At 71.3% G+C, this 56321-nt stretch carries 55 protein-coding genes (2 of these 55 cut by a window edge); 25 read left to right on the top strand and 30 right to left on the bottom strand.

The genetic code is table 11. The annotated features are described in order from the left end of the window. Nucleotides 1-2569, bottom strand: partial view of a type I DNA topoisomerase gene (topA, locus tag DV20_RS41185; protein ID WP_200876608.1) — the 5' portion only. The gene continues 308 nt to the left of window position 1, outside the view; only the first 2569 of its 2877 coding nucleotides appear in the window; its start codon is at nucleotides 2567-2569; the stop codon falls past the left edge of the window. Nucleotides 2570-2865: 296 nt separating this feature from the next. Here topA and DV20_RS41180 point away from each other — a divergent pair, with 296 nt between their 5' ends. Beyond that, a complete protein-coding gene (locus DV20_RS41180; protein ID WP_043789112.1) occupies nucleotides 2866-3672 on the top strand; it encodes a S1 family peptidase in 807 nt (268 codons plus the stop codon). A 17-nt stretch (nucleotides 3673-3689) separates the two neighbouring features. Here the strand turns inward: DV20_RS41180 and DV20_RS41175 are convergent, their stop codons facing one another. The 3 genes from DV20_RS41175 to DV20_RS41165 all read right to left on the bottom strand — a co-directional run bounded on the left by DV20_RS41175 (nucleotide 3690) and on the right by DV20_RS41165 (nucleotide 7421). Then, entirely contained in the window at nucleotides 3690-4340 is a 651-nt protein-coding gene (locus DV20_RS41175) for a hypothetical protein (protein WP_043789111.1), read from the bottom strand. A 51-nt stretch (nucleotides 4341-4391) separates the two neighbouring features. Continuing rightward, nucleotides 4392-4976, bottom strand: a complete 585-nt coding sequence (locus tag DV20_RS41170) for a hypothetical protein (RefSeq protein ID WP_043789110.1) — start codon at nucleotides 4974-4976, stop codon at nucleotides 4392-4394. A 150-nt stretch (nucleotides 4977-5126) separates the two neighbouring features. After that, entirely contained in the window at nucleotides 5127-7421 is a 2295-nt protein-coding gene (locus tag DV20_RS41165) for a sodium-translocating pyrophosphatase (protein ID WP_043789109.1), read from the bottom strand. Between the two features lie 349 nt (nucleotides 7422-7770). Between DV20_RS41165 and DV20_RS41160 the strand changes: the two genes are divergently transcribed. Beyond that, nucleotides 7771-10305 (top strand): DEAD/DEAH box helicase, encoded by a 2535-nt coding sequence (locus DV20_RS41160; protein WP_043789108.1) that lies wholly within the window; start codon nucleotides 7771-7773, stop codon nucleotides 10303-10305. An 85-nt stretch (nucleotides 10306-10390) separates the two neighbouring features. Here DV20_RS41160 and DV20_RS41155 read toward each other — a convergent pair whose 3' ends face one another. The 8 genes from DV20_RS41155 to ssd form a co-directional block, all read right to left on the bottom strand. Next, nucleotides 10391-11008 (bottom strand): bifunctional DNA primase/polymerase, encoded by a 618-nt coding sequence (locus tag DV20_RS41155; RefSeq protein WP_043789106.1) that lies wholly within the window; start codon nucleotides 11006-11008, stop codon nucleotides 10391-10393. Nucleotides 11009-12081: 1073 nt separating this feature from the next. Further along, entirely contained in the window at nucleotides 12082-12519 is a 438-nt protein-coding gene (locus DV20_RS41150) for an Rv3654c family TadE-like protein (protein WP_084093925.1), read from the bottom strand. Continuing rightward, on the bottom strand, nucleotides 12506-12865 hold the full coding sequence (locus DV20_RS41145; RefSeq protein ID WP_043789105.1) for a TadE family type IV pilus minor pilin: 360 nt from the start codon (nucleotides 12863-12865) through the stop codon (nucleotides 12506-12508). Before DV20_RS41145 ends, DV20_RS41150 begins: the two co-directional genes overlap by 14 nt. Beyond that, nucleotides 12862-13038, bottom strand: a complete 177-nt coding sequence (locus tag DV20_RS41140) for a DUF4244 domain-containing protein (RefSeq protein ID WP_043789104.1) — start codon at nucleotides 13036-13038, stop codon at nucleotides 12862-12864. The genes DV20_RS41145 and DV20_RS41140 overlap by 4 nt, the downstream gene beginning before the upstream one ends. A 26-nt stretch (nucleotides 13039-13064) precedes the next feature. Further along, nucleotides 13065-13781, bottom strand: a complete 717-nt coding sequence (locus DV20_RS41135) for a type II secretion system F family protein (RefSeq protein ID WP_043789102.1) — start codon at nucleotides 13779-13781, stop codon at nucleotides 13065-13067. Further along, nucleotides 13778-14536, bottom strand: coding sequence for a type II secretion system F family protein (locus DV20_RS41130; protein ID WP_043789101.1), 759 nt, complete (start codon nucleotides 14534-14536; stop codon nucleotides 13778-13780). The genes DV20_RS41135 and DV20_RS41130 overlap by 4 nt, the downstream gene beginning before the upstream one ends. A gap of 64 nt (nucleotides 14537-14600) precedes the next feature. Beyond that, the gene (locus DV20_RS41125; RefSeq protein ID WP_043789099.1) at nucleotides 14601-15752 is read right to left on the bottom strand and encodes a TadA family conjugal transfer-associated ATPase; all 1152 of its coding nucleotides are present in this window, start codon (nucleotides 15750-15752) and stop codon (nucleotides 14601-14603) included. 911 nt (nucleotides 15753-16663) lie between these two features. Continuing rightward, entirely contained in the window at nucleotides 16664-17728 is a 1065-nt protein-coding gene (gene ssd, locus DV20_RS41120; RefSeq protein ID WP_043789098.1) for a septum site-determining protein Ssd, read from the bottom strand. Between the two features lie 617 nt (nucleotides 17729-18345). On the opposite strand from ssd, the gene DV20_RS41115 reads away from it, so the two are divergent. The 7 genes from DV20_RS41115 (at nucleotide 18346) to nicT (ending at nucleotide 28008) form a co-directional block, all read left to right on the top strand. Then, nucleotides 18346-19176: an HAD family hydrolase gene (locus DV20_RS41115; RefSeq protein ID WP_043789097.1), complete on the top strand. Its 831-nt coding sequence runs from the start codon at nucleotides 18346-18348 to the stop codon at nucleotides 19174-19176. Between the two features lie 716 nt (nucleotides 19177-19892). Continuing rightward, nucleotides 19893-21650, top strand: a complete 1758-nt coding sequence (locus tag DV20_RS41110; RefSeq protein WP_043789096.1) for a glycoside hydrolase family 3 protein — start codon at nucleotides 19893-19895, stop codon at nucleotides 21648-21650. Continuing rightward, nucleotides 21647-22930: an exo-beta-N-acetylmuramidase NamZ family protein gene (locus tag DV20_RS41105; RefSeq protein WP_043789095.1), complete on the top strand. Its 1284-nt coding sequence runs from the start codon at nucleotides 21647-21649 to the stop codon at nucleotides 22928-22930. Before DV20_RS41110 ends, DV20_RS41105 begins: the two co-directional genes overlap by 4 nt. 47 nt (nucleotides 22931-22977) lie before the next feature. Next, a complete protein-coding gene (locus tag DV20_RS41100) occupies nucleotides 22978-24699 on the top strand; it encodes a serine hydrolase domain-containing protein (RefSeq protein ID WP_043789094.1) in 1722 nt (573 codons plus the stop codon). A gap of 238 nt (nucleotides 24700-24937) precedes the next feature. After that, on the top strand, nucleotides 24938-25912 hold the full coding sequence (locus DV20_RS41095) for a MurR/RpiR family transcriptional regulator (RefSeq protein ID WP_235191150.1): 975 nt from the start codon (nucleotides 24938-24940) through the stop codon (nucleotides 25910-25912). Between the two features lie 23 nt (nucleotides 25913-25935). Beyond that, on the top strand, nucleotides 25936-26865 hold the full coding sequence (locus DV20_RS41090; RefSeq protein ID WP_043789092.1) for an N-acetylmuramic acid 6-phosphate etherase: 930 nt from the start codon (nucleotides 25936-25938) through the stop codon (nucleotides 26863-26865). A gap of 54 nt (nucleotides 26866-26919) precedes the next feature. After that, a complete protein-coding gene (nicT, locus tag DV20_RS41085; protein WP_043789091.1) occupies nucleotides 26920-28008 on the top strand; it encodes a Nickel transporter NicT in 1089 nt (362 codons plus the stop codon). Here the strand turns inward: nicT and DV20_RS41080 are convergent. Further along, nucleotides 27944-29137: an MFS transporter gene (locus DV20_RS41080; protein WP_051736346.1), complete on the bottom strand. Its 1194-nt coding sequence runs from the start codon at nucleotides 29135-29137 to the stop codon at nucleotides 27944-27946. The genes nicT and DV20_RS41080 overlap by 65 nt on opposite strands. A 54-nt stretch (nucleotides 29138-29191) precedes the next feature. Here DV20_RS41080 and DV20_RS41075 point away from each other — a divergent pair, with 54 nt between their 5' ends. Then, a complete protein-coding gene (locus DV20_RS41075) occupies nucleotides 29192-29497 on the top strand; it encodes an ArsR/SmtB family transcription factor (protein WP_043789130.1) in 306 nt (101 codons plus the stop codon). Here the strand turns inward: DV20_RS41075 and DV20_RS41070 are convergent. Together DV20_RS41070 and DV20_RS41065 are read right to left on the bottom strand one after the other, a co-directional pair. Continuing rightward, on the bottom strand, nucleotides 29494-30216 hold the full coding sequence (locus tag DV20_RS41070) for a Fic family protein (protein ID WP_043789090.1): 723 nt from the start codon (nucleotides 30214-30216) through the stop codon (nucleotides 29494-29496). The two genes, DV20_RS41075 and DV20_RS41070, sit on opposite strands and share 4 nt — an antisense overlap. Then, nucleotides 30209-30706 carry a phosphoribosyltransferase gene (locus DV20_RS41065; RefSeq protein ID WP_043789089.1) on the bottom strand — a complete coding sequence of 166 codons (498 nt, stop codon included), beginning with the start codon at nucleotides 30704-30706 and terminating at the stop codon, nucleotides 30209-30211. Before DV20_RS41065 ends, DV20_RS41070 begins: the two co-directional genes overlap by 8 nt. 113 nt (nucleotides 30707-30819) lie before the next feature. Here DV20_RS41065 and DV20_RS41060 point away from each other — a divergent pair, with 113 nt between their 5' ends. The 3 genes from DV20_RS41060 to DV20_RS41050 all read left to right on the top strand — a co-directional run bounded on the left by DV20_RS41060 (nucleotide 30820) and on the right by DV20_RS41050 (nucleotide 34129). Continuing rightward, on the top strand, nucleotides 30820-31422 hold the full coding sequence (locus DV20_RS41060) for a GNAT family N-acetyltransferase (RefSeq protein ID WP_043789088.1): 603 nt from the start codon (nucleotides 30820-30822) through the stop codon (nucleotides 31420-31422). Nucleotides 31423-31522: 100 nt separating this feature from the next. Further along, nucleotides 31523-33505 (top strand): acetate--CoA ligase, encoded by a 1983-nt coding sequence (gene acs / locus DV20_RS41055; RefSeq protein WP_043789087.1) that lies wholly within the window; start codon nucleotides 31523-31525, stop codon nucleotides 33503-33505. Between the two features lie 141 nt (nucleotides 33506-33646). Then, nucleotides 33647-34129: a DUF6319 family protein gene (locus DV20_RS41050; protein WP_043789085.1), complete on the top strand. Its 483-nt coding sequence runs from the start codon at nucleotides 33647-33649 to the stop codon at nucleotides 34127-34129. 211 nt (nucleotides 34130-34340) lie between these two features. Here DV20_RS41050 and DV20_RS41045 read toward each other — a convergent pair whose 3' ends face one another. Beyond that, on the bottom strand, nucleotides 34341-34685 hold the full coding sequence (locus DV20_RS41045) for a cupin domain-containing protein (protein WP_043789083.1): 345 nt from the start codon (nucleotides 34683-34685) through the stop codon (nucleotides 34341-34343). A 129-nt stretch (nucleotides 34686-34814) separates the two neighbouring features. On the opposite strand from DV20_RS41045, the gene DV20_RS41040 reads away from it, so the two are divergent. Continuing rightward, entirely contained in the window at nucleotides 34815-35543 is a 729-nt protein-coding gene (locus DV20_RS41040; RefSeq protein ID WP_043789081.1) for a VIT1/CCC1 transporter family protein, read from the top strand. On the opposite strand, the gene DV20_RS41035 is transcribed toward DV20_RS41040, so the two are convergent. Next, the gene (locus DV20_RS41035; RefSeq protein WP_043789080.1) at nucleotides 35540-36997 is read right to left on the bottom strand and encodes a peptide MFS transporter; all 1458 of its coding nucleotides are present in this window, start codon (nucleotides 36995-36997) and stop codon (nucleotides 35540-35542) included. The two genes, DV20_RS41040 and DV20_RS41035, sit on opposite strands and share 4 nt — an antisense overlap. A gap of 191 nt (nucleotides 36998-37188) precedes the next feature. Here DV20_RS41035 and nhaA point away from each other — a divergent pair, with 191 nt between their 5' ends. The 3 genes from nhaA to DV20_RS41020 are packed head-to-tail and all read left to right on the top strand — an operon-like array spanning nucleotide 37189 to nucleotide 39911. After that, nucleotides 37189-38445: a Na+/H+ antiporter NhaA gene (nhaA, locus tag DV20_RS41030; RefSeq protein ID WP_235191149.1), complete on the top strand. Its 1257-nt coding sequence runs from the start codon at nucleotides 37189-37191 to the stop codon at nucleotides 38443-38445. A gap of 42 nt (nucleotides 38446-38487) precedes the next feature. Next, nucleotides 38488-38979 carry a phage holin family protein gene (locus DV20_RS41025; protein ID WP_043789079.1) on the top strand — a complete coding sequence of 164 codons (492 nt, stop codon included), beginning with the start codon at nucleotides 38488-38490 and terminating at the stop codon, nucleotides 38977-38979. A gap of 5 nt (nucleotides 38980-38984) precedes the next feature. Further along, complete coding sequence (locus DV20_RS41020; protein WP_043789078.1) at nucleotides 38985-39911, top strand: alpha/beta fold hydrolase; 927 nt, start codon at nucleotides 38985-38987, stop codon at nucleotides 39909-39911. Here DV20_RS41020 and DV20_RS41015 read toward each other — a convergent pair. Next, nucleotides 39898-40986, bottom strand: coding sequence for an FAD-dependent monooxygenase (locus DV20_RS41015; RefSeq protein WP_043789077.1), 1089 nt, complete (start codon nucleotides 40984-40986; stop codon nucleotides 39898-39900). The genes DV20_RS41020 and DV20_RS41015 overlap by 14 nt on opposite strands. A gap of 108 nt (nucleotides 40987-41094) precedes the next feature. On the opposite strand from DV20_RS41015, the gene DV20_RS41010 reads away from it, so the two are divergent. Next, the gene (locus DV20_RS41010) at nucleotides 41095-41976 is read left to right on the top strand and encodes a GntR family transcriptional regulator (RefSeq protein ID WP_043789075.1); all 882 of its coding nucleotides are present in this window, start codon (nucleotides 41095-41097) and stop codon (nucleotides 41974-41976) included. Here DV20_RS41010 and DV20_RS41005 read toward each other — a convergent pair. Genes DV20_RS41005 through nth form a run of 4 tightly spaced genes read right to left on the bottom strand, consistent with a single transcriptional unit; the run spans nucleotide 41973 to nucleotide 45130 of the window. Beyond that, nucleotides 41973-43157: a MarP family serine protease gene (locus DV20_RS41005; protein ID WP_043789074.1), complete on the bottom strand. Its 1185-nt coding sequence runs from the start codon at nucleotides 43155-43157 to the stop codon at nucleotides 41973-41975. The genes DV20_RS41010 and DV20_RS41005 overlap by 4 nt on opposite strands. Nucleotides 43158-43161: 4 nt before the next feature. Beyond that, complete coding sequence (locus tag DV20_RS41000; RefSeq protein WP_043789073.1) at nucleotides 43162-43854, bottom strand: NUDIX hydrolase; 693 nt, start codon at nucleotides 43852-43854, stop codon at nucleotides 43162-43164. After that, complete coding sequence (locus tag DV20_RS40995; protein WP_043789072.1) at nucleotides 43851-44450, bottom strand: TlpA family protein disulfide reductase; 600 nt, start codon at nucleotides 44448-44450, stop codon at nucleotides 43851-43853. The genes DV20_RS41000 and DV20_RS40995 overlap by 4 nt, the downstream gene beginning before the upstream one ends. Beyond that, nucleotides 44447-45130, bottom strand: a complete 684-nt coding sequence (gene nth, locus DV20_RS40990) for an endonuclease III (protein ID WP_043789071.1) — start codon at nucleotides 45128-45130, stop codon at nucleotides 44447-44449. Before nth ends, DV20_RS40995 begins: the two co-directional genes overlap by 4 nt. 226 nt (nucleotides 45131-45356) lie before the next feature. Here nth and DV20_RS40985 point away from each other — a divergent pair, with 226 nt between their 5' ends. From DV20_RS40985 to DV20_RS40970, 4 genes are all read left to right on the top strand, one after another. Then, entirely contained in the window at nucleotides 45357-45608 is a 252-nt protein-coding gene (locus tag DV20_RS40985) for a hypothetical protein (protein ID WP_003081722.1), read from the top strand. Between the two features lie 149 nt (nucleotides 45609-45757). Then, nucleotides 45758-46432 (top strand): Crp/Fnr family transcriptional regulator, encoded by a 675-nt coding sequence (locus DV20_RS40980; protein ID WP_003081747.1) that lies wholly within the window; start codon nucleotides 45758-45760, stop codon nucleotides 46430-46432. Nucleotides 46433-46886: 454 nt separating this feature from the next. Beyond that, nucleotides 46887-48140: an MFS transporter gene (locus tag DV20_RS40975; RefSeq protein WP_043789068.1), complete on the top strand. Its 1254-nt coding sequence runs from the start codon at nucleotides 46887-46889 to the stop codon at nucleotides 48138-48140. 40 nt (nucleotides 48141-48180) lie between these two features. Continuing rightward, entirely contained in the window at nucleotides 48181-49242 is a 1062-nt protein-coding gene (locus DV20_RS40970; RefSeq protein WP_043789067.1) for a DNA polymerase III subunit beta, read from the top strand. A 1-nt stretch (nucleotide 49243) separates the two neighbouring features. Here the strand turns inward: DV20_RS40970 and DV20_RS43385 are convergent, their stop codons facing one another. From DV20_RS43385 to DV20_RS40930, 8 genes are all read right to left on the bottom strand, one after another. After that, the gene (locus tag DV20_RS43385) at nucleotides 49244-50206 is read right to left on the bottom strand and encodes a hypothetical protein (RefSeq protein WP_051736345.1); all 963 of its coding nucleotides are present in this window, start codon (nucleotides 50204-50206) and stop codon (nucleotides 49244-49246) included. A gap of 65 nt (nucleotides 50207-50271) precedes the next feature. Next, entirely contained in the window at nucleotides 50272-50526 is a 255-nt protein-coding gene (locus DV20_RS40960) for a glutaredoxin domain-containing protein (RefSeq protein ID WP_043789066.1), read from the bottom strand. Further along, a complete protein-coding gene (locus tag DV20_RS40955) occupies nucleotides 50523-51293 on the bottom strand; it encodes an MBL fold metallo-hydrolase (RefSeq protein WP_043789064.1) in 771 nt (256 codons plus the stop codon). The genes DV20_RS40960 and DV20_RS40955 overlap by 4 nt, the downstream gene beginning before the upstream one ends. Next, on the bottom strand, nucleotides 51290-52108 hold the full coding sequence (locus tag DV20_RS40950) for an NUDIX hydrolase (RefSeq protein WP_043789062.1): 819 nt from the start codon (nucleotides 52106-52108) through the stop codon (nucleotides 51290-51292). The genes DV20_RS40955 and DV20_RS40950 overlap by 4 nt, the downstream gene beginning before the upstream one ends. Before the next feature lie 107 nt (nucleotides 52109-52215). Then, nucleotides 52216-53349 carry a hypothetical protein gene (locus tag DV20_RS40945; protein ID WP_043789060.1) on the bottom strand — a complete coding sequence of 378 codons (1134 nt, stop codon included), beginning with the start codon at nucleotides 53347-53349 and terminating at the stop codon, nucleotides 52216-52218. Between the two features lie 36 nt (nucleotides 53350-53385). Next, on the bottom strand, nucleotides 53386-54012 hold the full coding sequence (locus DV20_RS40940) for a hypothetical protein (RefSeq protein WP_043789124.1): 627 nt from the start codon (nucleotides 54010-54012) through the stop codon (nucleotides 53386-53388). Then, nucleotides 54012-54467, bottom strand: a complete 456-nt coding sequence (locus DV20_RS40935) for a RidA family protein (RefSeq protein ID WP_043789058.1) — start codon at nucleotides 54465-54467, stop codon at nucleotides 54012-54014. Before DV20_RS40935 ends, DV20_RS40940 begins: the two co-directional genes overlap by 1 nt. A gap of 5 nt (nucleotides 54468-54472) precedes the next feature. Beyond that, nucleotides 54473-54634, bottom strand: coding sequence for a DUF4177 domain-containing protein (locus DV20_RS40930; protein WP_003068074.1), 162 nt, complete (start codon nucleotides 54632-54634; stop codon nucleotides 54473-54475). A gap of 114 nt (nucleotides 54635-54748) precedes the next feature. Here DV20_RS40930 and DV20_RS40925 point away from each other — a divergent pair, with 114 nt between their 5' ends. The 3 genes in view from DV20_RS40925 to DV20_RS40915 are tightly spaced (at most 21 nt apart) and all read left to right on the top strand, a layout consistent with a single transcriptional unit that may run on beyond the window. Beyond that, on the top strand, nucleotides 54749-54997 hold the full coding sequence (locus DV20_RS40925; protein ID WP_043789123.1) for a hypothetical protein: 249 nt from the start codon (nucleotides 54749-54751) through the stop codon (nucleotides 54995-54997). Between the two features lie 21 nt (nucleotides 54998-55018). Further along, on the top strand, nucleotides 55019-56026 hold the full coding sequence (locus DV20_RS40920) for an ArsA-related P-loop ATPase (protein WP_043789056.1): 1008 nt from the start codon (nucleotides 55019-55021) through the stop codon (nucleotides 56024-56026). Then, nucleotides 56023-56321 carry the 5' end (the start) of an ArsA family ATPase gene (locus tag DV20_RS40915; RefSeq protein WP_043789055.1) on the top strand. It continues 823 nt past the right edge of the window, so 299 of the gene's 1122 nt are visible here — the first part of the coding sequence; the start codon lies at nucleotides 56023-56025; its stop codon lies beyond the right edge, outside the window. Before DV20_RS40920 ends, DV20_RS40915 begins: the two co-directional genes overlap by 4 nt.

Raw genomic sequence — 56321 nt, 5'->3', positions numbered from 1 at the left:
CGAGCTCCTTGAGCGGCGGCTTCGCCGTGGCGGACCGCCCACGCTGCTTCGGCTCCGAGTAGATCTTCAGCGCTTCTTCGAGGGTGATCGAGAAGAGCTGGTCCTCGGTCGAGAGCGAACGCGAGTCCGTGCCCTTCTTCAGGTACGGCCCGTAGCGCCCGTTCTGCGCCGTGATCTCGTCACCGGACTCCGGGTCCTTGCCGACCACGCGCGGCAGCGAAAGCAGCTTCAGCGCGTCGTCCAGCGTGATGGTCTCGATGTCCATCGACTTGAACAGCGAGCCCGTCCGCGGCTTCGGCGCCTTCGCCTTCGCCGCCTTCTTCTGCGCGGCCGTCGCGTCCTCGGGGATCTCGATCTCCGGCAGCACCTCGGTCACGTACGGCCCGAAACGGCCTTCCTTCGCGACGATCTCGTGCCCGCTCACCGGGTCGGTGCCCAGCGTGCGGCCCTCCTGCGGGGTCGCGAACAGCTTCTCCGCGATCTCCTGCGTGAGCTCGTCCGGCGGCAGGTCCTCCGGCAGGTTCGCGCGCTGGGAGTTCCCGTCGACCTCCCGCTCGAGGTACGGCCCGTAGCGGCCGACGCGGACCACGACGGTGTGCCCGTCGGCGTCGCTGAACAGCGGGATCGAGTTGATCTCCCGCGCGTCGATGTCCTCGACGCTGCCCTCGACCAGCTTCTTCAGCCCGCCCAGGCGGCCGATCGAGCCGTCGACGCCCATGTCGCCGCCGAAGTAGAACTTCGACAGCCACTGCGCGCGCTGCTCGTCGCCGGCCGCGATGCGGTCGAGCTCGTCCTCCATGCCGGCGGTGAAGTCGTAGTCCACCAGCCGCTCGAAGTGCCGTTCCATCAGGCCGATCACGGCGAACGCGACCCACGACGGAACGAGCGCGGAGCCCTTCTTCCAGACGTACCCGCGGTCCTGGATGGTCTTGATGATCGACGCGTACGTCGACGGGCGGCCGATGCCCAGCTCTTCCAGCTTGCTGACCAGGCTCGGCTCCGAGTACCGGGCCGGCGGCGACGTCGTGTGGCCGTCCGGGCTCAGCTCGGCCGCCGTCAGCGCCTGGTCCTTCTCCAGCACCGGCAGGCGGCTCTGCTTGTCGTCGGCCTCGCCACCGGTCTCGGTGTCGACCGCTTCGACGTACGCCTTCAGGAAGCCCGCGAAGGTGATCGTGCGGCCCGAAGCGGCGAAGGTGCACTCCTCGCCCGAGGTCGCGTTGCCGACGATGCGCACGGACATCGTGGTGCCCTTGGCGTCCGCCATCTGCGACGCGATCGTGCGCTGCCAGATCATCTCGTAGAGCCGGAACTCGTCGGTGTCCAGCTCGCCCGCGACCTGGCCCGGCGTGCGGAAGACCTCGCCCGACGGCCGGATCGCCTCGTGGGCCTCCTGCGCGTTCTTGACCTTGCGCGTGTACTGGCGCGGCGTCGGCGAGACGTACTCCTTGCCGTACAGCTGCGTGGCCTGGCTGCGCGCGGCCGAGATCGCCGACTCCGACAGGGTCGTGGAGTCGGTACGCATATAAGTGATGTAGCCGTTCTCGTACAGCTTCTGCGCGATCCGCATGGTGCGCTCCGAGGTGAACCGCATCTTGCGGCCCGCCTCCTGCTGCAGCGTCGAGGTCATGAAGGGCGCGTACGGCTTACGCGTGTACGGCTTCTCTTCGACGCTCGCGACCTTGAAGTCACGCTGCTTGAGCCCCTCGGCGAGGCGCCGCGCGTCGGCTTCCGCCAGCACGCGGACTTCGTTGGTGGATGCCTTGAGCTGCCCGTCCGAACCGAAGTCGCGGCCCGTGGCGAGGCGAGCGCCGTCCACGGCCACCAGGCGAGCCGAGAAGTTGCGCGGCGACGCCTCTTCGCCCGCGTCCATCGTGGCGGAAACGTCCCAGTACGACGCCGAGGTGAAGCGCATCCGCTCGCGTTCGCGCTCGACCACGATCCGGGTCGCCACCGACTGCACGCGGCCCGCCGAAAGTTTCGGCATGACCTTCTTCCACAGCACCGGCGAGACCTCGTAGCCGTAGAGGCGGTCGAGGATGCGGCGGGTCTCCTGGGCGTCGACGAGGTCGGCGTCGAGCTCGCGGGTCGAGTCGGCGGCCGCGCGGATGGCCTGCTCGGTGACCTCGTGGAAGACCATCCGGCGGACCGGGACCTTCGGCTTCAGCGTCTCGAGGAGGTGCCACGCGATGGCCTCGCCCTCGCGGTCGGGGTCCGTGGCGAGGTAGAGCTCGTCGACGTCCTTCAGCAGCCCCTTGAGCTCGGTGACCTTGGACTTCTTGTCCGGGGTGACCACGTAGAGCGCCTTGAAGCCGTTGTCGACGTCGACGCCGAGCCGCGCCCACGCCTCCCCCTTGTACTGGGCGGGCACGTCGGCGGCACCACGCGGCAGGTCGCGGATGTGCCCGACGGAGGATTCGACGACGTAACCGCCGCCGAGGTAGGGCGCGATCTTGCGGGCCTTCGTCGGCGACTCGACGATGACCAGCCGCCGGTGCCCGGCGCCGTTGTCCGCCGAGGCTCCGCTCTTCTTGGTCCGTGCTCCTGCCACGCTGTCCTGCTCTCCGCTCATCTCGCCCCGCCGCCGCGGGACTGCACCACGTCCCTGCCAGGGCCCGTGTCTCGACCTGCCAGTGTGCACGCTGTTCCCGGCCGGATGGCGCGGAGGTGGCCCAACACGCCGCCGGTCCTGTGCCCAGCGCATCGCCGCTGACCTCGACGATGTTTCCCCAACGTACCTGCCACGTGATTTCGGCCACGTCCCGCGCAGCCTAGCGCGTGACCGTCCGGATACCCTCCGTTCGACGGTGGTGGCCGCGGGGATGTCACCGCTTCACTGGTTTCCCCGTCCAGCCGAAAGGACCCGCCATGACCCGACGCCTGCTCGGCGCCCTGTTCACCGCCGTGACCGCCACAGTATTGCTGGGGGCCACTCCGGCGAACGCGGCCGCGGCGAACTTCGCCGGCACCGTGGCCCTGTCCAACTGCTCGGGGTCGGTGGTCAAGCCGGCCGCGACGCCCGACTCCGCGCCCGCGCTCGTCATGTCCAACGGGCACTGCCTCGAAACCGGTTTCCCGGCGCCGGGGCAGGTGATCACCAACCGCGCCTCCAGCCGGACGTTCACGCTGCTCACCGCCAGCGGCAGCAACAAGGCCACGCTCCGGGCCAAGAAGATCGTCTACGGCACGATGACCGACACCGACGTGTCGCTCTACCAGCTCACCACCACCTACGCGCAGATCAAGGCCAGCTACGGGATCGCGCCGCTGGAGCTGTCCAACGCGCACCCGGCGGCCGGCGCGGCGATCGACGTCGTTTCCGGTTACTGGAAGCGCATCTACTCCTGCAACATCGACGGTTTCGTCTACCGGCTGAAGGAAGGCAGCTGGACGTGGAAGGACTCGATCCGCTACACGTCCGCCTGCCAGACCATCGGCGGCACCTCCGGCTCGCCGATCATCTCCGGCGGCAAGGTCGTCGGCGTGAACAACACCGGCAACGAGGACGGCGAACGCTGCACGGAGAACAACCCGTGCGAGGTCGACCAGGCCGGCAACGTCACGGTGCACTACAAGACGAACTACGGCCAGGAGACCTACGGCATCCCGGCCTGCCTCACCGCGGCCAACGAAATCGCGCTCACCCAGGCCGGCTGCACGCTGCCCCGGCCCTGACCGGCTCCCGCGCCCGGTCAGGCCGTGCTCGTCACGGCCTCCGGGTGCGGGACCGGTTGCGGCGCCGCACCCGGCCACGCCGCTTCGGCGCCCGGCGGCGGCTCCCCGATCAGCTCCAACAGCGCCTCCAGCCGGCGTTTCCCGGTGACTTTGACGGCCGGCACCTCGGCCTTCGGACCGGCCAGCTTCGCCGCGACGCCCAACGGCGTCAGCGCTTCGACGAGCCGCTCGTGCATGCCGGGCGCGAGGGGGTCGACGCCCAGCAGGTAACCCTGCGTGGCCGGACGGCCACTGGCCAGCGCCCACATCCGCAGCATCGCGCCGCTCAGCCGGAACCCCTCCGGCACCGCCTTGCCCGAGTCGTCCTCCACCGGGCCGGCGCGGCCCTCACGCAGCCACTGCAGCGCCAGCGGCAGCAGGTCGACCCGGAACGACGTGCGCACCTGCGGACGGCCGCAGTCGGCCTTCGAGACCTGGGCGTCCGCCCCGCGGCAGCGGAACTCGCCGGCCAGGACGTGGGCCCGCCACGGCTCCTCCACGACCACCGACAGCCGGGCGGCGGTGCGCCCGAAGCCGGTGATCTGGCCGTGGCAGCACAACAGGCCGGCCAGGTCGCCCAGGTCCGGCCCGCTGGCCTCCGCGGAGAAGAGCGAGATCGTCCGATCCACCGCGCCATACTAGAACACAAGTTCGATTCGCGGCAGGTCTCGCGGGGATCTTCAGCCGGCAGGCTGACCCAGCCGCCGGCAGGCCGGCGCGCGCTGTTCCGCCGCGGCCAGGGCCGGGACGTCCCTGACGCCCTTGAGGTAGTCGAGCGCGTCGATGCGGTCGAGCGCCGCTTGGGCCTGGCCGAGGGCTTCTTTGGTCGCCGCCGCGTTCCCGCGGGCCGCCTCGATGCGCCGGCGCGCGTTCTCGGCCTCCGTGCGGATTTCGGCGAACTGGCCGATGACGTCCTCGCGCCCGCCGTCCGCCGACGGCACCGGCGGCGCGCCGAGCGCGTGCAGACCGGCCAGGCTCTGGTCGAGCCCGCCCACCACCGACGAGAGCAGGTCACTGGACGTCCGGGACGCCTTCTGCGGGGTACTGGGATCGACCGCGGGCAGGTCCGCGAGCACGCGGACCAGGTGCGTCACCGCGTCGCAGTAGCCACCCGCCCACTTCGCCGCGGGATCGGCCTGGGGAACGATGGTCGCGAGCGGCGGATCGGGGTCCGGCGGCGGCTCCGTGGCCGGCTGCCCGCACCCGGCGAGACCGAGGGCGATCGTCGTGGTCAGCGCGGCGAAAACGGTCAGCCGCTGCCGCACTCGCGTACCTCCTGACCGACGACGTCCCGGCAGGCCCGACGGTACCGACTCGGTGGTGCTCCGCAAGTCGCCGGGCCTTTCTGGGATGCCGGGGCAAACCCCGGGCCCGGCACGCGTCGCCGCGTACCGGGCCCGGGGGCACCCTGGAACTCAGGCCTTGATCTCGGCCGGAGTGTCGGAGATGACGGTGCCGCGCCGCTTCGACACCACGATCGCCGCCACGATCACGGCGACCGCGACGAGCGAGATGATGATGCGGACGGCGGCGTTCTCGTCGGGACCGATCGAGAACTGCACGACGGCGGGCGCGATCAGCACGGAGACCAGGTTCATCACCTTGATCAGCGGGTTGATCGCCGGGCCGGCGGTGTCCTTGAACGGGTCACCCACGGTGTCACCGATGATGGTGGCCTCGTGCGAGGACGAGCCCTTGCCACCGTGGTTGCCGTCTTCGACCAGCTTCTTCGCGTTGTCCCACGCGCCACCGGAGTTGGCGAGGAAGATCGCCATCAGGGTGCCGCAGGCGATCGCGCCGGCCAGGTAGCCGGCGAGCGCGCCGGTGCCCAGGCCGAAGCCGACCGCGATCGGGGCGAAGACCGCCAGCAGACCCGGCGTGGTCAGCTCGCGCAGCGAATCGCGCGTGACGATGTCGACGACCTTGCCGTACTCGGGGCGGGTGGTGCCCTCCATGATCCCCGGGATGTCGCGGAACTGGCGGCGCACCTCGAAGACGACAGCGCCGGCGGCGCGGGAAACCGCGTTCACCGCGAGGCCGGAGAACATGAACACCACGGCCGCACCGACGATGACGCCGACCAGCGTGTTCGGGCTGACGATCGCGTTGACGAACGACTTCGTCGCGGACATCCCGTCGGCCACGCCGGCACCCATGCCGACCAGCGTCTTCGAGATCGCGTCCGAATAGGACCCGAACAGCGCCGTCGCCGCGAGGACCGCGGTGGCGATCGCGATGCCCTTGGTGATCGCCTTCGTGGTGTTGCCGACCGCGTCGAGCTCGGTCAGGATCTGCGCGGCCTTCTCGTCGACGTCACCGGACATCTCGGCGATGCCCTGCGCGTTGTCCGAAACCGGGCCGAAGGTGTCCATCGCGACGATGACGCCGACGGTGGTCAGCAGACCGGTGCCGGCCAGCGCCACGGCGAACAGCGCGACGCCGCCGCCCAGCAGGTAGGCGCCGAACACGGCCGCGCCGATGACGAGCGCGGTGTACACAGCGGACTCGAAGCCGACCGAGATGCCGGACAGGATGACCGTCGCCGGGCCGGTTTCCGACGTCTTGCCGACGTCCTTGACCGGCTTGTACTCGGTGCCGGTGTAGTAACCGGTCAGCTTCAGGATGATCGCCGCGAGCACGATGCCGATGATCACCGCGATGGTCGCGATGACCGCCGGGTTGCCGCTGTTCTCGTAGCCGGCACCGAAGTCGGAGAAGCTGCTCGGCAGGTAGACGAACGCCGCGATCGCCGACAGCACCGCGGAAATCACCGCGGAGATGTAGAAGGAGCGGTTGATCGTGACGAGGCCACCTTCGCCCGCGCGCGCCTTGGTGATGTAGACACCGATGACGGCGGTGATCACGCCGATGGCCGGCACGATCAGCGGGAAGATGAGGCCGTGCACGCCGAAGGCGGTGCTGCCCAGGATCAGCGCGGCGACCAGCATGACGGCGTAGGACTCGAAGAGGTCCGCGGCCATGCCGGCGCAGTCACCGACGTTGTCGCCCACGTTGTCCGCGATGGTCGCGGCGTTGCGGGGGTCGTCCTCCGGGATGCCCTGCTCGACCTTGCCGACCAGGTCCGCGCCGACGTCGGCGGCCTTGGTGAAGATACCGCCGCCGACACGCATGAACATCGCGATCAGGGCGGCGCCGAAGCCGAAACCCTCGAGCACCTTGGGCGCCTGGCCGGTGTAGACCAGCACGACGACCGCGGCACCGAACAGGCCGAGGCCGACGGTGATCATGCCGACCACGCCGCCGGTGCGGAACGCGACGCGCATCGCCTTCTCGCGGCCGCCCTCCTCACGCGACGCGGCCGCGACGCGCAGGTTCGCCTGCGTCGCCAGCCACATGCCGAGGTAGCCGATCGCGAACGAGAACCCCGCACCGACCAGGAAGAAGATCGAACGGCCGATCTTCTCGTTCCAGTCGTCCGCGGGAAGGATGAAGAGCAGGAGGAACACGATCACGCCGAAGATGGCGAGGGTGTTCCGCTGCCGCTTGAGGTACGCGGCCGCGCCTTCCTGCACCGCCTTGGCGATGTCCTGCATCTTGGCGGTGCCCTGGCCTGCGGCCAGCACCTCCTTGAGCAAGACGTAGCCGATGACGAGTGCGGCAAGCGCGACCACGGCGACTACACCGACAATCGTGTAGCCACCTCCGGAGAGCGTGATGGATCCGCCCTCCGCGAGGAACTGCCGTGACATTCGTCCTCCATGAGACGTCGCCGAGCGCCAACGTCGACGGCAAGCCGAGGGTTCGACACGGCCGGCGCTGGCATGGACCCTGTACCGAGCGACACGCTAGCCGGGCAGCAATGCACGTCTCACATGACGCTCACCACAGAGGGTGTGGATTGCGGGAGTGTATTGGTATCGCAACCAGCGTCTTCACGCCGTCCCGGGGACGGTACATTCCGTTACCTTGTGAGCCTCCTCACTTGATCGATCACTCTTCCGCCGATGCGTTGGCGCAGCTGGGGATGCCAGAACTGTCGTACCCCTGTGCCAAGCTCGGCGGGTGGACGAATCACGTGGGCAGCGGCTGCTGAGGCGGGTGACCGCCGGCACCCCGTCGCGCGAGCACCCGGTCACGCACGTCGCGGACCTGCCGGGCCGCGCCGCGCGCTACGCAGAGTGGCCGTCGTGGGCGGATCCGGCGGTTGTCGCTGCGCTGCGTGACTGCGGTGTGTCCGCGCCCTGGGCGCACCAGGTGGAGGCGGCTGCGCACGCGTACGAGGGCCGTCACGTGGTCATTTCGACCGGGACGGCGTCGGGCAAGTCGCTCGCCTACCAGCTGCCGGTGCTGTCCCGGCTGGCCGCGGGCGAGAAGGCGAAAGCTTCGGTTCGCGGGTCCCGGGTCGCGGAGCCCCCGGCCCGGGACGCAGCCCCGGTTGTCACAGCGCTGTACCTGTCGCCGACGAAGGCGCTGGGGGCCGACCAGCTGCGGTCGGTGTCCTCTTTGGACGTCCCCGGGGTGCGGGCGGCGGCGTTCGACGGGGACACGCCGATGGCCGAGCGCGACTGGGTGCGCGCGCACGCGAACTGGGTGTTCACCAACCCGGACATGCTGCACCGCGGGATCCTCTCGGCGCACGGGCGGTGGGCGACGTTCTTCCGGCGGCTCAGCTGCGTGGTCGTCGACGAATGCCACAGCTATCGCGGCGTCTTCGGCTCGCACGTCGCCCTGCTGCTTCGCCGGCTGCGGCGAGTGGCCGAGCACTACGGCGCGTCGCCGGTCTTCGTTCTCGCGTCGGCGACGACGGCTTCGCCTGCTTCGTTCGCTTCGCGGTTGACGGGGGTGCCTTGTGTCGCCGTGACGGACGACGCGTCGCCGCGCGGCGCCCGGACGGTCGCGTTGTGGGAGCCGCCGCTGCTGGAGGAGCTGACCGGGGAGAACGGCGCGCCGGTCCGGCGGTCGGCCGGGGCCGAGACGTCGCGGATCCTCGCCGACCTGGTGCTGGAAGGCGCGCGGTCGCTGGCCTTCATCCGGTCGCGGCGGGGCGCGGAGCTGGCCGCGCTGGGTGCGCGTCGCATATTGTCCGAAGTGGACCCCGCGCTGGCGGAAAGCGTTGCCGCGTATAGGTCGGGCTACCTTCCGGAGGAGCGCCGCGCGCTCGAGGCCGCGCTGTTGTCGGGCCGGCTGCTCGGGGTGGCGACGACCAACGCGCTGGAGCTGGGCGTCGACATCGCGGGTCTGGACGCGGTGGTGCTGGCCGGCTACCCGGGCACGCTCGCGTCGTTCTGGCAGCAGGCCGGGCGGGCGGGCCGCTCGGGCGACTCGGCGCTGGTGGTGTTCGTCGCGCGCGACGACCCGCTCGACACGTACCTGGTGCACCACCCGGCGGCGCTGCTTTCGCGGCCGGTGGAGACGGCGGTGCTCGACCCCGCGAACCCGTACGTGCTGGCGCCGCAGCTCGCGTGCGCCGTGGCCGAGCTGCCGCTGACGCTGTCCGAGCTGGAGGTGTTCGGCGGCGCGGCGGCCCAGGAGGTGCTGGCCGAGCTGGCCGAGCAGAAGCTGGTGCGGCGCCGGTCGAGCGGCTGGTACTGGACTTCGCGGGACCGGCCGCACGCCGAGGTCGGCATCCGCGGCACCGGCGGGGAGCAGATCGCGGTGGTGGAGGCGGACTCGGGCCGGATGCTCGGGACGGTCGACCCGGGCTCGGCCTGCGTCACGGTGCATCCGGGAGCGGTGTACCTGCACCAGGGGTCGTCCTACGTCGTCGACGAGCTCGATCTGGAGACCGGGCTGGCGCTGGTGCACGCGGAGAACCCGGACTGGACGACGACACCGCGCGAGATCGTCGACATCTCGGTGCTGAGCACCCAGGAGAAGCAGGACTACGGCGGGGTGAGCGTCTGCCTCGGCGAGGTGGCGGTGACGTCGCAGGTGGTCGGCTACCTGCGGCGACGGCCGTCCGGGGAGGTGCTGGACCACACGCCGCTCGACCTGCCGGAGCAGAGCCTGCGTACGCGGGCGGTCTGGTACACGGTGTCCGCCGAGCTGCTCGGGCCTGAGGAGCCGCGGCGCTCGGCCCGCTCGGCCGTTCCCGCGGCCCCGGACGTTCGCGATTCCGGGACCGATGGCGAGGTGGGGACCGGGGGCCATCGGGTGGGGACCGAATCTGCGGGGCCGGTGGGGACCGGGGAGGAAGCCCCGGCGAACGGTCGGGGGCCCGTTCGCGAGGGTGGCAGGGCACCGGGGAGTGCCGGTCTGGTTCCGGCACGAATCCCCGGTGCCCTGCATGCCGCCGAGCACGCGGCGATCGGCCTGCTACCGCTGTTCGCTACGTGCGACCGGTGGGACATCGGCGGGGTGAGTACCGCGTGGCACGAAGACACCGGGGAGGCGACGGTGTTCGTGCATGACGGCCATCCCGGGGGTGCGGGATTCGCCGAACGCGGTTATGCCGCGATTGTCCCGTGGCTGGCCGCAACGCGGGAGGCGATCGTCTCCTGCGAGTGCCCGACGGGATGCCCGTCCTGCGTCCAGTCGCCGAAGTGCGGGAACGGCAACGAACCGCTGGACAAGGCGGGGGCAGTGGCCGTGCTGGGAACCGTGCTCGGGGCGTTGCGTCAACACGGCCCCTAGAACGGCCACATGGTGGTTCATGGAGTTGTGTCCTGCTCCGCCTCGGCCGGGCTGGGACCGGCCGCGGGCGGTGGTTCGGGTGGGTTCAGGCGGCGCTGGACTGGACCAGCTGCGGCGAGCGCTCGCCGGCCAGGGCCCGCACGAGAACGTCGTGCACCTCGGCGGCGTCCGGCAGCTGCCAGCCGCAAACCTCGGGCTTGACGCGCCAGTGCACGACACCGTGCTGGAACGGCGACGGCGGCAGCGGGATGTAGCTGTCCTTGCCGTGCCACTGGACGGAAGCGCGGGTCGCCAGCTCGGCCGGAACGTGGTCGGCGACGGTGGTGAGGAAGAGCCAGCGGCCGTTCGGCAGCACGATGATGGGCGCGGGGTGCCCGATGGCGCGGAGGAGGCGGCAGGCGCGCTTGCCGATTTCGTCGTCGACCTCGACGGCGTCGAGCACGGTGCCGGTGGCGACGAGCAGGCTGTGGGTGCGGTCGGAGAACCAGGTGGCGACCTCGTGGGCGTGGGTGCCGGTCTGCTCACGCCAGGCGTCGATGGCCGGAACCGGACGGCGCCAGGTCAGGTCGTCGCCCTCGGTGAGCGGGGCGGGGTCGATGCCCGGGAGCACCGGCCAGCCGCGCCAGGCGAGACCGATCGCCTCCGCCCGCAGTTCGATGCGGAAGGCACCGCGCCAGCTGTCCGGCCAATTCGCGTCCAACATCAGTGTTTTCCTGCCTTCAAGTTCCGGTTCTCAGCGACCCGCTAAACCCGGTCGTGGTGTCGCACATCTCACTTAACGGCAAGTTGCACATTGCCCGGAACCCCCACGCGACAACCGGTGGTTACGAGGCGATGAACGCCCAGTGATGCGTACGGCCCGACCGAAGCCCCAGGGCCCCGACGGACGGCGAACGGCGACCGCACACGGACCGTTCGTCGCGGAAACCCCAGGATCCGCGGGCTTCCGGACCGTCGATCGGCGACACCGGCGCACCGGTTCGGCCCAGGTGAGCAGCCGATTCGACCGCTCGCCGTGCACCAACGACCGCTGCCCGTGACAATCAGCCGCTCATCGCCCGGCCCGACGGATCTGCCGGTCACCGCCGCATACCGACCGGTCGGCGTCCGCCCGGCGGCCGGGCCGGAGGGCGGCCTGGGGCGTGCTGTCGGCGAGCGGGGGCGGTTGGGTGGGTGGGCTGTCGCAGATGCGCGACAGTGCCGCGGGATGCGGAGGGCGGTCTGTCCGCCAAGGGGCCGCCGGGAGACGGCGCGGCCCGGCTTGACCTGACCGGCCCCGCCCGGCTTTGCCCAACTTGGCGCGGCGCGGCTTGGCAGGGCGCGGCCGGGCTCGCCGCGGCCCGACTTGGCCCGCTCCGGCTCGGTCCGGCGCAGCACGGCCTGGCGCCGCACGGCCTGGCACGGCCCCGCGCGGCCGGGGTTCGCCGCGGCCCGGCTTGGCTCGGCCCGGCCCGGCCAGGTTCGCCGCGGCCCGACTTGGCCCAATTCGGCTCGGCACGCCGGATTCGGCGCGGCCAAGTTCGGCGCGGCACGGCGCAGGCCGGCGCGGCGGCACCTGGCTTAGCCAACCCAGGCCGGCGCGGCCGGGATCGACTCGGACACTGCCCGGGCCGCCGGCCTGGCCGGGGCGGACCCAGCGCCGCCAGGCGCGGTCTGCGGCCAACGCCACCCGTCGGTGCCGCCGCCGTGGGTGGTCGCGGTGGCGTGCCCTTGGGTCTGCGCGAGGCGAACAGGGCCAGCACGCCACCAGGTCGCCGCAAGGGCCGGCGTGGCCGCTTACCCGTCGGGGCGGAGGGGGTGGGTGGGCGTGCCGCCGAGGTTGTTCGTTGGCGGCTCCTTCGCCGGGCTTGTCGGCTCGGTGGCTGGTCCGGCGCGGGCGTGGGCTGAGGGCTTTGGCAGGCCTGCGATGGCCGGGCTGCGGGCCTCGACCTCGATCAGTGCGTCGAGCTCTTGCCATCGGCACGTTCTGAGCGTCACTCCCATCCGGTCGGCTACCCATCTGGCGTGTTCGCATGCCCGGGCCGGGCCTTCGCTCGCGTGGGAAGCCGCGGCCAGGGCGCCCAGGTCTGCCGCCGACTCCGCCTGGTGGCGGGCTGTCACCGTTGCTGCCAGGTACAGCGCCAGCGTTGCCACGCCCGTCAAGGCCGTCACCGCCATTGCCGTCCAGATGGTGGCCGCTCCGCTGTCCGGGGGTCGCTGCTCAGCCGGGGGCATCTGTTGTCTCCGTGTCTGGCTCCGCCACCGCGTAGGCCGTTGCGGCCAGGTGGATTGCCGGGAAAAGGCCGGTCGCCGGGTGGGCCGTCACCTTGACCGTGATCTCTTCGCCGGTTCGCTCGACCGTCAGGTTCGCTTCCGGTGGGGCTATCTGGTAGACCGCCGCCGCTGCTTCGTGGGGCTGACCCCTTGCCAGCAGCCGCGCTGCTTCGCGGGCTGCGTCCGTGCAGCGCAGCTGGCTCGTCAGCAACGCGAGGCCCGCGAGCAGCAGGACCATCACCACCATCAGGCCGGCCAGGCCGAGCGCTGCTTCGACCGTCACCGAGCCTTCGTCCTTCTGTCTCATGACGGCACCGACAAGGCCTTCATGACCAGGTTCGTCAGCCACGAGACCACCGAATCTCCGGTGAGCAACGCGTAGAGGACGGCGGCGAAGGCCGCGACGGCGACCGTGACGATGGCGTACTCGACCGTCGTGGAACCGTCGTCCGAGCGGGGTCTGCGGCGGAACGCGCGCATGAGGGTTCCCTTCTTGAGGATTCGTGTCAGAAGAGCGGGCCGAGTCGTCCTACGAGACCGAGGACGACCGGCAGCACGCCCAGGCAGAAGAAGGCCGGGAGGAAACACAGACCGACCGGCAAGGCGAGCGCCACTCCGGCGCGCTCGGCGCGTTCCTCGGCTTCGGTGGCCAGCTCGTCGCGGAACCGTCCGGCCAGGTCGCCGGCCGCCGTGGCGAAGGCCGCTCCCGAACGGGATGTCCGGATCGCCGCGGCCGCCAGCTCGCCGAGGCCGGGGACGGACCGCACCGGCGCCCAGGCTTCGTCCGGGCGGGAACCGAGGGCGAGCAGCCCGGCCGTCGCGTTCAGCGCCGCGCTCGCTGCCTCGGGCGCCGTGCCCGCCACGGCCTCCAGCGCCGAGGGCACCGGCAGCCCGGCGCGCAGACAAGCGGCGAGGAGATCCAGCGTTCCTGCCAGCCGGAGTTTGGCCGCGAGGTCCATGGCCGGTGGTCGCGGACGGCGAGTGCGGCGGATCGCCCACCACCCGGTGGTGGTCACCGCCGTGCCCGCCACCACTCCGGCGACCCCGCCGATCAGCACCGCCGTCGATACGCCGCCCACCACCGCCGCGAGGGGCGATAGCGCGCGGTGTGTTTGGCGAACGGGCTTCGGGCCTTCGTTCAGTTGGGCGAAGCGCCGCGCGATGGCGTCGTCCGGCCAGCTCAGCAACGCCCCGGCGAAGAACAGGAACGCGATCGCGGTCACCGGATCCGCACCCGTCCGGTCAGGGCACGGCACCACGCCGTGCCCGCCCAGAGCAGGAGGCAGCCGGCTACCAGCAGCAGCTGGCCCGGCGTGCTGCCGATCAACACCGGCAACGGGGCCGCGCCCATGGCGTGCCCGAGCAGCACGCACAGCACCGGGAGCCCGGTGAGTACCGCCGCGCTCGCCCGTGGGCCGGCCAGCTTGGCGCGCATCCGGCGGGCTGAGGCCAAGCCCGCTTCGGCGTCGCGGCGGGCCGCGTCGAGGACCTCGGCCATCGGGAGGCCGTGGCGTTTGCCCAGTGTCCAGGCCGCGGCCAGCTGCGGCAGGGCCGGTGCGCGCAACTCGGTGTCGAGCCGCGCCGCCGTTGCCAGGGCGTGGAGGTCGCCCGCCACCGCCGGGACCACGTCCGCGGCGGCTTCCGCCGCCGTGACCGGGTGCGCACCGGATCGGAGCTCGGCCACCATCGTCCGCAACGCTGTCGCGGTGTGCGCGGCCATCGTCAGGTCGGCGGTGGCTCGGCGGTGGGCTCGCCACTCCTGGCTCCACGCCAGTGTCAGCACGCCGGCGGCGATCGCGCCGCCCGCTCCCGCCACCAATCCGGCGACGGCGGCCGGGAGCAGCCAGCGGACGACGCGCCACAACTCGGGAATCCGGACGGTGGCCGGTGACTCGATCATGACCTGCAGCCGGTTCGGAGGCGCCGGCCAGCACGCCAGAGCCGCTCCCACGCACAGCGGGAACCACGCGCCGATCATCTTCGCCTCCTTCGGTTGCGTGGGAAAGCGCTCGACAGCAAGGAAATCCGCACCAGCAGAAGGCTCAGCACGCGATCGCCCCCGACGTCGAGAACAGGTGCCGGTCGACCGTCCATCGGCCCGCGCGCCAGACCGGTACGACCCGCGCCCGGCCGTGTTCGGCGCGGAGCACGCCGACCTCGGCGAGGCGCCGCCGGCCGCCCGGTTCGCGCCGCATGTGCAGCACCACGCGGATGGCGGCGACGAGCTGGCTGTGCACGGCATCGCGACCGAGGCCGCCGAGCGCGGCCAGCGCCTCGATGCGGGCGGGTACCTCGGCCGGGGAGTTGGCGTGGACCGTGCAGGCGCCGCCGTCGTGGCCGGTGTTGAGCGCGGTGAGCAACGCGCCGACCTCGGCGCCGCGGACCTCGCCGACCACCAGCCGGTCGGGACGCATGCGCAGCGCCTGGCGCACGAGCTCGGGCAGGCCGACCGCGCCGGCACCCTCCACATTGGATGTCCGGGCGATGAGGCTGACGAACTGCGGGTGGGCGGGCCGCAGTTCGCCGGCGTCCTCGACGCAGACGATCCGTTCGCCCGGGTCGACGGCGCCGAGCAGCGCGGCCAGGAGCGTGGTCTTGCCGGCGCCCGTGCCGCCGGTGACGAGGAACGCCATCCGCCTCGAGACGACGGTGCGGAGGAGGTTGGCGCCGGCCTCGTCGAACGCGCCGAGTTCGCCGAGCGTGGTGAGGTCGTGCGTTGCCGGGCGCAGGACGCGGAGGGACAGGCAGGTGCCGCCGGCCGCGATCGGCGGGAGGACGGCGTGCACGCGGATGCGGCCGTGGGGGCCGGCGCCGGGTAGCCAGCCGTCGACGTAAGGCTGCGCGTCGTCGAGGCGGCGTCCGGCCGCGAGGGCGAGGCGCTGGGCCAAGCGGCGGACGGATTCTTCGTCCTGGAAACGGATGCCGGTGCGGGCGAGGCCTTGTGGGCCGTCCGTCCAGACTTCGTCTGGGCCGGTGACGAGCACGTCGGTGGTGGCCGGGTCGTCGAGGAGCGGGGCCAGCGGGCCGGCGCCGACGAACTCGTCGCGGGCTTGGCGGGCGGCGTCGAGCACGGCGTCGTGTCCGAGGGCGCCGCCTGCCTCGGCGCGGACGGCGGTCGCGACGGCGACCGGGTCGGCCTGGCGGCGGTCGCCGGCCAGGCGGTTGCGGACGCGGTCGACGAAGTCGGTGGTCATGGGTTCACCCGCTTTGCTCGGTGCTTGGGTGCCGGGGTGGCTGGTGGTGGCTCGGCATGCGGTGGTGCGAGGGCCGGGCGGTGGCGCGGAAGGGCGAACCGCCGCGCAGGGCCGTGACCCGGGTGCCCCGCGACAGACGCGAGCGCGGCGCCGGACGCCGCGACGCAAGCGACCCGGGCACCGACGAACGGCCGCCGTGCAGGGCCGCGGCTCGGGTGCCGGGTGCCAGACGGGAGCGCGGTGCCGGAGGCTGTGACAAAAGCGACCCGGGGACCGACGAACGGCCGCTGCGCTGGGCCGTGACGCGGGTTCCCCGCGACAGAGGCGAGCGCGGCGCCGGACGCCGCGGCACAAGCGACCCGGGCACCGACGAACAGCCACCGCGCAGAGCCGTGACCCGGGTGCCGGGCGACAGACGCGAGCACGGTGCCGGACGCCGCGACGCAAGCAAGCCGGACACCGACGAACAGCCACCGCGCAGAGCCGTGACCCGGGTGCCGGGCGACAGACGCGAGCGCGGTGCCGGACGCCGCGACGCAAGCGACCCGGGCACCGACGAACGGGCGCCGCGCAGGGCCGTGACTCGGGTGCCCCGCGACAGACGCGAGCGCGGCGCCGGACGCTGTGAAGCAAGCCGGTCGGGGACCGACGGACGGGCGCCGCGCTGGGTTGTGGCTCGGGGGGCGAGCGGAGGGTGGGGACGGGGTGGCGTGATCGAGTGGGCCGAGGCGGTTGTCATGCGTTCACCTGCTCTGCTGGGAGCTTGGGGCGGTCAGTGGACTGGTGGCTCGCCGCGGGAGGCCGCGGCATGGGGTTGGCGCGGGCCAGGAGGCTCAGCACCGTCGGGAGCAACAGCTCCGCCACTCTGGTCGGGGCGCGAGTGGGGCGAAGGCCGGCGGGCGCGGTGGTCATCAGGCGGCCGCCTGGGCCTCGCGGCGGGCTGTGGCCAAGATGGCTCTTGCCGCGTCGGCCAACGGGCCCCTGTGGTTGGCGGGGAACTCGTCGCTCTTGAGCGCTCGCTGGAGGCCGCGCTGTGGGGGCATCGTGGCCAGGAGGGGTGGGCCCATCCGTGCGGCCATCCGGGTGGCGTCGTCCTTGGCGCTTCCACACGTCACCAGGCCGATGCGGGCCGTCACTTCCGAGAGCCCGTTCAGGACCTTCTTCGCCGCCAGGCAAGCCCGGAACTCCAGTGGCACCAACAGCAGCACCAAGTCGGCCCTCAGCAGGACCTCCTTGGCTGCCTCGTCGAGGGTGCGCGGGAGGTCGCACACCACCGTGGTACCCGAGCGATGGCCGGCGGACAGGATCGCCGACAGTGACTCGACCTGGGGGCCTTTCCCTTCCGGGCCGGACGCGAGCACCGGGAGGCTGCCGCCTCGGTGTCTTCGCTTCGGGAGGTCCGCGGCCAGCGATGCCAGCGATGCCCGGCCGCTCAGCCGTACGTCCGGCCAGCGCGCTCCGGGCAGCTTTTCCACACCCAGCAACACATCCAGGCCGCCGCCGAGCGGGTCGCAGTCCAGCAACAGCGCGCCGCCCGGATCGCCGGCGGCCGCCAGTCCCAGGGTGGCCGCGAACACGGACGCGCCCGCGCCGCCTCGGCCGCCAACCACGCCGAGGACCAGGCCGGGTTGTTCCGCCGGTGTCTCGACGATGTCGGCGAACGTGGCGGCCAGCTCGGTCTCCTCGTCGGGCAACGAGATCACCCGCTCGACGCCGGCGCGGAACGCGTGCTCCCACGTGCCCGGCGCCGGACTGCCCTTGCAGATCAGGAGGATCCCGCGGCGCCGGGGCAGGACCGGTGGTTGCCGCACGGCTTCTTCGTCGAGGACCACCAGCGGCGCGCGGGCCCAGTTTCCCCTCGCCGCTGTCAAGTCCGGTGCCCGGTCTACTTCGCAGCCCGCGACCGCGGCCACGCGCAGTATCTCGTCGAGCACCGTTTCGTCCGCGGCGATCACCAGCGGTCGTTGCCCCGTCATGCGTTCCTCCCCCGTCGTCGGTGCGGGCCGTGGGTGGCCCGGTTTCCACCGTCGCGGGTGGGGGCGGGGCGGCACAACGGGTCGGACGGCCGGCTGTGGACAACCGGGGTGTTGTGGACAACTGCCGCTCGCAGGCCGCTCGCGGACCGCCTCGGCCGGTCGGGCGTGGCAGGATCGGCACGCATCCGCGGCGGGAATGAGCGCGGACATCCGCACCCGAAGATTCGCGCGCCACGATTCGAGAGACCACGGGAAATTGACGAAGGTAAGCGGAAGGCAAAATGTGCGAGCGGGCTGCCGCGAACCCCGGAATCCGGCCAGGGCAACGGAAACCGGCCTTGGCAAACGGGAGGTAAGAGGGCGGCCCCCGCCAGGGGGGAGGGACGGGGGCCGCCGTGGGTTCAGCCCCGGGGGGTCGGACTGAACCGGCCCGGTTGGACACCGGGCTCCCTCACTGTAACTCCGTCCGGCGCCCGTTCGCGCGCCGGATGAGGCACACAGTTCGGTAACGGCACAGCGCGCCCGAAGTGCCTGCCTGTCATGGATTTTCCGCCCGGCGCGACGCGCGCGTGGTGGATCAACGGGACGCGCGGCGATCAAGCTCCTATCCTGGGCAGGTGGCCGAACCGAGCAGCGCACCGTCGCGCATCCGGAAGCCGGGCCCGGAGCACGCGGTGGCCGCGTTCTTCGACCTGGACAAGACGATCATCGCTTCGTCGAGCGCGCTGGCGTTCAGCAAGCCCCTCCTCAAAGAAGGGCTGATCAACCGTCGCGCCGCGTTGCGAAGCGCCTACGCGCAGCTGGTGTTCTCGCTCGCCGGAGCCGACGAGAACAAAACCGAGCGGCTGCGCGCCGAAGTTTCCGCGCTGTGCGCCGGCTGGGACGTCGCCCAGGTGTCCGCGATCGTCCGCGAGACCCTGCACGACGTCGTCGACCCGCTCGTGTACGCGGAGGCGGCGGAGCTGATCGCGCGCCACCGCGAGGACGGGCACGACGTGATCGTGCTGTCGGCGACCGGCGAAGAGGTCGTCGCGCCGGTGGCGGAGATGCTCGGCGCGACCCGGAGCGTCGCCACGCGGATGCAGATCGTCAATGGCCGCTACTCCGGCGAAGTCGACTTCTACTGCTACGGGGCCAACAAGGCCGTCGCCGCGAAGCAGCTCGCCGCGACTTACGGCTACGACCTCGCCGAGTGCTTCGCCTACACCGACTCGAGCACCGACATCCCGCTGCTCGAGGTCGTCGGGCACCCGCACGCGGTCAACCCCGACAAGCTCCTGCGGCGTGAGGCCCTCGAGCGCGGCTGGCCGATCCTGGCCTTCGAACGGCCGATGTCGCTGCGCACCCGGATCCCGACGCGCTCGGCCGGGATGGTGGCGCTCGGTGTCGGCGCGGTGGCGGCCGGAGCGACCTGGTACGGCCTCAACCGTCGCCGTCGGTCCCGTTAGCCGCGGCACCGCCACCCACACGGCCGTACGGGCTCCGCTTTGCTTGGCCCAGCCCCGAATTGTCCGTCGCGCAGGGTGCTGGTGTCACCCGATCCAGCCTCTGTACCGGTGCACCCGTCCGCGCACTTGAAGTGACCGGGCTCACGGCGTAGAAAGTAGGTGCGGACGTTCGGTCGGCCAGGGAACAGGTAGAAGAGAAGCCTGTTCCACCCCGGCAAACCTCCGTGCGCGGACTCCGGGTACCCACGCGCAGCGCGCCGCGGGAGGCTCGTCGTCTAGGGACTGCGTAGTGGGACGCCACACGCCGAGTCCATGTAGGTACGACCAGAGTTGCACGCTTGGTCGCCCGAGAAGTTCGCGCTTGCAGGCGGCGCCCGTGGCTTCGGCCACGGGCGCCGCCTCGTCTTTTTGGGGGCCGGGTCACCCCGAAGGGGCATCACGCGTGACTGGTGGGGCATCACGCGTGATCAGAGGGGCATCGCGTGTGGTTGGTGGGGCATCTCGGGTGGGTGGGGTGTGGGTTGCTACCGATCCGGGTACGACTGGGCCGTTCGTGCGGTCGGTCGATGGACAGCGCCGGATTCGGTGAGTAGCTTCCCGATACTGGCGCCTCCGAGTGGACTTCTCACGTCCGACGGCGCCCGATACTTTCTGGGAGGCTGGTCGTGACGACCCGAAATCGGAGGTTCCATGCGCTCGCCCTGCCCGTCGCGGGGGTGCTCGCCTTCACCGGGGTGGGTGTCGCGACCGCCGCGAGCGCACCGCGGGTGAGCGCGGACGCGCAGGCCGAGGCCGCGGCGACGCAGGCGCTGCGAGGGCTGACGCTGGAGCAGAAGGTCGGGCAGCTGTTCGTCACCTGGGTGAACGGCAAGACCGCCGACGAGGTCAACCCGAAGAACCAGACCGACTTCGGCGTCGACACCCCGGCCCAGGTCGTCGAGAAGTACCACCTCGGCGGGGTCATCTACTTCAACAACGCCACGCGCGACAACTTCGACGACCCCGTGCAGGTCGCGAAGCTGTCCAACGGCCTCCAGAAGGCCGCCATCGGCAGCGGGGCGCACATCCCGCTGCAGATCGCCGCCGACCAGGAGGGCGGCACCGTCACGCGGATGGGCGCGCCGGCCACCGAGTTCCCGAACGCCATGGCCATCTCCGCCGGGCGGGACACGAACCGCGCGACGCGGGCCGCGACCATCCTCGGCCACGAACTGCGTGCCGTCGGCATCAACCAGGACTTCGCGCCCGACGCGGACGTCAACTCCAACCCGGTCAACCCGGTCATCGGGGTCCGGTCCTTCTCCGGGCAGCCGGGGCTGGCCGGCGATTTCGTCACGGCCGAGATCAAGGGCTTCCAGGACTCCGGGTTCCCGACGAAGACCGTGGCGGCGACGGCCAAGCACTTCCCCGGGCACGGCGCCGCGCCGACCGACAGCCACACCGGGCTGCCGCGGATCGACAGCACCGAGGCGCAGTGGCGGGCCACCGACGTGCCGCCGTTCAAGGCCGCGATCGCGGCCGGCGTCGACTCGATCATGAGCGCGCACATCCAGTTCCCCAGCCTGGACCCGTCGCTCGAGCCCGCGACGCTGTCCAAGCCGATCATCACCGACCGGCTGCGCCGCGAACTCGGCTACACCGGCGTCGTGATCACCGACTCCCTCGAAATGGAAGGCGTCCGCAAGCTGCACGGCGACGCCGAGATCCCGGTGCTCGCGCTCAAGGCGGGTGTCGACCAGCTGCTCATGCCGGTGCACCTCGACCTCGCCATCAACTCGGTCCTGGCCGCCGTCAAGTCCGGCGACATCCCGGTGCGGCGGATCGACCAGAGCGTGCTGCGCGTGCTCAAGCTCAAGTTCAAGCGCGGCATCCTGTTCTCGCCGTTCGTCGACGCGAACAAGGTCATGCAGACCGTCGGTGTCCCGGCGAGCCTGAAGACCGCGCAGGACATCGCCGACCGCGGCATCACGGCCATCGCGAACGACGCCGGTCTGCTGCCCCTGAAGCAGAAGCCCGCGACGACGCTCGTCACCGGCTGGGGCGCCGCCACGACGGCGACCCTCGCGGAGAAGCTGACCGCCCACGGCACGGCCGCGACGGCTTACCAGACCGGCCAGACCCCGACAGACGCCCAGGTCGCGGAGGCCGTCGCCAAGGCACAGGGCGTGGACCTCGTCGTCGTCCTGACCAACAACATCGGCGGCTACCCGCTGCAGACCAAACTGCTCAACGCGCTGCAGGCCACCGGCAAGCCGGTCGTCGCGGTCGCGGCGCAGATCCCGTACGACGCGGGTTACCCGAGCACCGTCCGGACCTGGCTGGCCACCTACGGCTACATCACGCCGACCCTGGAGGCGCTGGCCAAGGTGATCCTCGGCGAGACGAAGCCGGTCGGGAAGCTGCCGGTCGACATCCCGGCGGGCGCCGACATGCAGACCGTGAAGTACCCCTTCGGCCACGGGCTGACCTGGTGAACCTCAACCGGCGTCACTTCCTCGGCGCGAGCGCGCTCGCCGTCCCGGTGCTGGCGGGCGGCTCGGCCGTCGCCGGAGCCCAGTCCGAGGCAGCCCAGCCCGAGGCAGCCCAGCCGGAAGCAGCACACGCGGGCCGCGTCCTCACCGGCGCGGAGCAGCTGGCCGCGCAGGGCTGGCGCACGCTCAAGGGCCGCAAGGTCGGCGTCCTGTCCAACCCGACCGGTGTGCTGCTGAACGGCGACCACATCGTCGACTCGATGGTCGCCGCCGACGTGGAACCGGTGGCGGCCTTCGGCCCGGAACACGGCTTCCGCGGCAGCGCGCAAGCCGGCGGGTCGGAGGGCGACTACACCGACCCGCGCACCGGCGTGCCGGTGTATGACGCGTACGGCGTCGACGCGACGAAGCTCGCTTCGCTGTTCACCAAGGCGGGCGTCGACACGGTCGTGTTCGACATCGCCGACGTCGGCGCCCGGTTCTACACCTACATCTGGTCGCTCTACACCGCGATGGTGGCCGCGGCGCAGGTCAACGCCGCCCTCGTCGTCCTCGACCGGCCCAACCCGCTCGGCGGCCGGGCGGCCGGGCCGGTGCTCGACCCGAAGTTCGCCTCCGGCATCGGGCGCCAGCCGATCGCCCAGCAGCACGGAATGACCGTCGGCGAACTCGCCCGCTTCTTCGCCGGCGAGTTCATGCCGGACGGAAAAGTGCGGCTCGACGTCGTCCAGGTCCGTGGCTGGCGGCGCGACACGCTCTTCGCGCAGACCGGGCTGAACTGGGTGCTGCCGAGCCCGAACATGCCGACCCCCGACACCGCCCTCGTCTACCCCGGCACCGGGATGTTCGAAGGCACCGTGTTCTCCGAGGGCCGCGGCACCACGCGGCCGTTCGAGATCATCGGCGCGCCCGGGCTCGACTGGCGGTGGCGCGAGAAGCTCGAGGACGAGCAGCTGCCCGGAGCGAAGTTCCGCGAGACCTACTTCGTCCCCACGTTCAGCAAGTTCGCCAACCAGACCTGCGGCGGCGTGCAGCTCAGCGTGAGCGACCCGCGGGCCTTCGACGCGATCCGGACCGCCGTCGCCATGCTCGTCACGGCGAAGGCCCTGCACCCGGACGTGTTCGCCTGGCGCCCCGACAACTACATCGACAAGCTGTCCGGATCCGACCGGCTCCGGACCATGGTCGACGCCGGCGCGGGCGTCGACGAGGTCACCGGCGCCTGGCGGGCCGAGCTGGCCGAGTTCGACCGGAGACGCCGTCACTACCTGCTCTACCGCTGAGGGGGAGACTCGTGCGTGTTAGGAAGGTCCTCGTCGCGGCCACCGGAGTGCTGGTGGCACTGACCACGTTGACCTCAGGAGCCAGCGCCATCACCAGTCACGATCCGGCCACCGGCCGCTTCGACCGGCCGCAGCACGGGTTCGCCCCGCCGTGGACGACGCTGCGCGACGGACGGCCCCGTGACGTCAACCTCGACCCGGCGCCGATCAAGGCGGCCGAGGACTTCCTGGCGAGCTGGACGAAACCGGACGCCTCCGGGCACCCGCACTTCTCCGGAGCGGTCGGCCTGCTCGCGCACGACGGCGTGGTCGTCGACCGGTACGCGGTCGGCGGCGCGCTGCGGTACGCCGACGCCAAGGGCACCGAACTGCCCGCGGACCAGCAGGTCCCCATGCGGAACGACACGATCTTCGACATGGCTTCGATCTCGAAGCTGTTCACCTCGATCGCCGTCATGCAGCTGGTCGAACGCGGGCAGTTCACCATCGACACGCCGGTCAGCCGCTTCTTCCCGGAGTTCGCGACCGGCGACAAGGCCGCCATCACGGTCAAGATGCTGCTCACGCACACCTCCGGCTTCGACGCCGACCCGATCCCGTCACTCTGGGCGGGCTACCCGGACATCCCGGCACGCCGGCAGGCCGTGCTCGACAGCCCGCTCAAGAACAAGCCCGGCACGACGTACCTCTACTCGGACATCAACCTGCTGACGCTCGGCTTCATCGTCGAGAAGCTGACGGGCCAGTCCCTCGACAAGGTCGTCCACGACCGGATCGCCGCGCCGCTCGACATGGCCGACACCGGGTACAACCCGCCCGCGGCCAAGCTGGCCCGGATCGCCGCGACGGAGTTCCAAGCGAACCCGCCGCGCGGGATGGTGCGCGGCAGCGTGCACGACGAGAACGCGTGGTCGCTCGGCGGCGTCGCCGGGCACGCCGGCGTGTTCAGCACCGCGGGCGACATGGCCCACCTCGCCCAGGCGATCCTCAACGGCGGCAGCTACCGCGGGCACCGGATCCTGCGGCCGGAGACCGTCCGTCAGCTGCTGACGAACTACAACCCGCAGTTCCCGGACAACTCGCACGGCCTCGGCTTCGAGCTCGACCAGCCCTGGTACATGGGCGCGCTGGCGTCGCCGATGACCGCCGGGCACACCGGCTACACCGGAACGACGCTGGTCATCGACCCGGAATCCCGGTCGTTCGCGATCTTGCTGACCAACCGGGTGCACCCGTCCCGGAACTGGGGCTCGATCAACACCGCCCGCCAGGTTTGGGCGACGTCGCTGGCCAGGGCCATGGCGGTGCGGCCGGTGGCCGGGAAGGACGCCTGGACGAGCACGCTCGGTAACGCCGGCGTCGCTACGCTGAGCACTCGCTCGTTCACTACGCATAGTGATCAAGCGCGCGTGTCGTTTTCCGCTTTCGTGGACACCGAGGGCCCCAGTGATCCACTTCAGCTGCAGGTCAGCACCGACGGGGTTAACTGGCAACCGATCGCCGTATCGGTTTCCGGGCCGGGAGCACCCTCCGGAATCGTGACGTCGCTCTCCGGACACGGGCACCGTGCCTGGTGGAGGGCGGTGGGCACGCTGCCGCAGGGCGCGTCGGTGAGCCTGCGCTGGCGTTACAGCACCGACCCGAGTTACACGGGCCGAGGAGTTTCGGTGGACGGTGTGAAAGTCACCGAGAGCGGCCGATCACTCCTCGACGGTGAACGAGACCCCGCGATTTTCGTTGCAGACGGTTGGCAGTTGAGCTCTCGGTGACCGATCGGTCGCCGAACGTCCACCGCAAGTCGGAATTTACCGTCCTCTTGCCGCTTGCACCGCGACACTAAGTTGCCAAGTCGTTAGCTTGACCTCGTTAACAAGGTCGACCCTGTTGGCGACTTTCTGGTCAACGATTAATCGCAAATCGAGATCCGCAGACACGGACGGGTTGCGATTGTACCGAAGGGTGTGGGTAGCCTTGTCGCAAATGCCAACGGTTAGTAACTTTCCGACGGTGAGTGATACCGAATCCGTAGTCGGCACGGCACAGTCCGAGCCCGTATCGGTCCAGACGGCCGTGCGGGACGCCGACTCCAGCCCGCTGGTCCGGATCCGGTCGCTGCTCCCCGGCCTGGCCCGCGCCGAACAGCGCGTGGCCAAGGTGGTGCTGGAAGACCCCGCGTCCGTCGCGCGGCGCAGCATCACCGAGGTGGCCCTGGCCGCCAACACGAGCGAGACCACGGTGACCCGGTTCTGCAAGGCGGTGGGCGTCGGCGGGTACCCGCAGCTGCGCATCGCGCTGGCCGCGGACACCGCGCGCACCGAGGCGCGCACCACGCGCAACCTCGGCGGCGAGATCGGCCCGGAGGACGACCTGGCCGCCGTGATCGGCAAGGTCAGCTTCGCCGACGCGCGCGCGGTCGAGGAGACGGCCGACCAGCTCGAGGTCGCCACCCTCGAGAAGGTGATCGAGGTCGTCGCGAACGCCGGCCGGGTGGACGTCTACGGCGTGGGCGCCAGCGCGTTCGTCGCCGCCGACCTGCAGCAGAAGCTGCACCGCATCGGCCGCGTGTGCTTCGCGTGGTCGGACACGCACATCATGCTCACCTCGGCCGCGGTGCTGAGCCCCGGTGACGTCGCGATCGGCGTCTCGCACACCGGCGCGACCACCGACACCGTCGAGGCGCTGCGCGTGGCGCGCGAGCACGGCGCGGTCACCATCGCCGTGACGAACTTCCCGCGTTCGCCGATCACCGAGGTCGCCGACCACGTTTTGACGACCGCGGCGCGGGAAACCACGTTCCGTTCGGGTGCCACGGCCAGCCGTATCGCCCAGCTCACCGTCATCGACTGCCTGTTCATCGGGGTCGCGCAGCGGCACATGGACGCCTCGGTCAGCGCGCTGGACGCGACCAGGGACGCAGTCGGATCGCACCGCTTGGGGGTCAGGCCGGACGGTCGTCGCCGTCCGCGGGAAACCGGCAAGTGATGACCGGAGAAAATGTGAGGCGCATGATGACCGTCCCCGTGCAGGCGGTGCACGTCGATTCGCCGACCGAGACCCGCAATCCCCGCACCAAGGACATCGACCTGATGTCCACCGCGGGGATCCTGGGTGCGATCAACGCCGAGGACCGGACGGTCCCCGGTGCCGTGGCCGCGGTGCTGCCCGAGGTGGCGCGCGCGGTGGACCACGCGGTGGACGCCATCCGCGGCGGAGGCCGGGTGCACTACGTCGGCGCGGGCACGTCCGGGCGGCTGGCCACGCTGGACGCGGCCGAGCTGGTGCCGACGTTCAACGTGCCGGGCGACTGGTTCATCGCGCACCACGCCGGCGGCGAGCGCGCGCTGCGTCAAGCCGTCGAGAACGCGGAAGACGACTCGGCGGCCGGTGCCGCCGAGATGGCCGCGATGGTGCAGCCCGGTGACTTCGTGCTCGGGCTGACGGCGTCGGGCAGGACGCCGTACGTGCTGGGCGCGCTGGCCGCGGCGTCGCGCCAAGGCGCCCGGACCGGGCTGGTCTCGGGCAACGCCAAGGCCGCGAAGCCGGCCGGCGTGGACGTGCTCATCGCGGTCGACACCGGCCCCGAGGCGATCGCCGGTTCGACCCGGATGAAGGCGGGCACGGCGCAGAAGATGATCCTGACGTCGTTCTCCACCGCGACGATGATCAAGCTGGGCCGGACCTACTCCAACCTGATGGTCAGCATGCGGGCCACCAACGCGAAGCTGCGCGGCCGGACCATCCGGATCCTGCAGGAAGCCACCGGCATGACGATGGCCGACTGCTCGGACGCGCTCACCGAGGCCGGGGGCGACCTCAAGGTGGCGCTGGTGCACTTGCTGTCCGGCGAGGACGTCAAGAGCGCCGCGAAGGCGTTGCACACGTCCGGCGGGCACGTGCGCAAGGCGCTCGACCTCGTCCGGGTGCGGGCGAGCTAGACCAACATCTGTTCATCTGCCTAACCTCTCAGGTGAGAGGGGAGGCTGGTGGGCATGGTGGGAAAGACGGAGGACTCGCGACGCAGGCTTTCGCGTCGCGAGTGGGTGTCGATCGGCGGGATGGGCGGATTCATCCTGCTGCTGAACGTCGTGGGCTGGGGCGTGCTCACGGCGTTCGTCGCACCGCACCACTACGCGTTGGGTACGTCCGGCGTGTTCGGGATCGGGCTGGGCGTCACGGCGTTCACGCTCGGCATGCGGCACGCGTTCGACGCCGACCACATCGCCGCGATCGACAACACGACCCGCAAGCTGATGGGCGACGGCCAGCGGCCGCTTTCGGTCGGCTTCTGGTTCTCCCTCGGGCACTCGTCGATCGTCTTCGCGCTGTGCCTGCTGCTGTCCCTCGGCGTCCGCGCGCTGGCCGGGCAGGTCGAGGACGGCTCCTCGGCGTTGCACCAGGCGACCGGCGTGATCGGGACGTCGGTGTCCGGGGTGTTCCTGTACGTGATCGCGATCCTGAACCTCGTCGTGCTCGTCGGGATCCTGCGGGTCTTCAAAAAGATGCGCCGCGGCGACTTCGACGAAGCCGCGCTCGAACACCAGCTGGACAACCGCGGCGTGCTCAACCGGCTGCTGCGCGGCGCGACGAAGGCCGTGCGCAAGCCGTGGCACATCTATCCGGTCGGGCTGCTGTTCGGGCTGGGCTTCGACACCGCGACCGAGATCGGGCTGCTCGTGCTGGCCGCGGGCGCGGCGACGTTCGCGCTGCCGTGGTACGCGATCCTCGTGCTGCCGATCCTGTTCGCCGCCGGGATGACCCTGTTCGACACCGTGGACGGCTGCTTCATGAACTTCGCCTACGGCTGGGCGTTCGCGAAGCCGGTGCGCAAGATCTTCTACAACATCACGGTGACCGCGCTGTCGGTCGCGGTGGCCCTGCTCATCGGGACCATCGAACTGGTGTCGATTCTGGCGGAGAAACTGGACATCACCTCCGGTCCACTGGCGGCGATCGCCTCGGTGGACCTGGACTACGTCGGCTTCGGGATCGTCGGGTTGTTCGTGCTGACGTGGGTCATCGCGCTGGCGGTGTGGCGGTTCGGGCGGATCGAAGAGAAGTGGTCGGCGAAGCTCTCCTGAGCGCGACGCCCAGTGCGGCGACGGCGGCGAGCGCGCCGACCGGCCCGACCCAAGCCGGTCCCGCGGCGGCGAGCACGACCCCGCCCAGCGCCGAGCCGAGTGCGCCACCGACGTAGATCGCCGAACCGTTCAGCCCCAGCGCGACGGTCGGCGCGTCCGGCGCGAGCATGAACAGCCGGTGTTGCTGCGGCACCATCAGCATTCCGCTGAAGACGCCGGAGAAGAGCGCGAGCAGCAGCGCGCCGGGCAGTGACCGCACGGCCAGGTCCAGGACGGCGAGCCCCGCCGCGATGCCCGCCAGCGAAAGCGCGAGGACGCGGGCCGGCCCGAAGCGGTCGGTGGCGCGGCCGGTGACGGTCGTCCCGATCACCTGGCCGAGCCCGGAGCCGACCAGCACCCACGACAGCACGGCCCCGGTCGCGACCGGCGCGACGAGCACCGGCAGGTAGACGAACACGGTGAAGCCGGCGAGCGTGCCGAAGATCGTCACGAGCAGGACCCGGGCGATCGGGCGCCGGCCGACCACCTCGAGCCGCGCGCGAAGCCCGGCCGCGGGCAGCCGGACCTCGGGGATGACCGGGATCAGCGCCGCGACGACCACCGCGACCACCCCGATCCCCCACATCACCGCGCGCCAGCCGAACCACGTCCCGGCGAGCACGCCGATCGGGACGCCCAGCACCATCGACACGCTCATCCCGGCGGCGACCGTGGCGAGCGCGCGGCCACGGCGTGCTTCGGACGAGAGCGCGCCGGCGAGGACGTAGGCGTTCGACTGGAAGGCGGCCGCGCCGATCGCCGCGAGCAACCGCGCGACGGCGACCACCGCGAACGACGTGCCGAGCGCCTGCCCGGCCATGCCGACGGTGAACAGGGCCATGCCGCCGGCCAGCAGCCACCGGCGGTCCCAGCCGCCGGTGAACGCGGCGATGAGCGGGGACGCGATCGCGTACGTCAGGGCGAAGACCGTGGTGAGCTGGCCCGCGACGGACTCCGTCACGTGCAGGTCGGCGGCGATGGTGGGCAGCAGGCCGTTGAGCACGAACCCGTCGGTGCCGACGGTGAACGTGCCCACCGCGAGCACGAGCAGGACCCCCAGCCGATCATTAGATGATCGTCGAATCGTCATAGGGTCATGGTGGAGCTATACTTCGATCGTTGTCAAATGGTCGAAGGAGATTCGTTGACCAGGACGCTGCCCCAGCCCGCGCGCGAGGCGATCGAGATCGTCACGGTGCTGCAGGCGCTCGCCGATCCCGTGCGCCTGGAGATCGTCCGCGAACTGGCGCAGGAGACCGAGCCGCGCAGCTGCGCCCTCGAGGAGTACGACCTCGACATCACCGCGGCGACGCTGTCACACCACTGGCGGGTGCTGCGGGAGGCGGGGTTGACGACGACAACCGTCGAAGGCCGCCGCCGGTGGATCGTGCTGCGGCGCGACGACCTCCAGGCGCGGTTCCCCGGCCTGCTGGACGCCGTGCTGGCTTAAGACGCGGCGTCCGAAATGCTCTTCGCTTCGCGCGCGCCCGCTTCGAACGCTTCGCAGCAGAAGAGCAGCCACGCGCGGACGCCCTCGGGCGTTCCGCCCGCGAACCCTTCGGCCGTTTCGAGGTATCGCGGCACCCGGCGGAAGAACGCCACTTCGGGCACGCTCAACGACTTCGGGTCCAAGCCCGTCGCGACCATCGTCAGCCGGGCGGCCGCGCGGGCGACGACACCGTCCGCGCTGCCGAACGGCTTGAGGGCCAGGAGTTCGCCGTGCACGACCGCCGTCAGGACCGGGCCCGGCACCGACGTCGCGCCGGTCACCAGCTGGGCGAGCAGTTCGAGCCGGCCGCCACCGGATCGCGGGCGCCCCAACGCGTCCAGGTCGTCGACGAGGTCCGCCGCGGCCAGGACGTGCAGCCGGGCCAACGCCTGCAGCGGCGCGCGGCGCCACGTCGGCAGCAGCGATTCCAACGTCTCGGCGACGCGCAGTGCGCCGGCGAGGACGGGGTCGCCGACCGCGCCGTCGGCGGGCAGCTCGGGGTTGGCGCCTTCGATGCCGGCGGACGCGCGGGCGGCCCGCACCGAGGCTTCCGCCGCCGTCGCCGCGCCGCCGCGGAGGTTCGCCGGGAGGCGGTGGACCGCGAACACGGCGTCCTGAGCGGACTTCGCCGCCGCCGCGACGCCTTCGAGCTCGAGGAGGGGCTTGAGGGGATCAGGCATCGAGCACCTGCCCCGTGCGCTGGACCACGGGCGGCAGGACCGACCACGGGAAGTTGATCCACTTGTCGGTGTGCCGCCAGACGTACTCGCACTTCACCGTCGAGTGCGGCTTCTCGTAGACGACCGCCGATCGCACTTCGGCGACGTGCTCGACGCAGAAGTCGCGGACCAGCTTGAGGGTGGCGCCGGTGTCGGCGACGTCGTCGGCGATCAGCACCTTCTTGCTCGTCAGGTCGACGACGTTGGGCACCGGCGGCAGCATCACCGGCAGGTCGAGGCGCTGGTCGACACCGGTGTAGAACTCGACGTTCATCACGTGCAGGTTCTTCACGTCGAGCGCGTAGCCGAGCGCGCCGGCGACGAAGAGGCCGCCGCGGGCGATGGACAGGATCAGGTCCGGCGCGAAGCCGTCTTCGGCGATGGTGTGAGCCAGTTCACGGCTCGCCGTGCCGAACAGCTCCCAGCTCAGCTCTTCCCGCTCTTCGGCCATCGAGCCCACCCTTCCGTCGTGGTCCGCCGAGCATAGGCAACGCCGAAGTGGACTGCGGAAATGCTTGGAAATTGGCTATCAAAGACGGCCATTACCACCCTTACGGTGATCATGTGAGCGACTGGAACACGCAACCCACCCTGGCCGGACGGCACGTCCGCCTGGAGCCACTGACGGCCGAGCACGCCAAGGGCCTGTTCGAGGCCGGCACCGACCCGGGCATCTGGGCGTGGCTGAGCATCCGGCAGCCGGGGGATCTTCCCGGAGCCGAGCGGATGGTCGAGCAGGCGCTCGCCGACCCCGACCGGCGGCCCTTCGCGCAGATCGACGTCGCCTCCGGCCGCGTCGCCGGGACGACGTCGTACTACCAGGTCGTCGAGAAGCACCGGATCCTGTCGATCGGGCACACGTGGATCGGCGCGGAGTGGCAGCGCACCGGGCTCAACACCGAGTCGAAGCTGCTCCTGCTGACCCACGCGTTCGAAACCCTTGGCGCGCAACGGGTGGCGTGGGAGACCGACATCCGCAACCTCCGCTCGCAACGCGCCATCGAACGGCTTGGCGCGCTTCGCGAGGGCGTGTTGCGGGCGCACCGGATCCGGCCGGACGGCTCGTCGCGCGACACCGTCCTCTACTCGATGCTGGCGCCGGAGTGGCCGGCCGCGAAGGCGCGGCTGAACGAACGCTTAGTCACGGCGGCTCGCCTGGCTCGCTGAAACGGCAGGGCAACGTGGGTGCAACCTTTTACAAGGCGGACTAACGTCGCTAGCGTGCCGCTAGCCGTCATGTCGGCGCACTACAGGAGGCCTTGCAACCATGACCGAGCAGTCCCCCGCCCTGGACAACCTGCTCACCGAGAGCCGCACCTTCCCGCCCAGCGAAGATTTCGCTGCTCAGGCCAACGCGAAGGCGGACATGTACGCCGAGGCGGACGCCGATCGCGAAGCGTTCTGGGCGAAGCAGGCCGAGCGGCTCACGTGGGACACGAAGTGGACCACGGTACTGGACTGGACCAATGCGCCCTTCGCGAAGTGGTTCGTCGGCGGCAAGCTGAACGTCGCCTACAACTGCGTCGACCGGCACGTCGAGTCCGGCCACGGCGACCAGGTCGCGATCCACTGGGTCGGCGAGCCCGGCGACACCCGGGACATCACCTACGCCGAGCTGAAGACCGAGGTTTCCAAGGCCGCCAACGCACTCACGTCGCTGGGCGTCACCGCCGGCGACGTCGTGGCGATCCAGCTGCAAATGGTCCCCGAGGCCATCTTCGCGATGCTCGCGTGCGCGCGGATCGGCGCGCTGCACAACGTCGTCTTCGGCGGCTTCTCGCCGACGGCGCTGCGGGCCCGCGTCGACGACGCCGCCGCGAAGATCGTCATCACCTCCGACGGGCAGTTCCGCCGCGGCAAGGCCGCGCCGATGAAGGCCAACGTCGACGAAGCGCTCGAAGGCGCCGAAACCGTCGAGAAGGTCATCGTCGTGAAGCGCACGGGCGACCAGCTCGAGGGCGAAGTGCCGTGGACCGAGGGCCGCGACCTCTGGTGGCACGAGCTCGTCGACGGACAGTCCGAAGAGCACACTCCCGAGGCCTTCGACAGCGAGCACCCGCTGTTCATCCTCTACACGTCCGGGACGACCGGGAAGCCGAAGGGCATCCTCCACACCTCCGGCGGTTTCCTGACGCAGACGGCGTACACGCACCACAACGTCTTCGACCACAAGGCCGGCGAAGACGTCTACTGGTGCACCGCCGACATCGGCTGGATCACCGGCCACAGCTACATCGTCTACGGCCCGCTCGCCAACCGCGTCACGCAGGTCGTCTACGAAGGCACGCCGAACACCCCGCACGAGGGACGGCACTGGGAGATCATCCAGAAGTACAAGGTCTCCATCTACTACACGGCCCCGACGCTGATCCGCACCTTCATGAAGTGGGGCGCGGAAATCCCCGAGAAGTACGACCTGTCGACGCTGCGCGTGCTGGGTTCGGTCGGCGAGCCGATCAACCCCGAGGCGTGGATCTGGTACCGCGAGACCATCGGCGCCGGCCGGACCCCGATCGTCGACACGTGGTGGCAGACCGAGACCGGCGCGATCATGATCTCGCCGCTGCCGGGCGTCACCTCCACCAAGCCGGGCTCGGCGCAGAAGGCCCTGCCGGGCATCTCCGCGAAGGTCGTCGACGACACCGGCACGGAGGTCGGCCACGGCGGTGGCGGCTACCTGGTGCTCGACAAGCCGTGGCCGTCGATGCTGCGCGGCATCTGGGGCGACGAGGAGCGCTACAAGGACACCTACTGGTCGCGGTTCAAGGAGCAGGGCTTCTACTTCGCCGGCGACGGCGCGAAGTACGACAACGACGGTGACGTCTGGCTGCTCGGCCGCGTCGACGACGTGATGAACGTGTCCGGCCACCGCATCTCCACGACCGAGGTCGAGTCGGCGCTGGTCTCGCACCCGACGGTGGCCGAGGCCGCCGTCGTCGGCGCGACCGACCCGACGACGGGCCAGGGCATCGTCGCGTTCGTCATCCTGCGCGGCAACGCCGTCGACGGTGGCGAAGAGGCCATCCAGGCCCTGCGCAACCACGTCGCCAAGGAGATCGGGCCGATCGCGAAGCCCCGGCAGATCATGGTCGTCCCGGAGCTGCCGAAGACGCGCTCGGGCAAGATCATGCGGCGCCTGCTGCGCGACGTCGCGGAAAACCGGCAGGTCGGCGACGTCACCACGCTGGCCGACTCGTCGGTGATGGACCTGATCTCGTCGGGCCTGAAGTCGGGCAAGTCCGAGGAGTGAGCTAGCGTTCTCGCGTCAGAGCCCTTCCGGCTTCGCGCCGGGAGGGCTCTGTCATGACACCCCGTGTGGCACGACTCGAACGCATGTTCTACGCTGTGCCGCGAACCACACCCACTTCCCGGGCAAGGAGACGACACGACGATGACCGTGGATGTCCTGACGCACGACGAGGAAACGGCTACCGAAGCCCCCGCTCCGGCTGTTGCCGTTGCCACCGACGAGGCGGCCGTCACCGAGTCCGCGTCCCCGGCCTCGCCTTCGGAGGAGCCGGCCGAGCCGGCCGCCGAGGAAGAGGCCCCCAAGCCGAAGCGCGGCCGCCCGAAGGGCGCGGCGACGGCGTCGACGGCGAAGAAGACCCGCACGGTCGAGCTGATCCTGACGGTCACCGGCACCGCCGACGGCGAGTGGCAGGCCGAGCTGAAGAACGGATCGAAGTGGGTCGCGAAGGGCCTCGAGATCCCCGCCGCGGCGGTGTCGCGCGCGGCGAAGGAGCTGCACAGTGACCTGTCCGGCCCGATCGACGAGGTGATCAACCAGGCCCGCGAGGCGCAGGCCGCGAAGGTCGCCGCGCTGGAGGCCGAGCTCGAGAAGGCCAAGCAGGCCCTCGCCGAGCTGGACGCCTGAGGCTTCACTCCAGGAAACGCCCGGCTCCGCGCTCAGCGGGACCGGGCGTTTTCGCCTGTCCGACCGGCCGGCAAGCAGCCCCCGCCCTAATCCCTGGGGGGCGTCCCCTGGTCCAGTCTACCGGCCCCCACCTGCAGAAATCGGCCGCTCGGCGATCTGTGGACAACTCGCGAACCTGTGGATGGCCGTTTGCGTTGCCGCCGTGAATCCGCTATGACGCGAGGGGTGGGCGGGTCGGGAGCGGGGACTTGAACTCGACCCACATCGAGTCCGTCAGGGCCTCCACGTGGTGGGTCACCCCGCGCGGGTGCAGGACCGAGTCGCCCGGCTCCAGGACGGTTTCCACGCCGTCGACCGCTCCGCGCAGGCGGCCCGACAGGACGTAGGCGATCGAGTCGTGGTCGTGTGCGTGCGGGGGCGAGGCCACTCCGGCCGGGTAGTGGATCAAGTACGCCAGGCCGCTCTCCGCGGTCTCCAGCAGCCGGAACCGGCCCTCGCCGCCCTGCAGCGGCAGGCCCTCCACCTTGGCCAGCGGCTGCCACACCTGCTCTTCCATGCCGCCATCATGGCCCACGACGGCTGAGAGTCCACACAGGACGACTTAGGTAAGGCACCGGTTAATTAGGCCGACCTGAGAAAAAGCGCCGGTCTCGCCACCATTCCGCGTTCGTGTTTCACTGTTCTGGTGACCGAAACAATCGACGGTGACGCCGTTGAGCACGCGCACGAACCGCACCAGGGCGTGGGCGGGAAGCTGAACTGGCTGCGGGCCGGTGTTCTCGGGGCGAACGACGGCATCGTGTCCGTCGCCGGCATCGTCGTCGGCGTGGCCGGGGCGACCACGGAAAGCACCACGATCCTGACCGCCGGAATCGCCGGGCTCGTCGCCGGTGCCTTTTCCATGGCCGGCGGGGAATACGTCTCCGTGAGCACCCAGCGCGACACCGAACAGGCCCTGCTCCGGCTCGAAAAGCAGGAACTCAAGACGATGCCGGAGGCCGAGGAGCGCGAGCTCGCCGGGATCTACGAAGGCAAGGGGCTCTCGCCGGAGCTGGCGAGCCAGGTCGCCCGCGAACTGACCGAAAAGGACGCCCTGCAGGCGCACGCCGAGGCCGAACTCGGCATCGACCCGGACAACCTCACCAGCCCGTGGCAGGCCGCGTGGGCGTCGCTCGTCGCGTTCTCGGTCGGCGCGCTGCTGCCGATCCTGTCCATCGCCTGGGCCGGCGTCTCCCTGCGGGTGTGGGCGTGCGCGGCCGCGGTCGTCGTCGGCCTCACGCTGACCGGGTGGATCAGCGCGAGGCTCGGCGACGCGAACGTGGGGCGCGCGATCGTCCGCAACGTCGGCGTCGGCGCCCTCACGATGGTGGTGACTTACTTCGTCGGGGTCATCTTCGGCGTCACAGTGGGCTAATGGACGCCCTTCATCAGCTTGCGGATGAAGGGCGTTCCCAGGAACAGCAGCACGCCGACGCCGATGGCGACCAGGCCGACCGTGCTGAAGTACGGCGCCTCGTCGTCGACGGAGTAGTACTCGGCGAGCTTGCCGGACATCGCGGTGCCGAACGAGATCGACAGGAAGTTCAGCGCCACCATCTGCGTCCGGAACGCCTCCGGGGCGAGCTTCGTCGACAGCGAGAGCCCGACCGGCGAGAGGCACAGCTCGGCGATCGTGAAGACGAACAGGATGCCGACCATCGCGAGCATCGGGCTCGCGTTCTTGCCGCTGCCCACCATCGGCAGGAACAGCAGGAACGCCGCGCCCATCAGCACCGTGCCGAGGACGAACTTCACCGGCGTCGACGGCTGGCGCTCGCCGAGCTTCGTCCACAGCGCCGCCAGCACCGGGGCGAAGACGATGATGAACACCGGGTTGATCGAGTTGACCCAGGACACCGGCATCTCCCAGCCGAACAGGCTCCGGTTCAGCCGCTGGTCGGTGTAGGCCGCGACGACCGTGAACTGCTGCTGGTACAGCGAGAAGAACACCGCGCTGGCGATGAACATCGGGATGAAGGACAGCACCCGGCTGCGTTCGACGGCGGTGATCTTCCCGCTGGTCAGGATGACCAGGAAGTAGACCACCGAGATGATGCCGACCACCCACACGACGACGTCGGCGAGGTTGCCCGGGTGGACGACGCCGGTGAGGACCAGCACCACGATCGCGGCCACCAGGACGACGGCGGCGCCGATCGCCAGCGCGCGCCGGGACGCCGGCAGCGGGTTCGGCACCTCCTTGGCCTTGTCGCCGAGGTTCTTGCGGCCGAACGCGTACTGGGTCAGGCCCAGCGCCATGCCGATCGCGGCGAGGCCGAAGCCGAGGTGGAAGCCGACCTGGGTCTGCGCCAGCCCGGTCAGCAGCGGGCCGACGAAGCCGCCGAGGTTGACGCCCATGTAGAAGATCGTGAAGCCCGCGTCGCGCCGTTCGTCGCCTTCGGCGTAGAGCGTGCCGACGATCGCCGTCGCGTTGGACTTCAGCCCGCCGCTGCCGACCGCGACGCACACGAGGCCGACGCCGATACCGGCCAGGCCCGGCAGCAGCGCCAGGCTGATGTGGCCGATCATGATCAGCACGGCGCTGTAGAACAGCGTCCGTTCGGAGCCGAGGAGGCGGTCGGCCACCCAGGCGCCGATGACGGCCGAGAGGTACACCAGGCCGCCGTACGCGCCGACGATGCCGAGCGCCGACTCCTGGGCGAGGCCCAGACCACCCTGCTCGACCCGGTAGTACAGGTAGATCGGCAGGATGCCCAGCATCCCGTAGTAGGAGAACCGCTCCCACATCTCGACGCCGAAGAGGTTCGCCAGTCCTCGTGGGTGCCCGAAGAACCTCGTGTCCTGCTGGACCTCGGTTGAGGTGCTCACAACTGTCGTCTTCCTTTGTCTCAGGGACCTCGTTGTCGGTTGGCATGGTATGAGCCATTCCGGTGACCTACCACCTATACCCCTTGTGGCGGCGGCCATAACGGTCCGTGACAAAGGCCCGGTAAGCTGGGCCGAGGTGCGCCGGGAAGCCTGGTCGGCAACAGTGATCAGCGACCCCTGGAGCCGCCCCGATGTCCCGTCCGTTGAGCGAATTCGCCCGTTACCTGCGCACCGAGACGACCGGCGGCCTCATCCTGCTCGGCGCGACGGCGGCCGCGCTGCTCTGGGCCAACTCGCCGCTGCGGGACAGCTACCACGCCCTGCGCGGCTTCCGGCTCGGCCCGGAGTTCCTGCACCTGAACCTGACGGTCGGCGACTGGGCCAAGGACGGCCTGCTCGCCCTGTTCTTCTTCGTCGCCGGGCTGGAGCTCAAACGCGAACTCGTCGTCGGCGAGCTGTCCCGCTTCAAGCAGGCGGTGCTGCCGATCGTCGCCGCGATCGGCGGCATGGTCGTGCCCGCGGTCGTCGCACTGGCCGTCGGCTGGGGGACGCCGGGGATCGAACGGGCCTGGGCGATCCCGGTCGCCACGGACATCGCGTTCGCCCTCGGCGTGCTGGCGCTGACGGCGTCGAACCTGCCGTCGAGCGCCCGCGTCTTCCTGCTTTCCCTCGCCGTGGTGGACGACCTCGGCGCGATCATCGTCATCGCGGTGCTGTTCACGACGGGCTTCGACCTGGTCGCGGTGGCCGTCGCGGTCGTCGCGCTCGCGCTGTACGCGTTCCTGCAGCACCGCCGGGTCCGGACGCCGTGGCTGTACGTCCCGCTGGCCCTGATCACCTGGGTCGCGGTGCATTCGGCGGGCATCCACGCGACGATCGCCGGCGTCGCGCTCGGCCTGCTCACCCGCGTCCGCGGCGACGAGGGCGAGGCGGAGGCGCCCGCGCTGCGGCTCGAGCACCGGCTCCAGCCGTGGTCGGCGGCGGTGGCCGTGCCGCTGTTCGCCTTGTTCGCGGCCGGGATCTCGGTCGACGCCGACGCGCTCGGCGCGGTGTTCACGACGGCGTTGCCGCTCGCGGTGCTCGCCGGGCTCCTGGTCGGCAAGGTGGTCGGCATCCTCGGCGCCAGCCTGCTCGCCGTGAAACTGCGTGTGGCGGAGAAACCCCGCGGGATGGGCTGGCGCGACCTGGCCGCGTTGTCCGTGCTCGGCGGGGTCGGGTTCACCGTGAGCCTGCTGATCGCGGAGCTGGCGCTGCCGGACGAAGCGAGCGAACTGGCCAAGGCCGCAGTGCTGATCGCGTCGGCGGGGGCGTCCCTGCTGGCGGCGGCCTTGCTACTCCGTCGTAGCAAGGTTCACGCGCGAATCGCCGACACTGCGTCTTCTGGGGCCGAGCCCCAGACCCCAGCCGGGGGCGAGCCCCCTGGACCCCCAAACTCCGACACACTGTGACGCCGTCGCGCCTGGTTTCCGGACACATGGCACGATGACCCGGTGAGCAGCCCCAAGCACGAACGCATCGGCCCCGACGGCGTGGGGGCCGTGCCTTACCTCCCGCTGTCCTCCGCGAACGACGTCCCCGGCGACCAGTCCATCGGCCGCCTGGTCGGCGACGCGACCCAGCACATCTCCACCCTGGTCAGGGCCGAGATGGAACTGGCGAAGTCCGAGCTGGTCGGCGAGGTGAAGAAGGGCCTCAAGGGCGCCGTCTTCTTCCTGATCGCGCTGACGGTCTTCCTGTACAGCACGTTCTTCCTGTTCTTCTTCGCCGCCGAGGGGCTGGCCCAGTGGCTGCGGTACCGCTGGATCGCGTTCGGCATCGTGTTCGTCCTGATGCTGATCGTCGCGGTCGTGGCCGGGTTCCTCGGCTACCGCAAGGTGAAGAAGTTCAAGGCACCGGAGCGGACGATCGCCAGCGTCAAGGAGACGGCCGCCGCGCTCAAGCCGCAGCGCGCGCCCGAAGCCGGCTTGACCACGCGCGACTGAGTTCGTTGCACGCGTCCCCCGACCCGTCGATCGTCCGGCTCGACGGCCCGTGGGTCCACCGCGACGTGTCCGCGAACGGCATCCGCCTGCACGTCGCCGAGCTCGGCGACGGCCCGGTCGTGGTGCTGCTGCACGGGTTCGCCGAGTTCTGGTGGACCTGGCACCACCAGCTGCGGGCACTGGCCGAAGCCGGGTTCCGCGCGGTCGCCGTCGACCTGCGCGGCTACGGCGACTCGGACAAGCCGCCCCGCGGCTACGACGCGTGGACGCTCGCCGGTGACGTCGGCGGGCTGATCAAGTCACTCGGAGCGCGCCGCGCCCACCTCGTCGGGCACGCCTGGGGCGGCATGCTCGCCTGGACGGTCGCGGCGCTGCACCCGCGGCTGGTGTCCTCGGTGACGGCGATCGGCGCCGCCCACCCGCTCGCCCTGCGCAAGGGCGCCGCCCGCCCGTGGCGCGGGCAGGGCCGCGCGGCCGGGCACCTCTTCCGCTTCCAGGTGCCGATGGCGCCGGAGAAGTGGCTGGTGAAGGACGACGCCCAAGCCGTCGAAGACCTGTTCGGCAGCTGGGCCGGCCGCCGCTGGCGGTCCACTTCGGACTTCGACGAGAGCGTCGAGGCGTTCCGGCAGGCGATGCTGGTGCCCGGGGTGGCGCACAGCGCGCTCGAGTACTACCGGTGGGCGTTCCGCGCCCAGTTCCGCGGCGAAGGCCGCCGGTTCACCGACGCCGTCGGCACCCGGATCGCGGCGCCGACGCTGCAGCTGCACGGCGCCGACGACACCTGCATCCTCCCCGAGACGGCGACGTCGTCGACGCGTTGGGCGGGCCCGCACGCCGAACCGGAGATCTGGTCCGGCGTCGGGCACTTCCCCCACCTCGAGGTGCCCGAGCGCACGTCGGCGGCCGTGGCGGGCTTCCTCAAACGAGACTGATGGCGTTCTTCGCCCGCTCCACCGACTCCTCCGCCGCCGGACCGCCGGGGTTCTCGGTGGCCAGCGCCTGGTTGAGGGCGACGAACGGCCGCATCCGCTGCTCGTAAGCCGCGAAGGCCGCTTCGTGGCTCGCCCGCCCGAGTTCCTGCGCGAGGACGTACGCGCCGACCAACGCCAGGCTCGTCCCTTGACCGGACAACGGCGAAGCGCAGTAGCCGGCGTCCCCGACCAGCGCGATCCGGCCGGTCGTCCAGCGGTCCAGGTGAACCTGCGCCATGGCGTCGAAGTAGAACACCTCCGCCTCGGCCATCGCTTCGAGCAGCTTGGGCACCTCCCAGCCGACGCCGGCGAGCCGTTCGGCGATCAGCCGCTTCTGCTCGGGGACGGCCATCCGCGGCAGCGGTTCCGAACCGAAGCCGAGGGTCACGCGGAGCTCGGAGTTGTCGCGCACCGGGTAGGCGACGCCGCCGGTTTCCTCGTGCCGGAACCAGACCTGCCAGTCCTCCAGGCCGAGGAAGTTGGCCGTCGGGAAGATCGCCAGGTACTGCCCGAGGTGCCGGACGAACTCCGCTTCCGGCCCGAAGGCCAGCCGCCGGACGGCCGAGTGCAGCCCGTCCGCGCCGATGACCAGGTCGAAGGTCCGGAAGCCGCCGTGTTCGAACTCGACGCGCACACCGTGCGCCTCTTCGGTGAGCGCCGTGATCGAGTCGCCGAAGACGTACTCGACGTCGGTGGCCTCGTGCAGGATCGAGACGACGTCGTCGCGGAGCACCTCGATGTCGTCGCTGTCGAGCCGCCCGCTGCTCAGGGCGAACTCCTCCGACCGGAACAGCTCGTGGCCGTCCCCGTCCACCATGGACATCCCCCGCATCCGGGTGCGCACCGCGCGCAGCCGCTCGCCGAGGCCCATCCGGTCGACGACGTCGAGCGCGACCCCGCGCACGTCGATCGCCTGCCCGCCGCTGCGGATACCGGGCGCCCGGTCCACCACCGTCACGTCGAAGCCTTCGCGCGCCAGGAACCAGGCCAGGGTGCCGCCGGCGACACCGGCCCCGGAGATCAGGACGTTTCGCATGTTTCCTCCAGAGTCGTACGCTGATGCGGACAACGGTGAAGTCGAAGCAGCTCAAAGGCTAATTCTGTACTAGTACAGATGGCCAGCTGTACTAAGTCAGGAGACGCCGTGAAGTACGTGGCCATCGCCGACGAGCTGCGCGACCGGATCGCGCGCGGCGAACTCCCGCCGGGCGCGCGCGTGCCTTCGACCCGGCGGCTCGCGGCCGACCACGGCGTCGCCATGGCGACCGCCGCGAAGGCGCTCGCCCTGCTGAGCCAGGAAGGGGTCGTGCTGGCGGAGCCGCGGTCGGGCACGGTCGTCGCGGGCCGGGAACGCCGTGGCGGGCCGCGCGGGCTGACCCGCGACCAGCTCCTGCGGACCGCCATCGCGATCGCCGACACCGAAGGTCTCGGCGCGCTGTCCATGCGCGGGGTCGCGGCCCGCCTCGGCGTCGCGGCGATGGCGCCGTACCGGTACGTGCGGGGCAAGGACGAGCTGGTGCTGCTCATGGCCGACGCCGCGTTCGGCGAGCGCGGCTACCCGGCCACCCCGCGCGGCGACTGGCGGGAGCGCCTGACGCTCGGCGGCCGGACACTCTGGTCGCTCTACAAGCGGCACCCGTGGCTCGCCCAGCTCGGGCCGCTCACCCGGCCGCTGGCCCTGCGCAACCTCGGCATGCACGGCGAGTGGGCACTGGCGGCGCTGTCCGAGCTGGACGTCGACGCGGCGACCCTGTGCGACCTGCACGTCCTGTTCTTCAGCTACGTCCAAGGCATCGCGATCCACCTCGAACGCGAGCAGCACGCACTGGCCTCGTCCGGGCTCTCCGAGGAGCAGTGGATCGACCTGCAGACCCCGGCCCTGGAGGCGATGAGCGCCGGACGGCCGGTGTTCGCCAGGATGCTCCGCGAACTCGGCGGCACCGGCTACGACCTCGTGCTGGACGACCTCTTCGAGCTGGGCATGCGTGCCCTGCTCGACGGACTGGCGCTGCGGTTCGGGCGTTAGGCCGCGCAGGAGCCGGTGGACACGTTCGCCGTCTGGGAGGGGGCCGCGTCGACCTCGGCGCGCACCTGCTCGGCCGTGAGCGTGAAGCCGGTTTCCGGGTCCTCCACCGCCGCGCCGAAGACGACGCCGATGACCTTGCCGTCCGGGGTGACCATCGGGCCGCCCGAGTTGCCGCTGCGGATCTCGGCGCGGACCGTGAAGACGTCCCGCTGCACCGTGTTCGCCTCGTAGATGTCCGGGCCGCGCAGGTTGATCCGGCCGCGCAAGCGGGCCGGCGTCGCCCGGTAGGGGCCGTCGAGCGGGTAGCCGAGGACGACCGCGCTGTCGCCCGCCCCGGCCGTCTCCGGCGCGAACCGCAGCGGCTCGGCCCGCAGCCGTGGCACCGCGAGCACCGCGATGTCGACCTCCGGGTCGAAGTAGACGACGCGGGCCGGGTAGTCGCCCTGGGTGGTCTCGATGCCGACGGTGTCGGTGCCCGCCACGACGTGCGCGTTCGTCATCACCCGCTGCGGCGCGATCACGAACCCGCTGCCCTCCAGCGACCGCGAGCACGAGCTGGCGCTGCCGCGGATCTTGACCACGCTGCTGTGCAGCTGCTGGACGATCGCGCTGCGCTGGAGTGCGGGGTCGGGCGGCGAGGTGTCCGCCGTCGGCGCCTTCTGGAACGGGTCCATGATGCGCGGGAAGCCGGACGCGTCGAGCAGCTTGCTCAGCTGGCTCGGGAAGCCCTGCGCGACCTCCGGCATCGCGTCGTTGACCTTGCCGAGCACCACCGAGCCGTTGATCCCTTTGGCCAGCCACGGCACGGCCGACACGGTCGTCAGCGGCGTCGCGATCAGCCACGCCACCACGAAGACGACCAGCGCCTGCACGACCGCGCCGAGGGTCTTGTCGATGCCGGAGAGCTTGTCCGGGTTGATCTTCTGCCGCAGCCGCCGTCCGACGTAGACGCCGATCGCCTCGCCGAAGGCGACCAGGAAGACCACGGTCGCGACCGCGAAGGCGACCTTCCAGACGGGGTCGTCGAAGAACGAGACCACGACCGGCGCGAGCTTGATCCCGGCGACCGCCCCGAGCACGACGCCGACGAGCGACGGCAGCGCGACGATCACGCCCTGGTAGGCGCCGGACACCGCCGCCAGCACGGCCAGCAGCAGCACCACCACGTCGACCCAGTTCACCGTTTTACTCCTTCACCCGGGCATCGAACGCGGCCAGCGCTTCGTCGAGGTCCCGGACGTCGCCCGAGTCCCATTCGCGTTCCCAGCCTCCCAGGCTCAACAGGACCGACAGCAACCCGGCGGTGAACCCCCAGACGAACAGGCCGTCGACCTCGAAAGCCGGTCCCTTCCAGGGCATGCCCTTCTTCCGCACGGTGAACCGGTTCGCGGGGTCGACCAGGTCGGCGACGGCGACGCGCGCGACGGACGCCGTCTCGGCCGGGTCGACCGCGTGCACCGGCGAGGGGGTCTCCCAGTGCGCCAGCACCGGCGTCACGGCGAACTTCGACACCGGGACGAACAGCTCCGGCAGCACCGCGATCGGCCGGACCCCGGACGGGACGACCCCGGTCTCTTCTTCGGCCTCGCGCAGCGCGGTGCCGACCGGGCCGCCGTCGCCCTCCTCGGCCCCGCCGCCGGGGAAGGCGACCTGGCCGGCGTGCGAGCCCAGCGTGTCGGCGCGGCGCTGCAGCAGGATGTCCGGCTCACCGTCGGCTTCCCGCTCGCCGAACAGGACGAGCACCGCGGCCGGGCGGGTGAACCCGTCCTCGGGCGGGCTGAACCGGGTGAACGTCTTCGAATCGACTTCGGCACTCACCTTGACCAGCGGCCGGAGCCACTCGGGAACCGACTCGGGTTCGACCAGTGGTCCGATCACGATGCCCCCTCGACTGCCGCGCGCACCTGGTCAGTGTTCACGAACGAGCGAGGATTCGCGATGAACCGCACCTGGCCGCCCGCGGTGACCAAGTAGGACGCCGGGAGCGACGAAGGCACCTTCAGCGCCGTCCGGACGGGCCCGCTCCGCCCGTCGCCGTCGTACACCGACGGCAGGTGCACGCCCAGCTTCGCCAGCAGGTCCAGGCCGTCCTTCGCCGGGCTCTGCACCTGGACGCCGAGGACCCGCACGGCACCCGGCCGCCGGGCGTACTCCTGGAGCACGGGAAGCTCGGTCCGGCACGGCTCGCACCACGACGCCCACACGTTGACCAGCACCGGAGCGCCGGCGAGGGCCTTGCCGACGTCGACACGGCCGCCGTCGCCCAGGCAGTCCGCCGTGACGCCTTCGAGCTGCTTCACCGGCGGCGCGGCGCCAGGCGCCGGGCACGGCTGGAGCGCCGCCGCGGACCGGGCGGGCCCGAGGTCGCCGGACGGCTTGGCGGCGCTGTCGTCACCGCCGCGCGGCAGCAGCGCGACGATCAGGGCCACCGCCAGCACGGCGGCGGCCAAGGCGAACTTGGTGACTCTCGTCACCGGGGCGCGGCCAGCGCGAGGATGTGGTCCTTTTCGACGCCTTTGACCAGCTTCGCGGCTTCGTCGAACCCGGTCGGGCCGGTGCCGTACGACGGGCAGTCCTTGGCCAGCGGGCAGGCGCCGCAGGCCGGCTTCTTGGCGTGGCAGACGCGGCGGCCGTGGAAGATCACCCGGTGGGAGAGCATCGTCCACTCCTTGCGGGGGATGAGCTCGCCGACCGCGTGCTCGACCTTGACCGGGTCCTCCTCCGCCGTCCAGCCCCAGCGCCGGACCAGCCGGCCGAAGTGGGTGTCGACGGTGATGCCCGGCACGTCGAAGGCGTTGCCGAGGACGACGTTGGCGGTCTTGCGGCCGACGCCGGGCAGGGTGACCAGGTCTTCGAGCTTGTCCGGGACCTCGCCGCCGAAGCGTTCGACCAGCGCCGCGCCCAGGCCCATGACGGAGTTCGCCTTGGCCCGGTAGAAGCCGGTGCTGCGGAGGTGCTCCTCCAGCTCGGCGCGGTCGGCGCCGGCGTAGTCGGCGGCGGTCCGGTAGCGCTTGAACAGCGCGGGCGTGACGAGGTTCACGCGGACGTCGGTGGTCTGTGCGGACAGCACGACCGCGACCAGCAGTTCCAGTGGCGTGGTGAAGTCGAGCTCGCAGTGGGCGTCCGGGTACACGTCGTCCAGGCAACGCTTCATCCGCCTGGCGCGTCTCACCAGAGCCAATCGGCTTTCACCAGCGCCCTCACGGGGGGCGTTCGTGGTGGCAGGTGGCACCCCGATAGCCTACGGGCGCCGTCGGACGGGCCGGTGACTGCACCGGTGGACGACCGACACGCCAGAGCACCACCTCGGCGCGTTTTCCGGCCGCCATGAGCGAGGATCTGGAGTAGATGCTTTCCATCGAGTGTTTCGGGGTCCGGTCATGACTGTCTGGTTCGTCATCCTGGTCCCCCTGGTGATCATGTTCTTCGCGCTCGGCATGGAGCGCGTCGAGAGCAGGCTGAAGCACGTCGCGGTGCAGGAGAACGAGGTCGAAGAGTTCCTCGAGCAGGCGCAGCCCAACGAGGTCAGGGCGCTCTACGGGCACGGCATCGGCCGTGCGCTGGAGCTGTTCCGGCTGCGTAGGCTGGGCGGACGGGCAGCCAGGCTACGCGCGCGTCGCGTGCGGAGTTAGGCTCCACGTTCGAACGAGATCGTTTCCGCCACGTGCGAGTCCGGCGGGCGATCTCGGGAGTACGCCCTAGACTGACGCGCAAGTGATCGGCGTCACGCTCCTCCAGTCACGGGGGAGCGTGATCGTTTCTCGACGAGGAGGCACCCGAGGTGGACGAAACCCTGGCCCGTGCGGGCATTTTCCAGGGTGTGGAGCCGGCAGCGGCGGAGGCGCTGGCCCAGACCTTGGAATCCGTGGAGTTCCCCCGCGGCCATGTCATCTTCAACGAGGGTGAACCCGGCGACAAGCTGTACATCATCCAGTCCGGCAAGGTGAAGATCGGCCGCAAGTCCCCGGACGGCCGCGAGAACCTGCTGGGCATCTTCGGCCCGTCCGACATGTTCGGCGAGCTTTCGATCTTCGACCCCGGTCCGCGGACGTCGAGCGCGACCACGGTCACCGAGGTCCGCGCGGTCACCATGGACCGCCCGGCCCTGCGCCAGTGGATCTCGACCCGTCCGGAGATAGCGGAACAGCTGCTGCGCGTGGTCGCGCGCCGTCTGCGCCGGACGAACAACATGGTCGCGGAGCTGATCTTCACCGACGTCCCGGGCCGCGTGGCGCGGGCGCTGCTGCAGCTCGCGCAGCGGTTCGGCAGCCAGGAGGCGGGCCTGCTGCGGGTCACGCACGACCTGACGCAGGAAGAGATCGCCCAGTACGTAGGCGCCTCGCGCGAGACGGTCAACAAGGCACTCGCCGACTTCGCCCACCGCGGCTGGCTGCGGCTCGAAGGCAAGAGCGTGCTGATCCTGGACCCGGAGCGCCTGGCCCGCCGCGCCCGCTGACCCGGTTTCCCCCGACAGCAAGCCTCTGAAGGCCACCACCGGATGCCTGGTGGTGGCCTTCGGAACATCCGGCCCCAGTCCGACCCCGGAAACAACAAAGAGCCGGGCGCCACCCCCGACGTGGCGCACCGGCTCTTCGTTGTTGCGCGGACCATCCCCCGACGATCCGCGCTCCCCGCCCTCCGGGCCAGGCCCCGACCCGTGTGCCGGAGGGAGCTGGGTTTTTCTGTGCTGTTGTTCAACCATCACGGCCCATACCCACGAATTCAAGGCCATTCACTCTCAAGGACGCCGTCTGGGCCGTTTCGTTGCAGGAGTTCACGGAGAATATCCTGAGTGTTACCCGATCGAGACCTCTCGCGCCGATCCCGAGATCCACCGCCGGTCCGCCGGTGACGAACCTGACCGGCAAATAACTGGTACCGACGTACCACTCTGCGGCATACTGGCACGCGTGTCCCAGTCTGTCTCGAACCACGAAAGCCGCACTTCCCTCGCCGACTACCGCACCGCGCTGACGACCCGGGCGGCGCGGTGGCCCGCCGTGGCGGCCGTGCTCGCCCGCCTGCCGATCGCGATGATCGGCATCTCGGCCCTGCTCTACGTCCAGCGCGAGACGGGGTCCTTCGCCGTCGCCGGGCTGGTCTCGGCCGGTTCGCTCGTCGGGGTGTCGGTGGGCGCGGTGGTGCAGGGCAGGCTGATCGACCGGTTCGGGCCGACGCGGCCGCTGCTCACTGTCGCGCTGCTGCTGGCGCTGTCGATGAGCGCGCTGGTCACGGCCATCGAGTCGCACGCCGCGACGGCCGTGCTCGTGGCGCTGGGCGCCCTCACCGGGCTGACCGAGCCGATGGTCGGGTCGGCGTCGCGGGCGCTGTGGGGCCGGCTGCTCCCGCCGGGTGGCCCGCGCAACGCCGCCTTCTCGTACGAGGCGATCAGCATGGAGGTGTTCTTCATCCTCGGTCCCGGCGTGGCCGGGCTGCTGGTCATGGCGCCGTGGGCGGGCACCGGCCTGGTGCTGGGGGTCGCGCTGCAGTTCACCGGCGCGGTGCTGTTCGCGCTGAGCCCCGCCGTGCGGCAGTGGGGGCCGTCCACCGGGTCGTCCGGGTCGCTGCTGGGCGCGCTGGCCAGCCCGGGCATGCGGACGCTGGCCGTCGCCGCACTGGGCTTCGGCGTGGTGATCGGGTTCGTCGAGGTCGCCGTGCCGGCGGCGGCCACCGACGCGGGCCACGCGTCCGTGGGTGGCCTGCTGCTGTCGGCGTGGTCGCTGAGCTCGGTCGCGTTCGGCGTCGCCTACAGCCTGCGCCCGTGGCCGCGGCAGCTGGGCCTGCGGCTGCCGGTGCTGCTGGGCGGGTTCGGTGCGCTGGTCGCGCTGCTCGCGTGGCCGTCCTCGCTGTGGGGACTGGCGCTGATGATGCTGCTGGCGGGCGCGTTGATCACCCCGCAGTCGACGGCCCACTCGACGACGATCGAGGTGGTGGCGCCGCCCGGCACGGCGGCGGAAGCGTTCGGCTGGGTCCTCACGGCGGTGACGCTGGGGCTGGCGGCCGGCCAGTCGATCAGCGGGTACGTCGTCGAGCACGCCGGCCCGGGCCCGGCGTTCCTCGCGGCGAGCGTGGCCGGGCTGGTGCTCGCCGCGGTCGTCTGGCTGCTGCGCGGCACGGTCCGCGCCACCCGGCCCGCGCCGGTTCCGGAGCTGGTCAACGCGTAGGTCGGCGGTTTTTGTCGGTGCCTGCCGCTAGCTTGCGGGCATGGACGTCACCGCGCCTGCCCACCGCCTGTCGGCGGCCGTCTCGGCCGCGTCACGCCTGCTGCCGGCCCGCACCGGCCTCCGCCTGCGGGCCGGCGCGGCCGGGCTGACGGTCGCCGGCGTCGCGCCGGACCTCGCCGTCAGCTTCGGCTGCCCGGCGACCACGCACACCGACGGCTCGGTCGTCATCCCCGCGGCCCCGCTGGCCGAGACGCTGAAGGTGCTCGACACGGAGCTGGTGCGCCTGGTCGTCGAGGGCACCCGCTTGGCGCTGCGGCTGGACAACGCCCGGTTCGCGCTGCCGCTGCTGCCCGAGTCCGGCGTGGCTTCGGACCCGCCGGCCCAGGTGTCCGAAGTGGACGGAGCAGCGTTCGCGTCGGCGTTGCGCGTCGTCGCGGGCACGGCGGCCAAGGACGACCCGCTGCCGTTGTTCACCGGCGTCCGCGCGCAGTCTTCCGGCAGCCGGCTGACGTTGACGGCGTCGGACCGCTACCGGATGGCGGTGGCCCGCCTGCCGCTGTCGTCCCCGGGTGCGCTGGACGTCCTGGTCCCGGCGGCCCTGCTGTCCGAGGCGGCCCGCCAGGCCCGCGGCCGGGTGGGCCTGCACGTCGGCCCGGGCCGGTTCGGGGTGAGCTGGCAGGGAGGCCTGGTGGCCACGGCGGTGCTCGACGCGGGTTTCCTGTCGGAAGACTCGATCCCCTCCGGAGCGGTGGACACCACGGTGACAGTGTCGGCCGACGCCTTGGCGGCGGCGGTCCGCCGGGTGGGGGTGTACGCGGAGGATCGCCGCGTGCTGACGCTGGAGGTGGGCGACGCCCAGGTCCGGCTGGCGAGCGCCCGCCAGGACACGGGCGAGGCGGAGGAAGTCCTGAAGGCGGACGTCGGGGGCGGGCGGACGTCACCGTCGTTCCAGGCCCGGTATCTGCTGGACGCGTTGGCGGCGTTCGCGGGCGAGCGGGTGGTGCTGTCGATCCAGCCGGGGATGCGGGCGTGTGTCCTGCGGGCGGCGGAGCCCGGGGAGGTGGAGCTGACTTACTACCTGATGCCGATGCTGCCGAGGTAGCTCAGGCGATGCCGAGCAGTTTCGCCAGGTCGACGAGGGCCACGTCCGCGGCCGGGCCGGCGGTGAACTGGCTGACGGTCAGCGCGGCGCTCCCGAAGCGCTGTTCGTAGGCGCGGCGAAGGTTGGGTGACGAGCGGCCAAGCGCCCATTCCATGGTCGAGTTGCTGTTGCGCAGGAAATCGATGGGCAGCCGGCCGAGCACGTACAGCTCGGCGCGGCGGTCACCGCGCTCGAGGACCAGCCCGACCAGGTCGGCCACGAGGGTGCGTTTGCGCATCGCGTCGCGGCCCTTCCATTCGCCGGCTTTGAACTCGGCCACGCGGCGATCGGTTTCGAGATCGAACTTGCGGCTCGGGTCGTTCCCGGCGGCCAGCGAGGGGCGCCGGACGATCCGCTCGCCCGGCTCGAGGATCTTCGGCAGCGCGCGGACGATCATCGTCGCGTGGATGAGGTCGTTGACGCGGCCGGCGTGCTGTCGCACGAGCAGCGCGCCCTTGAGCAGGTCAGCGGTCAAGCCCTCGGGCGCCACCCGGTCGTCGACGGTCTCGCGACCAGCTCCTTCCAGGCGAGCTTCCAGCCGCACCACGCGGCTGGACAGACCTTCCTGGCCGAGGAACTCGTGCAGGTCGATGAAGGACTTGACCGCGGACCCGAGGTCGCTCATGGGCACCACCGGCTCGGCGGCCTCCTCCACCTCACCCGGCATTTCGGCCTCCTGCGGGAGCGGGCTGGTCGGGAAGCCGAGCCGGCGGAGCTGGCGGATCGCGTAGTGCGAGATGAACTCGTGCCGCGACACCCCTGCCGCGCGCTCGAAAAGCTGCCGCGGCGGCCACCGCTGGTCCCCGACGGATACCCAGTGCGTGCGGATCGGCTCCGGGCCGCCGCGAGCGGCCGCGGCCAGCACTTGGGCGCGGCTCAACGAGTGCTGCTCCCCGTTGAGCACGAAGCCGATCACGTCGTCCATGCGCTGTGAGTCGTCCGCGTGCCCCCGGGTGCTACAGCTTCAGCGTCCGGATCGCCGAGGCACCATCAGCCCGCCGAAGCTGCCTTGACCGCCGCCTCGACCTCGGCGAACGAGGGGTTGACCATGGCCGTCGAGCCGACGATCACCGTCGGCACCGTCTCGTTGCCGTTCGCGACCTCGCGCACCCGCGCGGCCGCCGCCGGGTCCTCCCAGATGTTGATCGCGCGGACGTTGAACCCGCTCTTCGACAGCGGGCGCTCCAGGGCGGCGCAGAACCCGCACCCCGGCCGCCAGTAGAACTCGACCTCGACGTTGCTCATCCGTTGTCCTCCGACCGCAAGTAGTCCAGCTGCGCCTGCACGCTCCACTCGGCGGGCGCCCACAGCGCCCGGTCGACGTCGGCGTACACGACCTCGACGACCTGGCGCGGCGTGGCGTCCGCCCCGAGCGTCTTCAAGGCCGAACGCACCTGGTCGAGCCGCTGTTCCCGGTGGGCAAGGTACGCACGGGCGGTCGCGGGCAGATCGAGGAGCTCCGGGCCGTGCCCGGGCAGCCCCACCGTCCCCTCCGGCAGCTCGATCAGCTTCCGCAGCGAACGCAGGTAGTCACCTAGGTCGTGCAGCACCGTGGTGCCGCGCCCGAGGATCGTGTCGCCGGTCAGCACCTGACCGTCGAGCACCAGGGACACCGAGTCGTCGGTGTGCCCCGGCGTGTGGAGCACCCGGAGGGAGAGGCCGCCCGCCGAGATCACCTCACCGTCGGTGAAGGACCCGGCGTCGACGCACAGCGACGGGTCGAACGCCCGCACCGGCGCGCCGACGCGCTCGGCGAACCACGGCGCGCCCTCCGCGTGGTCCGGGTGGTGGTGCGTGAGGAGGACCAGCTCGACCGGAGCGACAGAAGCCAGCCGCTCGAGGTGCTCGAGGTCGCGGTAGCCCGGGTCGACGACCACGGCCGGGCTCGACGGCGTCGCCCGCAGCACCCAGCTGTTGGTGCCCTCGAGCGTCATCGACGACGGGTTGTTCTCCAGCAGCACCGACGCCGTCTCGGACACCTGGCGCAGCACGCCGTAGGCCGGGGCGCTCATCGCGGCTCCAGGACGACTCGGACCTGGTCGTTCTCGCGCACCAGCGTCGGCGCGATCCGGACGATCTCGCGCGGCGCGGCCAGCACGTCGTCGGCGGTGGCGAACTCCGCCAGCTCGCTCAGCGTCAGCCACGTCGGCGGCATCAGCATCCGGCGGCCTTCGCGCGCGTCGGCGATGGCGTCGGCGGGACGCTGCCAGCCGGAGCTCGACGCCTCGGACGTCGCCCCGTCGGCTTCCTGGCCTTCCGGCAGCTTCGCGACGTAGAACCGGGTGTCGTACCGGCGCGGCTCCTGTTCGGGGGTGATCCAGTGGGCCCACGGGCGCAGCAGGTCGGCCCGCAGCGTCAGGCCCGCGTCGGCGAGGAACCCGGCCAGCGACACCTCCCGCGTCTCCAGGGCTTGGCGGGCCGCCGCGTACGGCGTGACGTCGGTGAGCACCGCGTCCGCGCCGCCCGCGAGCAGCACGCCGGACTCCTCGAACGTCTCGCGCACGGCCGCGCAGGTCAGCGCCCGCGCGAGCGCCTCGTCGCAGCCGAACCGCGCGGCCCACCACGACGGGTCGGGCCCGGCCCAGGCCACCGACGTGTCGGCGTCGCGCCGGTCGACCCCGCCGCCGGGGAACACGGTCATCCCGCCCGCGAACGGCATGCCCTTGACCCGGTGCTGGAGGAAGACCTCCACGCCGTCGGCGCCGTCACGGACCAGGATGACGGTGGCCGCGTCCTTCGGCGTCGCCGGCGGGCCGTCGGCGTTCGCGCGGGTGGCCACCCCCGCGCCGACCGGGATGTCGAAGACGAACTCCTTTGGCTGCTCCACCCGGGCAACATACCTCCGCCACCTGACGTCCCGTCGCGCACTTGTGGCACGCCGGACACGGCCAAAGCGGCACTTTCACGTGAAAGTGCCGCTTTGTGCCGCAAACCTCAGGGGGCGGTCCAGCCGCGCTGGTCGCCGCCGGAGCGTGAAGCGCCGTTGAGACGCATCTTCGCCGCCTCGGCCCGCTCCCGCTCGGCCAGCTCGGCGTGCAGCTCACGCAGCAGCGCCCGGTCGCGCTCGCTCAGGCTCGGGTCGTCCAGGTCCAGCGCCGGCAGCTCGACGACCTCGTGCATCGACGGCTTGCCCGCGGCGATCTCGCGGCCCTTCTCCGGGTCCTCGGCCAGCGCCTGCCGCAGCTGCGCCACCTCGGCCGGGGTCAGGTCGGCGGTGCGCTCCGCCCGCGTCTCCGACCGCGCCTTGCGGGGCGGCTCGGCGGCGGGCGGCGGCGAGGACACGATCGGCACCACCGGGGCGACCGGCTCGGCCGACGCCGTCGTGGTGGTGCTGCTCGACCGCATGCTGTGCCGGCTGCCCGACTCCGCGACCGGCTCCGAGGTCACCGGCGCCGGCGGCTTGACGGGCTCCGACCGGTACGACGACGAGCTCGACGTCGTGCTCCCGGTCACCCAGGCCGGCGACGCGGCCGCCGAAGCGGCCTGGTGGTACTCGGAGTGCGCGACGCCGGGGCCGCTGACCTCGACGACCGAGTGGATCCCGGCCCGGCGCAACGCCGTGTCGACGCGGAAGGCGACGGCCGGCGGGTTGCCGTCCGGCCCCAGCTCGACGAGCACCACGCGCTGCGGCAGCGCACCCGGCACGCTGCCGGCCGGGGTGTTGCGCCACACCGCGTGCACCGAGCGGACGTCCGGCAGCACCTGCAGGGTCCGGTCGAGCGCCTCGGCGATGCCGAACTCCGGCGCGTTCTCGCCGGTGAACCGGTGCGTGTTGACCGGCTCGGTCTCGTCGACCAGCAGATCGTTCGCCAGCGTCGCGTCCGACCGGCTCATCTCGAGGACCAGCGCCAGCTCGCGCTGCTCGGCGGAGCTGACCGGGATCCGGCCCGCGATGAGCGTGCCGGTGGTCAGCTCGACCGCCTCGTCGATGTGGGCCCGGGCGATCAGCTCACGCGCCTCGGTGAGTGCGCTGTCGTCGATCCGGCCCGCCAGGGCCAGCAACAGGTTGTGCAGGCGCAGGGGCACCGAAAACCCGTCCATGGGCGGGCCGTCGTGGACCTCCACCATTGCCTTGCTCCCTCCCAGCTCGCTGGCGGGCGAGCGTTATGCGGCTACTAGCCGGGTCCCCGCCACGGCGCCCACGCAGACCAGCTCTGAGTCGGCCAGCGCGGCCCGGTGGTACCCCGGCAGGTCGAAGCGCGGCGGGATGACCTCGACGCTGGGCTCTTCGTCGCCCAATACCCGCAGCACCCGCTGCAGTTCGCCGGTCAACCTCGGCAGCCCCGCCAGTGCCGTGATCAGCAGGACGCGCTTCGCGGTGCCCTGCCCGACCACACCGACGTGTCGCCAGCTCTGCCGCACTTCCCCCACGTCCGGGCGTCCTCGCAACGTTGCGTGGATCAACACGGACACGGAGTCGACCGAGTTAACCCATTCGGGCGCACTCGACGTGAATGTGTACCGGTTCTCGGTGACGTCGTCTACCCCCAGCGTCGAACTGACCTGGTGCCAGTCGGCGCCGTGCGGGATCAGACCGGCCACGAGCAGCCGGTACTCCGTTTGGTCGAGGTCGATCCTGTGCTTAAGCAAAGACCTCGGCAGGGTCCGGGCGAGGGTGCCCATGGCGCCCTCGCCGAGCCAGTCGCGGAACCGCCACAGCAGCTGGTCGGGCAGCCGCCCGGCCAGCCGGATCAGCAGCTCGTGGGTGGACTGCTCGATGTCCGGGTCCATCACTGCACCTCCACGATCAGTTCGACCTCCACCGGCGAGCCGATGGGCAGCTCCGCCACGCCGACGGCCGAGCGGGCGTGGGTGCCCGCGTCGCCGAAGACCTCGCCGAGCAGTTCGGACGCGCCGTTGACGACCGCCGGCTGACCGGTGAAGCCCTCCGCGGAAGCCACGAAGCCGACAACCTTGACGATCCGCGCGATGTTGTCAATGCCCACCAGGGCGTGCACGGCCGCGAGCGCGTTGAGCGCCGACGTCCGCGCGTGGCCCTTCGCCTCTTCGGGGCTGATCTCCGCGCCGACCTTGCCGGTCGCGGCGAGCACGCCGTCGACGAAGGGCAGCTGGCCGGAGGTGTAGACGTGCTTGCCGCTCTGCACGGCGGGCACGTACGCGGCCAGCGGGGCCGCGACGCCGGGCAGCTCGATGCCGAGCTCCTTGAGCCGTTCGCTCCAGCTCACCCCGGTCAGCCCTTCGGACGCTTCAGGTAGGCGACGTGCTGCTCGCCGCTCGGGTTCGGCAGCACGGTGACCAGCTCCCAGCCGTCCTCGCCCCACTGGTCGAGGATCTGCTTCGTCGCGTGGATCAGCAGAGGGACGGTGGCGTACTCCCACTTGGTGGCGCTCATGAACCGGGAGCGTAGCCAAGCGGGCAAGAGCGCCGGGGACGGCCGCCGGAAAACCGCGGACGACGCGCCGAAGTGTGGTCCATCTCACGCTCGGCCGCCGCTAGCGTGGGCGGCGTGGAAACGTGGCGCGTGCTCGCGACGGCGCTGCTGGCGGCGGCCGGGCTGCCGCTCGTGCTCGTCGTGATGGCGAAGGTGCGCGACCGGACGCGGAGCTCCGGCCAGGTCGCGCTCGGCGGGGTGATCACCTTCACCCTGCTGGTGGTCGTGGGCGTGCTCACCCTGACCGTGCTCCCGGGCGTCGTGAGCTGGGCTTTCGTCGCCGCCGTCGCCGCTGCGGCCAGCGTCATGCTGCTGGCCGGTTGAGCGCTGAATTAGGGTGAAGAAGTGACCATTCCCCATGCCGGCTGGACCGACGAGCTTGCCCGCGCCCGGCTGCACTTCGTCACCGGCAAGGGCGGGACGGGCAAGACGACGCTCGCCGCCGCGCTCGGCCTCGCGCTCGCCCGCGAAGGCCGTCGGGTGCTGCTCATCGAGGTCGAAGGCCGGCAGGGCATCGCCCAGCTCTTCGACACCGAGCCGCTGCCCTACGCCGAGCAGCGCATCGCCGCCGTCCCGGGTGGCGGGGAGCTGCGCGCGCTGCACGTCGACGTCGAAGCCGCGCTGCTCGAGTACTTCGAGATGTTCTACAACCTCGGCTTCGCCGGCCGGACGCTGCGGCGGATGGGCGCGATCGAGTTCGCGACCACGCTCGCGCCGGGCCTGCGTGACGTCCTGCTCACCGGGAAGATCAAGGAGTGCGTCGGCCGGACCGAGTCCGACGGGCGGCACACCTACGACGCCGTCGTCGTCGACGCGCCGCCGACCGGCCGGGTCGTCAAGTTCCTCGACGTCACCAAGGCGCTGACCGACCTCGCGAAGACCGGCCCGATCCGCGGCCAGGCCGAAGGCGTGGTGCGGCTGCTGCACTCCGGCGAGACCGTCGTCCACCTGGCCACGCTGCTGGAGGAGATGCCGGTGCGCGAGACCGTCGAGGCCGTGGCCGAGCTGGACGGCGCCGACCTGCGCCCCGGCGCGGTGCTGGTCAACCGGGTCCGGCCGCTGCGGCTGCCCGCCCGCTCGATCACCGCGGCCGCGGACGGGCGCGTCGACGCCTCCCGCGTCCGCACCGGGCTCGCGTCGGCCGGGCTGAAGCTGCCGCAAGACACGTTGGACGCGTTGGTAGAAGAAACTGTCGAACACGCCGTGCGGGTCGCCGCCGAGCAGCGGGCGCGCGAGCAGCTCGCCGAAGCCGACCTGCCGACCCTCGAGCTGCCGGACGTGACCGACGGCATCGACGTCGCCGCCCTCTACGAACTGGCCGAAGCCCTGACCGACCAGGGGGTGCGGTTGTGACCACCATCGACATCGACGCGCTGCTCGACGACCCGGAAAGCCGCGTAATCGTCTGCTGCGGCTCCGGCGGCGTCGGCAAGACGACCACGGCCGCGGCACTGGCCCTGCGCGCGGCCGAGCGCGGCCGCCAGACCGTGGTCCTGACGATCGACCCCGCGCGACGGCTGGCGCAGGCGCTCGGCCTGCGTGAACTCGGCAACCACCCGAGGCAGGTGCAGGTCGAGGGGTTCGAGCCCAAGGGCGAGCTCTGGGCGATGATGCTCGACATGCGCCGCACGTTCGACGACATGGTGCG

It is taken from the genome of Amycolatopsis rifamycinica, from assembly GCF_000695625.1.
Taxonomy (GTDB): Bacteria; Actinomycetota; Actinomycetes; order Mycobacteriales; family Pseudonocardiaceae; genus Amycolatopsis; species Amycolatopsis rifamycinica.
This window is presented reverse-complemented; position numbering and strand designations above follow the sequence as displayed.

Bases quoted from the DNA above. Each gene is read 5' to 3' on its own strand.
- DV20_RS41150 (WP_084093925.1), bottom strand. From the start codon at position 12,519: ATGCCCCCGGCTGAGCAGCGACCCCCGGACAGCGGAGCGGCCACCATC.
- nth (WP_043789071.1), bottom strand. From the start codon at position 45,130: ATGAAGCGTTGCCTGGACGACGTGTACCCGGACGCCCACTGCGAGCTC.
- DV20_RS41165 (WP_043789109.1), bottom strand. From the start codon at position 7,421: ATGTCACGGCAGTTCCTCGCGGAGGGCGGATCCATCACGCTCTCCGGA.
- DV20_RS41065 (WP_043789089.1), bottom strand. From the start codon at position 30,706: ATGGCCGAAGAGCGGGAAGAGCTGAGCTGGGAGCTGTTCGGCACGGCG.
- DV20_RS41080 (WP_051736346.1), bottom strand. From the start codon at position 29,137: ATGACGATTCGACGATCATCTAATGATCGGCTGGGGGTCCTGCTCGTG.
- DV20_RS40955 (WP_043789064.1), bottom strand. From the start codon at position 51,293: ATGAGCGCCCCGGCCTACGGCGTGCTGCGCCAGGTGTCCGAGACGGCG.
- DV20_RS40970 (WP_043789067.1), top strand. From the start codon at position 48,181: ATGGACGTCACCGCGCCTGCCCACCGCCTGTCGGCGGCCGTCTCGGCC.
- DV20_RS41145 (WP_043789105.1), bottom strand. From the start codon at position 12,865: ATGAGACAGAAGGACGAAGGCTCGGTGACGGTCGAAGCAGCGCTCGGC.
- DV20_RS41070 (WP_043789090.1), bottom strand. From the start codon at position 30,216: ATGCCTGATCCCCTCAAGCCCCTCCTCGAGCTCGAAGGCGTCGCGGCG.
- DV20_RS41045 (WP_043789083.1), bottom strand. From the start codon at position 34,685: ATGGAAGAGCAGGTGTGGCAGCCGCTGGCCAAGGTGGAGGGCCTGCCG.
- DV20_RS40985 (WP_003081722.1), top strand. From the start codon at position 45,357: ATGACTGTCTGGTTCGTCATCCTGGTCCCCCTGGTGATCATGTTCTTC.
- DV20_RS41125 (WP_043789099.1), bottom strand. From the start codon at position 15,752: ATGACCACCGACTTCGTCGACCGCGTCCGCAACCGCCTGGCCGGCGAC.
- nicT (WP_043789091.1), top strand. From the start codon at position 26,920: ATGGTGGGAAAGACGGAGGACTCGCGACGCAGGCTTTCGCGTCGCGAG.
- DV20_RS41180 (WP_043789112.1), top strand. From the start codon at position 2,866: ATGACCCGACGCCTGCTCGGCGCCCTGTTCACCGCCGTGACCGCCACA.
- DV20_RS40940 (WP_043789124.1), bottom strand. From the start codon at position 54,012: ATGGACCCGGACATCGAGCAGTCCACCCACGAGCTGCTGATCCGGCTG.
- DV20_RS43385 (WP_051736345.1), bottom strand. From the start codon at position 50,206: ATGGACGACGTGATCGGCTTCGTGCTCAACGGGGAGCAGCACTCGTTG.
- DV20_RS41090 (WP_043789092.1), top strand. From the start codon at position 25,936: ATGATGACCGTCCCCGTGCAGGCGGTGCACGTCGATTCGCCGACCGAG.
- DV20_RS40930 (WP_003068074.1), bottom strand. From the start codon at position 54,634: ATGAGCGCCACCAAGTGGGAGTACGCCACCGTCCCTCTGCTGATCCAC.
- DV20_RS40945 (WP_043789060.1), bottom strand. From the start codon at position 53,349: ATGGTGGAGGTCCACGACGGCCCGCCCATGGACGGGTTTTCGGTGCCC.
- DV20_RS41140 (WP_043789104.1), bottom strand. From the start codon at position 13,038: ATGCGCGCGTTCCGCCGCAGACCCCGCTCGGACGACGGTTCCACGACG.
- acs (WP_043789087.1), top strand. From the start codon at position 31,523: ATGACCGAGCAGTCCCCCGCCCTGGACAACCTGCTCACCGAGAGCCGC.
- DV20_RS40960 (WP_043789066.1), bottom strand. From the start codon at position 50,526: ATGAGCAACGTCGAGGTCGAGTTCTACTGGCGGCCGGGGTGCGGGTTC.
- DV20_RS41015 (WP_043789077.1), bottom strand. From the start codon at position 40,986: ATGCGAAACGTCCTGATCTCCGGGGCCGGTGTCGCCGGCGGCACCCTG.
- DV20_RS41050 (WP_043789085.1), top strand. From the start codon at position 33,647: ATGACCGTGGATGTCCTGACGCACGACGAGGAAACGGCTACCGAAGCC.
- DV20_RS41130 (WP_043789101.1), bottom strand. From the start codon at position 14,536: ATGATCGGCGCGTGGTTCCCGCTGTGCGTGGGAGCGGCTCTGGCGTGC.
- DV20_RS41155 (WP_043789106.1), bottom strand. From the start codon at position 11,008: ATGTTGGACGCGAATTGGCCGGACAGCTGGCGCGGTGCCTTCCGCATC.
- nhaA (WP_235191149.1), top strand. From the start codon at position 37,189: ATGTCCCGTCCGTTGAGCGAATTCGCCCGTTACCTGCGCACCGAGACG.
- ssd (WP_043789098.1), bottom strand. From the start codon at position 17,728: ATGACGGGGCAACGACCGCTGGTGATCGCCGCGGACGAAACGGTGCTC.